The 57,671-nt window shown below is 69.3% G+C and carries 42 protein-coding genes and 1 tRNA gene (2 of these 43 cut by a window edge); 27 read left to right on the forward strand and 16 right to left on the reverse strand.

The window, feature by feature from the left end; all coding sequences use genetic code 11:
* The 3 genes in view from IB278_RS09400 to alaS are tightly spaced (at most 60 nt apart) and all read right to left on the reverse strand, a layout consistent with a single transcriptional unit that may run on beyond the window.
* A protein-coding gene (locus tag IB278_RS09400; protein WP_192323276.1) for a D-amino acid dehydrogenase crosses the window boundary here: on the reverse strand, nt 1-632 show its 5' portion. It extends 625 nt beyond the left edge of the window; 632 of the gene's 1,257 nt are visible here — the first part of the coding sequence; the start codon lies at nt 630-632; its stop codon lies off the left edge, out of view.
* A 60-nt stretch (nt 633-692) separates the two neighbouring features.
* Complete coding sequence (locus IB278_RS09405) at nt 693-1,724, reverse strand: 2-dehydropantoate 2-reductase (protein WP_145744871.1); 1,032 nt, start codon at nt 1,722-1,724, stop codon at nt 693-695.
* Nucleotides 1,724-4,348 carry an alanine--tRNA ligase gene (alaS, locus tag IB278_RS09410; RefSeq protein WP_192323277.1) on the reverse strand — a complete coding sequence of 875 codons (2,625 nt, stop codon included), beginning with the start codon at nt 4,346-4,348 and terminating at the stop codon, nt 1,724-1,726. The genes IB278_RS09405 and alaS overlap by 1 nt, the downstream gene beginning before the upstream one ends.
* A gap of 246 nt (nt 4,349-4,594) precedes the next feature.
* On the opposite strand from alaS, the gene IB278_RS09415 reads away from it, so the two are divergent.
* The 3 genes from IB278_RS09415 (at nt 4,595) to IB278_RS09425 (ending at nt 6,211) form a co-directional block, all read left to right on the forward strand.
* Nucleotides 4,595-5,416: a ferritin-like domain-containing protein gene (locus IB278_RS09415; protein WP_145744866.1), complete on the forward strand. Its 822-nt coding sequence runs from the start codon at nt 4,595-4,597 to the stop codon at nt 5,414-5,416.
* Between the two features lie 11 nt (nt 5,417-5,427).
* A complete protein-coding gene (locus IB278_RS09420; RefSeq protein ID WP_225612825.1) occupies nt 5,428-6,006 on the forward strand; it encodes a hypothetical protein in 579 nt (192 codons plus the stop codon).
* Nucleotides 6,007-6,137: 131 nt separating this feature from the next.
* Nucleotides 6,138-6,211: transfer RNA gene (locus IB278_RS09425), tRNA-Gly, on the forward strand.
* A 34-nt stretch (nt 6,212-6,245) separates the two neighbouring features.
* Here IB278_RS09425 and IB278_RS09430 read toward each other — a convergent pair.
* Both IB278_RS09430 and IB278_RS09435 read right to left on the reverse strand, forming a co-directional pair.
* Nucleotides 6,246-6,503, reverse strand: coding sequence for a hypothetical protein (locus IB278_RS09430; protein WP_145744864.1), 258 nt, complete (start codon nt 6,501-6,503; stop codon nt 6,246-6,248).
* Nucleotides 6,504-6,776: 273 nt separating this feature from the next.
* Nucleotides 6,777-7,550: a TIGR04325 family methyltransferase gene (locus IB278_RS09435; protein WP_145744862.1), complete on the reverse strand. Its 774-nt coding sequence runs from the start codon at nt 7,548-7,550 to the stop codon at nt 6,777-6,779.
* A gap of 935 nt (nt 7,551-8,485) precedes the next feature.
* On the opposite strand from IB278_RS09435, the gene IB278_RS09440 reads away from it, so the two are divergent.
* From IB278_RS09440 to IB278_RS09530, 19 genes are all read left to right on the forward strand, one after another.
* Entirely contained in the window at nt 8,486-15,826 is a 7,341-nt protein-coding gene (locus IB278_RS09440; RefSeq protein WP_192323278.1) for a polyketide synthase, read from the forward strand.
* The gene (locus IB278_RS09445; RefSeq protein WP_192323279.1) at nt 15,823-20,823 is read left to right on the forward strand and encodes a non-ribosomal peptide synthetase; all 5,001 of its coding nucleotides are present in this window, start codon (nt 15,823-15,825) and stop codon (nt 20,821-20,823) included. Before IB278_RS09440 ends, IB278_RS09445 begins: the two co-directional genes overlap by 4 nt.
* Nucleotides 20,824-20,829: 6 nt before the next feature.
* On the forward strand, nt 20,830-21,591 hold the full coding sequence (locus IB278_RS09450; RefSeq protein ID WP_145744858.1) for a 4'-phosphopantetheinyl transferase family protein: 762 nt from the start codon (nt 20,830-20,832) through the stop codon (nt 21,589-21,591).
* Entirely contained in the window at nt 21,588-22,406 is an 819-nt protein-coding gene (locus tag IB278_RS09455; RefSeq protein WP_192323280.1) for a serine aminopeptidase domain-containing protein, read from the forward strand. Before IB278_RS09450 ends, IB278_RS09455 begins: the two co-directional genes overlap by 4 nt.
* Nucleotides 22,407-22,455: 49 nt before the next feature.
* Complete coding sequence (locus IB278_RS09460) at nt 22,456-23,337, forward strand: alpha/beta fold hydrolase (protein ID WP_225612827.1); 882 nt, start codon at nt 22,456-22,458, stop codon at nt 23,335-23,337.
* Nucleotides 23,338-23,368: 31 nt separating this feature from the next.
* On the forward strand, nt 23,369-24,550 hold the full coding sequence (locus IB278_RS09465) for a polysaccharide biosynthesis/export family protein (protein WP_192323281.1): 1,182 nt from the start codon (nt 23,369-23,371) through the stop codon (nt 24,548-24,550).
* A gap of 43 nt (nt 24,551-24,593) precedes the next feature.
* Nucleotides 24,594-26,888 carry a polysaccharide biosynthesis tyrosine autokinase gene (locus IB278_RS09470; RefSeq protein ID WP_192323282.1) on the forward strand — a complete coding sequence of 765 codons (2,295 nt, stop codon included), beginning with the start codon at nt 24,594-24,596 and terminating at the stop codon, nt 26,886-26,888.
* Nucleotides 26,885-27,547 (forward strand): sugar transferase, encoded by a 663-nt coding sequence (locus tag IB278_RS09475; RefSeq protein WP_145744849.1) that lies wholly within the window; start codon nt 26,885-26,887, stop codon nt 27,545-27,547. Before IB278_RS09470 ends, IB278_RS09475 begins: the two co-directional genes overlap by 4 nt.
* Nucleotides 27,548-27,589: 42 nt before the next feature.
* A complete protein-coding gene (locus IB278_RS09480) occupies nt 27,590-28,570 on the forward strand; it encodes a GDP-L-fucose synthase family protein (RefSeq protein WP_145744847.1) in 981 nt (326 codons plus the stop codon).
* A gap of 45 nt (nt 28,571-28,615) precedes the next feature.
* Nucleotides 28,616-29,938: a hypothetical protein gene (locus IB278_RS09485; RefSeq protein ID WP_192323283.1), complete on the forward strand. Its 1,323-nt coding sequence runs from the start codon at nt 28,616-28,618 to the stop codon at nt 29,936-29,938.
* Between the two features lie 8 nt (nt 29,939-29,946).
* Nucleotides 29,947-31,044, forward strand: coding sequence for a glycosyltransferase (locus IB278_RS09490; protein ID WP_145744843.1), 1,098 nt, complete (start codon nt 29,947-29,949; stop codon nt 31,042-31,044).
* A complete protein-coding gene (locus IB278_RS09495; protein WP_145744842.1) occupies nt 31,041-31,973 on the forward strand; it encodes a hypothetical protein in 933 nt (310 codons plus the stop codon). Before IB278_RS09490 ends, IB278_RS09495 begins: the two co-directional genes overlap by 4 nt.
* 9 nt (nt 31,974-31,982) lie before the next feature.
* Nucleotides 31,983-32,915 carry a hypothetical protein gene (locus IB278_RS09500; protein WP_225612828.1) on the forward strand — a complete coding sequence of 311 codons (933 nt, stop codon included), beginning with the start codon at nt 31,983-31,985 and terminating at the stop codon, nt 32,913-32,915.
* 31 nt (nt 32,916-32,946) lie between these two features.
* On the forward strand, nt 32,947-34,212 hold the full coding sequence (locus IB278_RS09505; protein WP_192323285.1) for a lipopolysaccharide biosynthesis protein: 1,266 nt from the start codon (nt 32,947-32,949) through the stop codon (nt 34,210-34,212).
* Nucleotides 34,209-35,456, forward strand: coding sequence for a glycosyltransferase WbuB (locus tag IB278_RS09510; protein WP_145744836.1), 1,248 nt, complete (start codon nt 34,209-34,211; stop codon nt 35,454-35,456). The genes IB278_RS09505 and IB278_RS09510 overlap by 4 nt, the downstream gene beginning before the upstream one ends.
* A gap of 59 nt (nt 35,457-35,515) precedes the next feature.
* Complete coding sequence (locus IB278_RS09515) at nt 35,516-36,304, forward strand: LuxR C-terminal-related transcriptional regulator (RefSeq protein ID WP_145744834.1); 789 nt, start codon at nt 35,516-35,518, stop codon at nt 36,302-36,304.
* Nucleotides 36,305-36,336: 32 nt separating this feature from the next.
* A complete protein-coding gene (locus IB278_RS09520) occupies nt 36,337-37,851 on the forward strand; it encodes a mannose-1-phosphate guanylyltransferase/mannose-6-phosphate isomerase (protein ID WP_145744833.1) in 1,515 nt (504 codons plus the stop codon).
* A gap of 32 nt (nt 37,852-37,883) precedes the next feature.
* The gene (locus IB278_RS09525; RefSeq protein ID WP_145744831.1) at nt 37,884-38,483 is read left to right on the forward strand and encodes a hypothetical protein; all 600 of its coding nucleotides are present in this window, start codon (nt 37,884-37,886) and stop codon (nt 38,481-38,483) included.
* A gap of 95 nt (nt 38,484-38,578) precedes the next feature.
* Nucleotides 38,579-38,809 carry a hypothetical protein gene (locus IB278_RS09530; protein ID WP_145744829.1) on the forward strand — a complete coding sequence of 77 codons (231 nt, stop codon included), beginning with the start codon at nt 38,579-38,581 and terminating at the stop codon, nt 38,807-38,809.
* 11 nt (nt 38,810-38,820) lie between these two features.
* On the opposite strand, the gene IB278_RS09535 is transcribed toward IB278_RS09530, so the two are convergent.
* From IB278_RS09535 to imuA, 4 genes are all read right to left on the reverse strand, one after another.
* On the reverse strand, nt 38,821-39,765 hold the full coding sequence (locus tag IB278_RS09535; RefSeq protein WP_145744827.1) for a hypothetical protein: 945 nt from the start codon (nt 39,763-39,765) through the stop codon (nt 38,821-38,823).
* A 74-nt stretch (nt 39,766-39,839) separates the two neighbouring features.
* The gene (locus tag IB278_RS09540) at nt 39,840-43,196 is read right to left on the reverse strand and encodes an error-prone DNA polymerase (protein WP_192323286.1); all 3,357 of its coding nucleotides are present in this window, start codon (nt 43,194-43,196) and stop codon (nt 39,840-39,842) included.
* Complete coding sequence (locus IB278_RS09545; RefSeq protein WP_192323287.1) at nt 43,189-44,538, reverse strand: Y-family DNA polymerase; 1,350 nt, start codon at nt 44,536-44,538, stop codon at nt 43,189-43,191. The genes IB278_RS09540 and IB278_RS09545 overlap by 8 nt, the downstream gene beginning before the upstream one ends.
* The gene (gene imuA / locus IB278_RS09550) at nt 44,507-45,313 is read right to left on the reverse strand and encodes a translesion DNA synthesis-associated protein ImuA (protein ID WP_192323288.1); all 807 of its coding nucleotides are present in this window, start codon (nt 45,311-45,313) and stop codon (nt 44,507-44,509) included. Before imuA ends, IB278_RS09545 begins: the two co-directional genes overlap by 32 nt.
* 212 nt (nt 45,314-45,525) lie before the next feature.
* Here imuA and IB278_RS09555 point away from each other — a divergent pair, with 212 nt between their 5' ends.
* Nucleotides 45,526-46,413, forward strand: coding sequence for an aldo/keto reductase (locus tag IB278_RS09555; protein WP_307698073.1), 888 nt, complete (start codon nt 45,526-45,528; stop codon nt 46,411-46,413).
* 13 nt (nt 46,414-46,426) lie between these two features.
* Here the strand turns inward: IB278_RS09555 and IB278_RS09560 are convergent, their stop codons facing one another.
* The 7 genes from IB278_RS09560 to IB278_RS09590 all read right to left on the reverse strand — a co-directional run bounded on the left by IB278_RS09560 (nt 46,427) and on the right by IB278_RS09590 (nt 54,635).
* Entirely contained in the window at nt 46,427-47,404 is a 978-nt protein-coding gene (locus tag IB278_RS09560; RefSeq protein WP_192323289.1) for a Bug family tripartite tricarboxylate transporter substrate binding protein, read from the reverse strand.
* Between the two features lie 19 nt (nt 47,405-47,423).
* Complete coding sequence (locus IB278_RS09565; protein WP_145744817.1) at nt 47,424-48,551, reverse strand: porin; 1,128 nt, start codon at nt 48,549-48,551, stop codon at nt 47,424-47,426.
* A 117-nt stretch (nt 48,552-48,668) separates the two neighbouring features.
* The gene (locus IB278_RS09570; RefSeq protein WP_192323290.1) at nt 48,669-50,369 is read right to left on the reverse strand and encodes a dihydroxy-acid dehydratase; all 1,701 of its coding nucleotides are present in this window, start codon (nt 50,367-50,369) and stop codon (nt 48,669-48,671) included.
* Nucleotides 50,366-50,812 carry an aconitase X swivel domain-containing protein gene (locus IB278_RS09575; protein ID WP_145744813.1) on the reverse strand — a complete coding sequence of 149 codons (447 nt, stop codon included), beginning with the start codon at nt 50,810-50,812 and terminating at the stop codon, nt 50,366-50,368. The genes IB278_RS09570 and IB278_RS09575 overlap by 4 nt, the downstream gene beginning before the upstream one ends.
* Before the next feature lie 121 nt (nt 50,813-50,933).
* Nucleotides 50,934-52,229, reverse strand: coding sequence for an aconitase X (locus tag IB278_RS09580; protein ID WP_145744811.1), 1,296 nt, complete (start codon nt 52,227-52,229; stop codon nt 50,934-50,936).
* Between the two features lie 43 nt (nt 52,230-52,272).
* On the reverse strand, nt 52,273-53,115 hold the full coding sequence (locus IB278_RS09585; protein ID WP_145744809.1) for an IclR family transcriptional regulator: 843 nt from the start codon (nt 53,113-53,115) through the stop codon (nt 52,273-52,275).
* A gap of 68 nt (nt 53,116-53,183) precedes the next feature.
* A complete protein-coding gene (locus IB278_RS09590) occupies nt 53,184-54,635 on the reverse strand; it encodes an FAD-dependent oxidoreductase (RefSeq protein WP_145744807.1) in 1,452 nt (483 codons plus the stop codon).
* 165 nt (nt 54,636-54,800) lie between these two features.
* Here IB278_RS09590 and IB278_RS09595 point away from each other — a divergent pair, with 165 nt between their 5' ends.
* From IB278_RS09595 to IB278_RS09610, 4 genes are all read left to right on the forward strand, one after another.
* Nucleotides 54,801-55,799 carry a Bug family tripartite tricarboxylate transporter substrate binding protein gene (locus IB278_RS09595; RefSeq protein WP_145744806.1) on the forward strand — a complete coding sequence of 333 codons (999 nt, stop codon included), beginning with the start codon at nt 54,801-54,803 and terminating at the stop codon, nt 55,797-55,799.
* Nucleotides 55,796-56,812: a Bug family tripartite tricarboxylate transporter substrate binding protein gene (locus tag IB278_RS09600; RefSeq protein ID WP_192323291.1), complete on the forward strand. Its 1,017-nt coding sequence runs from the start codon at nt 55,796-55,798 to the stop codon at nt 56,810-56,812. Before IB278_RS09595 ends, IB278_RS09600 begins: the two co-directional genes overlap by 4 nt.
* Before the next feature lie 90 nt (nt 56,813-56,902).
* Nucleotides 56,903-57,568, forward strand: a complete 666-nt coding sequence (locus tag IB278_RS09605; protein ID WP_145744802.1) for a response regulator transcription factor — start codon at nt 56,903-56,905, stop codon at nt 57,566-57,568.
* On the forward strand, nt 57,565-57,671 hold the 5' end (the start) of the coding sequence (locus tag IB278_RS09610; RefSeq protein ID WP_192323292.1) for a sensor histidine kinase. The gene runs 1,303 nt beyond the window's last position; only the first 107 of its 1,410 coding nucleotides appear in the window; the start codon lies at nt 57,565-57,567; its stop codon lies beyond the right edge, outside the window. The genes IB278_RS09605 and IB278_RS09610 overlap by 4 nt, the downstream gene beginning before the upstream one ends.

A 57,671-nucleotide genomic window follows, 5' to 3' on the forward strand; every position in this document is an offset into this window, starting at 1 on the left:
GCCAGCACCGCCAGCGCCTGCGTGAACTTGAAGCAGTCGCCGGTCTCGTCGCCCGGCAGGCGCAACCCGCCGACGAACTTGTTCTTCACGGCCGCGAGCGCCGGCTCGTACTGCACGCAACCTTCGCGGTCGAGCACCTGGTAGGGCACGCCGGAGGCCTCGAGCACTTCCACGTCCTTGGCGATGCCGTCGAGCTGCTTCTGGGTTCGAAAGAGCTGCAGCGTGCCGAGCGCGCGTTCGTCGTAGCGGATGCCGGTGTCGGCGCGCAGCGCCTTCAGGCAGTCGCGGCTGTATTCGGCGAGCCGCACCATGCGGCCCTTGTTGAGTTCATAGCGCGCCTGCGTGCAATTGCACAGCATCGACAGGCCCCAGCGCCACATGGCCGGATCGAGCATGGGCTTGATCACCAGCGGGCTGTGCTGCATGAGCATCCACTTGATGGCCTTGAGCGGCACGCCGGGTCCGGCCCATGGCGCCGAATAGCCGGGCGAGACTTCGCCCGCATTGCCGAAGCTGGTTTCGAGCGCGGGCGCGGGCTGCCGCTCGAGCACCGTCACGTCATGGCCGGCGCGCGCCAGGTAGTACGCCACCGAGGTGCCGATGACACCGCTGCCGAGGATCAGAACCTGCATGAGAACGCTCCCTTGAAACCATGCGCACCGATGGCCCCAGAGGGTACAGCGTCCGTGCGGCTACAGGCCCAGTGCGTCTTGCAATTGCCGTGCCGTCCAGCGCCGGGGCTGCGCGGGCCATTCCTCGAGCAGCGCGAACATCCTGGCGTTGCGCGGCGCCTCCAGGTCCTGGTCCTGCGCGAGCCGCACGACCTCGCCGCTGAGCGCATCGATCTCGGTGCGGCGCCCGAGCGCCAGGTCGTCGGCCATGCTCGAGCGGGCTTTGGCATCGATGCGCAACATGCGCGCCGCGACGATGCGAAACAGCCAGTCGGGCAGCCGCAGCACCGCCGACAGCCGCTGCGCCGGCACCGCGGCCACCTGCGCGGGCGCAATGCCGGCGCTGCCCAGCACGCCGAGCGCCTCGTCGATCAGCGCCGCAAAGCAGCGCCGGTAGCCGCGCTGCAGCAGCTCGTCGCGCAGCGGCAGGCCTGACAGCGCATTGACCGGGTTGTTAAGGTTGAGCAGCAGCTTGCCCCACTGCACGGGCAGCAGGTCAGGATAGAGGTCGAGCGGCACGCCGGCCCGCTCGAAGACCGGCAGCCAGGGCCGCAGCGCCGCATCGTCCTGCGCCGCCAGCCGGCCGGCCGTTCCGCGGTGGAAGGCACCGGGTCCGATCTCGGCCACGTTGTAGGGCACCATGCCCGGCAGCACCTGGAGCGTGGGGCCCACGCGCGACGCCGAGGCACAGTTGGAGATGCCGTTCTGCAGCGAGACCACCAGCGTGCCTGCGGGCAGCGCAAAGGCCAGTTCGGCAGCGGCCTCGGCCGTGGCACCGCTCTTCACGCACAGCAGCACCAGCGCCGGCACTGCGCCCACGGGCACCTGCTCGCTGAGGCGAAGGCTCGCGGCCGGCAGGCGATGCGTGCCGCCTTCCAAGTCGGTGAGCGCCAGGCCGTGTGCCGCCAGGCCCTGCAGCACGCGCGGACGGCCGACGAAGGTCACCGGCACACCTGCCGCCGCCAGGCTGCCGCCCACGAAGCAGCCGATGGTGCCCGCCCCCATCACCAGCACTTCGCCGGGAGGCCGGTCGGGCGCCTCGGCTTGGGCCATCAGGTGCGTTCCGCCACCCAGGCCTGCACCGATTGGAGCGCGGCCGGCAGGCCCGCGGCGTCGGTGCCGCCGGCCATCGCCATGTCGGCCTTGCCGCCGCCCTTGCCGCCCACCTGCTGCGCGACGAAGTTGACCAGCTCGCCGGCCTTGACCTTGCCGACCGTGTCGCTCGTCACGCCCGCAGCCACCTGCACCTTGGCGCCATCGACCGCGGCCAGCACGACCACGGCCGTCTTGAGCTTGTCCTTGAGCTTGTCCATGGTGTCGCGCAGCGTCTTGGCGTCGGCGCCGTCGAGCTTGGCGGCGAGCACCTTGATGCCGTTGACGTCCACCGCCTGCGCCAGGAGCTCGTCGCCCTTGGACGATGCGAGCTTGCCCTTGAGCGAACCCACTTCGCGCTCCAGCGCCCTCACCTGCTCCAGCACCTGCGTGAGCCGGCCCTGCAGCTCGGCGGCCGGCGACTTGAGCGTGGCAGCCACGCTCTGCACCGTGGCTTCGAGCTCCTGCAGGTAGCCGAGCGCATTGGCGCCCGTGACGGCTTCGATGCGCCGCACGCCGGCGGCCACGCCGCCTTCGCTCACGATCTTGAACAGGCCGATGTCGCCCGTGCGGCCCACGTGGGTGCCGCCGCAGAGTTCGCGGCTGGTGCCGATGTCGAGCACGCGCACGCTCTCGCCGTACTTCTCGCCGAACAGCATCATGGCGCCGGTCTTCTGGGCCGACTCCATGTCCATCACGCGCGCATGCGTCTCGGTGTTGGCCAGGATCTCGGCGTTCACGCGCTTCTCGATCTCGAGGATCTGGTCGTGCGTGACGGGCGCGTTGTGCGCGAAGTCGAAGCGCGTCTTGTCGGCATCGACCAGCGAGCCCTTCTGCTGCACGTGCGCGCCCAGCACTTCGCGCAGCGCCTTGTGCATCAGGTGCGTGACCGAATGGTTGCGCATGGTGGCGGCGCGGCGCGCGGTGTCGACCGCAGCCTTGACCGTGTCGCCCACCTTGAGCGTGCCCTGGGTCTGCGTGCCGTGGTGGCCGAACACGTCGGCCTTGATCTTCTGCGTGTCGTCCACGCCGAACTGCACGCCCTCGGCCACCAGCACGCCCTGGTCGCCGACCTGGCCGCCGCTCTCCGAATAGAAGGGCGTGGTGTCGAGCACGACGATGCCGGGCTGGCCTTCCTTCAGTTGCTGCACGGCCGCGCCTTCGAAGTACAGCGCCACGACCTTGGCGTTTTCTTCCAGCTTGTCGTAGCCCGTGAAGACGTTGCCTGCGCCGCCGTATTCGACGTTGCGGTCCATCTTGAACTTGCCGGCGGCGCGGCCCGCGGCCTTCTGCTTTTCCATGGCGGCATTGAAGCCGGCCTCGTCGACGCTCACGCCGCGCTCGCGGCACACGTCGGCCGACAGGTCGAGCGGGAAGCCGTAGGTGTCGTGCAGCTTGAAGGCGACCTCGCCCGGCAGCGTCTTCGCACCGCCGGCCAGCGCCGCGTCGAGGATTTCCATGCCGTTGGCCAGGGTCTCGAAGAAGCGTTCTTCCTCGGCCTTGAGCGTTTCGGTGATGCGCTTTTCATCGGCCACCAGCTTGGGGTAGGCCTCGCCCATGAGCTTCACGAGGTCGGGCACCAGCTTGTGGAAGAAGGGCTTCTTCTGGCCCAGCTTGTAGCCGTGGCGAATGGCGCGGCGCACGATGCGGCGCTGCACGTAGCCGCGGCCTTCATTGGACGGAATGACGCCGTCGGCCACCAGGAACGAAGTGGCGCGGATGTGGTCGGCAATCACCTTGAGCGAGTTGTTGCCCAGGTCCTTCTCGCCGGTCTCGCGCGCGGCGGCCTTGATGAGCGCGTCGAAGATGTCGATCTCGTAGTTGCTGTGCACGTGCTGCAGGATCGCGGCCAGGCGCTCCAGGCCCATGCCGGTGTCGACGCAGGGCGCGGGCAGCTTCTTGACCGAGCCGTCCGGCTGCATGTCGAACTGCATGAACACGTTGTTCCAGATCTCGATGTAGCGGTCGCCGTCTTCATCGGGCGAACCGGGCGGGCCGCCGGGGATCTCGGGGCCGTGGTCGTAGAAGATCTCGGAGCACGGCCCGCACGGGCCGGTGTCCGCCATCATCCAGAAGTTGTCGGACATGTAGCGCCCGCCCTTGTTGTCGCCGATGCGCACCACGCGCTCGGGCGGCAGGCCGATTTCCTTGGTCCAGATGTCGTAGGCCTCGTCGTCCTCGATGTAGACCGTGGCCCAGAGCTTTTCGGCCGGCAGCTTGTAGACCTGGGTCAGCAGTTCGAAGGCCCACTTCAGCGAGTCGCGCTTGAAGTAGTCGCCGAAGCTCCAGTTGCCCAGCATCTCGAAGAAGGTGTGGTGGCGCGCGGTATAGCCCACGTTCTCCAGGTCGTTGTGCTTGCCGCCTGCGCGCAGGCAGGCCTGGACCGAGGCGGCGCGCACGTAGGGGCGCTTGTCTTCGCCCAGGAACACGTCCTTGAACTGCACCATGCCCGAGTTGGTGAACATGAGCGTGGGATCGTTGCCCGGCACCAGCGAGCTGGAGGCCACCACCGTGTGGCCCTTGGAAGCGAAGAAATCGAGAAAGGTCTTGCGGATGTCCGCGACCGTGATTGTGGGCTGGCTCATCTTTGGATTTCGTCTTCTGTCGAGGGCGGCCTGGCGATGGCGACCCTCTCGTCGAAACCACTGCGGCGAACCGACCTGACTGCTTGATTTGCTTGAACAATCGATTATAGGTTTCGCTTGCGGGCCGCGCCTTCGCCAGGACACGCCGGCGCCGCGCGGGTGCCAAAGCTAATATAGGAATGAGCGCGCAGAACCAAATGCGTCCGGCTTCGTCCCATTCATTTCAACGTGAATCAAGGAGCATGCATGGCAGGCCATGAGGCAGCACACTGGAAGATCGAGGATCTGGATTTCTCCCGCATCGCGCGGCCGGAGGTCCGCCGGGACGAAAATCTCTTCTACCTCGTGGCCTGCGCCTCGTTCGTCGAAAGCGGCTCGGACCTGTACACCCAGAACCTGGTCGACTTCTTCCGCGGCGACGACGAAGTCACAGCCTGGCTCACCCACCAATGGGAAGCCGAGGAACTGCAGCATGGCCGGGCCTTGCGCGCCTACGTGTCGCACGTCTGGCCCGAATTCGACTGGGAAGGCGCCTACCGCAGCTTCCTGGAGGAATACGCCACCTACTGCAAGGTGGAGCTGCTCGCGCCGACGCGCGGGCTCGAGCTGACCGCGCGCTGCGTGATCGAGACCGGCACCGCCAGCTACTACCGGGCGCTGGCGCGCAGCACCGCCGAACCGGTGCTGTGCGACCTGGCAAGCCGCATCGCGGCCGACGAGGTCAGCCACTACAAGCACTTCTACCGGTTTTTCCGGCGCTACCGGCAAGAGGAAGGGCTGGGCCGCTTCCGCGTGCTGGGCACCATCGGCCGGCGCACGCTGGAACTCAAGAGCGAGGACGCCGACTGCGCCATCCGCCACGTGGTGCGCGCCCGCACCCCCGAGCGTGCCGCCGACACCGCCTACATCCAGCAGCTGAGCGCGCGCATGAACAGCACCGTGCGCACCCACCTGAGCCCGGGCGCCACGCTCAAGATGCTGATGCGGCCGCTGGAACTGCCGGCCGGCGTGCAGGCCGTGGTGCAATACCCAATCAGACAGTTCATGGAGCACGTCTTCCTGCGCTGACGAACCTTCAATTGCAAACTTTCTTTGCAATTCGTGGAAAAACTCACACTTTTGTCCTCCTCCATGTCTTCACTTGGGGAGCGGGGAAAGGGATGCTTCGCCCTTTGCCAACCAATGTGAGCGGAGAAATGGTCCATCAGGTCATTCACAACGCAACAGTCACGTTGCAGTTGTCCTTCTACTTGAGCGTCGACGAGCGGGTCGAGGCGCTTCGGGCAGCCGGCATACCGGTCGATGAAACGGGAAACGCCACTGCGGGCTACCTGTTCGTGCGAACCACGGGCCGCGTCGGCAAGCGTAAGAATACCTACCGCTGGTTTGCCGCCGGCATCGGCGAAGAGGCGCATGCCGGGGACATGCCCTCCAAGCCGGACTGGGCCGAGGAACAGTTCGCACATGCGGACGAGATCGATATAGCCGCCGCCCTCCGCCCGGCTGCACCGGAGCTTGTGCCCGCCACCGTCGCGTACTGCGGCTGTGGAAGGAACTGGAGCAGCGCTCCCGCGAAGCCGCGAGCGACCTGCACAGGAAGCAGATCGCCTACTTCCGCGGCCTTGGGCCCGCGCCCGATGCACTCGATCAGGAGCTGATGCAGGAGGCTGCGGAAGCGGCGAGCAAGTGCCTTGCCGCAGCAAAGGGACAGAACGAGCCTTCGGCTTTTCGGCGGTAGTCTCCGGCGGCCGCCGGGCACCCGGACTGCCGGGTAGAATCCGCGCCTGCTGCGGGTGTAGTTCAATGGTAGAACGGCAGCTTCCCAAGCTTCATACGAGGGTTCGATTCCCTTCACCCGCTCCACAAGCCCCGCACTCCTGCGCGGCCTGCGTGCCGCTCACGGCCGCCGCGCAAGCTTCGACCGGCTCTCCTCCGTCCGCATCCTGTTGATCTCGGCCATCCCCTCCTTGGTGATGCGCGTCACGATGGCATTGCGTGCGTTCTTGTATTTGCCCGAGCCGTCCAGCGCCGGCGCTATTTCCGCTTCGATCAGACCCGTTGCCTTGAGGACCGATACGTGTCGAACGTCTTCGGGAGACACTACTTTCTTGGGCAGCGGAACGTGCTGGAGGCTCATCAGGAAAGTCAGAGGCATGCGGATCCCTCGATTGGCGTTGTTGCTGCAAATGTTCCTTCGCGTGAATTTCGAAAAAAGTATTTCCCTGCCGCGTTGGCTTGTCGGACGCAAGCCAGCCGCGTTGTAGCGAAGACGCCAACTTAAGCACTAAAGCAAGGGAGGCCTCCGAGACGGAAGGCTGGGGGGCTCGGGCCGCCGAGGCTGGCGTGACCAAGGGGCCGAGTGACAGATACAGAGATGGTACCTAGACAGATAAAGATGGTACCTAGACAGATGGTACCTGGGTACCCACTATCCTGCCAGATCGAAGCAGCAGCCCGCGTAGTAGGGCTTGTCGCCGCCCTCGACGAACGGCACCTCGATGGGCTTGCCTTCGTTGCGCCAGGCATCGCGGCGCTTGTAGCCGGCATCCCTGAGCTCGGCCCACAACTCCTCGACGTGCTGGATGCGGTAGGGGCAGAACGCAATGCCGATGCTGTTGATCGTGTAGATGGTGCGGTCGGGGTGCACCGCCGTCGTGTTCAGCACGATGCGCCTGGGCTTGACCGCGAGCCCCGCGAGGATCTCAGAGATGCGCTGCGGCAAGTACTGCAGGCTGCCCGAGGCATAGAGCACGTCGCAGCCGCTGGCGCCTTGGTAGTCGGTGGTGAAGTCCAGCTGTGCGGTGGCGTCGCGCTGCACGGCCAGTTCCTTCCCTGATTGCACCACCCCGGGCACGTCGCAGACCGTCCAGCGCAGGCTGTCGGGGTAAGGCAGGACGCGGCGGAATGCGTAGTACTTGATGCCCACGTGGCCGCCCAGGTCGAACACGCGCCGCATGCCCTCGTCGAACGATCTCCCGAGCCAGAAAAGGCCGGGGTAGTCGTAGAAGTAGATCTGATGGGTGTAGAGCTCGCCCGCCGCCTTGGCATTGCTGTAGCCGACGGCCTTCGACTCCGGCGCGCCGGCCTCCGCGGCGGCAAAGCTCTCGAACGAGCCCATGAAGAGGTTCTCGGTCTCGTTGACCAGGAACTTGCGCCTGTAGGCTTCGGCGCGGTGACGCAAGGGCAGCAGGTTGGGAAGCATGGGCTGGTTTCCTCGTTGGCTGAAGGGCCGCCTCCTCGCAGCGCCTCGGCAGGCGTACGGCGCTGCGCGGAGAAATGCGACCCCCCGAATCCTAGCGATTCCGGCGCCTCGCGGATGAACTTCTTCGCATCGCGGCCGCAAAAACGTGCTTTTTTCCGGTTCAACCCGGCCTTCGGCCGCCGAATTGCAATCAGAATGCCACAAATTTCATTGATTTAATTAAATCAACATAAATTTTGGATTGAATCCACCCAAGAACAGGGCCAGCGGCAGCCTCCGAGTTACACAACGAGGGGATTCTTCCGCGAATAGCTTCAAGGTTCTTCGGTATCACGCCAATTAATGGCTACCGCATCCGGAACAGGGTGGGGATTACATCCGTTTCACCAGGCGTCCTCCGCCAATTCAGCTTCCGGTCAACCCGCCGCCGTATCCGGCGCAGGGAACGCAAGGCGTCCGCACTCCCCTGTTTCGCTTCTACCCGTTTCCCCCGTTTTCTGGCGCATTCGGCTTTGGCCGCAGCGGCTTGCGCTGCGTTCGGCAGGCGCTTTGTCATGGTTCCGGGCACGGTGGGCGGGGGCGATTGTCTCCCTTGGAAGGGGGCGCATTGCTCATGCGCACAGGGGGCGCAATTCATACAGTGGGTTTCCTGGGCCGGTGCCTTTCCGGGAAAAACGCCTACTCCCCGGTTCGGACGGAATCGGGGAAAGGCGCCCGAATTTGGCGCTGGTTACCCTGTTCGAGCGATATGAGGTAGTACGAATATGTAACGAATGATTCGGTAATGTAACCCGACAAACTTTGATCAACACCGCGTCGGACAAAGCCTCTAGGATTACCTCGAAATAGAAACTAACGTACTACCTAATTTTATTGGCCAATTGCCAATTCATGAACCCTCGTCTATTGCATGAATTCTTTTTTCCATCTTTTCTATGAAAATTCAAATAGCCGATTCGGCGCAATCCGCGCCCCCCCGACTTTCGTTGGATGATCTGTTCGTCTCGCGCCTCAATTCGGACAGGCCGGATGAACGGATCCAGGGCTCGGTGGCGCTCGGGGAGCAGGGCATGCAGCGCTGGACGCACTGGATCGACGCCACCGGCCAGTTGCCCGACACCCCCTTCTCGGCGGCGTGGCTCCTGCTCCAGGCGCGTTGGCTCGGCGAGCAGCAGCCGGATCCGACCCCATCGGCTCGCACCTGGCTGGCATCGCTCGACCGGGAACGGCGCCAGGCCGCCACTGCAGGCTCGCCGGAGCCGTCGCCGAAAGTTCTCTGGCTGCGCGGCGACCCCGGCGCCGACGGCGTCCAGGCCCCCCTCCTTCTCTGGTTGAGCACCACCGCATCGGACGCGCCGCGCCTTCGCGCCAGTGCGGCAGCAAGCCTGCTGGACGCGGCATCGGTGCAGCAGCTGCTCGCGGCCATTGCCGACACAGCCGCCGATCTGATCGACCGGCCCGATTGCCCGCTGGACGAGATCCGCACCCTCCCCCCCGCCGACCGCGAGCACCAGCTCGCCGGCTGGAACACGCCCCCCACTCCCCTGGACCGGCGCCTCACCGTGGTGGGCATGTTCGCCCGCCAGGCCGCGGCCGCGCCCGATGCCGTGGCGCTCGCGCAGGGCGATGCGCAGATGAGCTACGGCGAACTCGAGCGCCAGTCCGGCCAGCTCGCGCACCGCCTGCAGCACCTGGGCGTGCGTGCGGGCGACAACGTGGGACTGGTGCTCGACAGGTCGATCGAGGCCGTGGTGGCGCAACTGGGCATCCTCAAGGCCGGCGCGGCCTATGTGCCGGTGCCGACGGATTTCCCGCCCGAACGCATCGCCTTCATGCTCGACCAGGCGAACGCGCAGCAGGTGGTCAGCACCTCGGCGCTGCGCCACCTGGTGCCCGCGTCCCGTGCGCTGCTGCTGCTCGATGAAGCCGGGGAGACCGGGTCCGCGCCCTGGAGCGCTCCCGCGATCGACGGCGAATCGGTGGCCTACGTGATGTACACCTCGGGCTCCACGGGCACGCCCAAGGGCATCGAGATCTGCCACCGCGCGATCCTGCGCCTGGTCATCGGCGTCGACTATGCGGAACTGGCGCCGGGCCGCAGCGTGCTGCATGCGGCGCCGCTCGGCTTCGATGCCGCCACCTTCGAGATCTGGGGACCGCTGCTCAACGGCGGCTGCTGCGTGGTGCACGGCGAGCGCGTGCCCACGGGCGCGGGCCTGGCCCGCACCATTGCGCGCCACGGCGTGCACACCGCCTGGCTCACTGCGGCGCTGTTCAACGCGGTGATCGACGACGACCCGGCGCATCTTTCGGGACTGCGGCATCTCATCACCGGCGGCGAAGCGCTCTCGGTGCCGCACGTGCGGCGCGCGCTGGCCGCGCTTCCTGCGCTTGCGCTCAGCAACGGCTACGGGCCGACCGAATGCACCACCTTCGCGGCCACCCACCGCATTCCGGCACTGCCCGCCGAGCTGCGCTCGGTGCCGCTCGGTCGGCCCATCAAGGACACCGTGCTGCGCGTGCTGAGCCCTTCGATGGACCTGCTGCCAACCGGGTTGGTGGGCGAGCTGTGCATCGGCGGGCACGGGCTGGCGCGCGGCTACCTGCGGCAGCCGCAATTGACCGCGGAACGCTTCGTGCCCGATCCGTTCGGCGCGCCGGGCGAGCGCCTCTACCGCACCGGCGACCTGGCGCGCTGGCTGCCTGACGGCACCCTCGAATTCATCGGCCGGCGCGACGGCCAGGTCAAGATCCACGGCCACCGCATCGAGACCGGCGAGGTCGAGATGGCCATCCTCTCGCATCCCGCGATCCAGGCCTGCGCCGTCGATGCGCGGCCCGACGCCGATGGGCAGCTGCGGCTGGTGGCCTACCTCGTCGCGCGCTCGCACAGGCTCTCGTGGGATGCCCTGCGCGCGCACCTGGCCGCGCGCCTGCCTGCGGCGCTGCTGCCCTCCGCGCAGGTCTGGCTTGCGCAGCTGCCGGTCACGCCCAACGGCAAGCTCGACCGCCGCGCGCTGCCCGAACCGGCGGCCGAGCGGCCCGATCTCGCGCAGCCCTTCGAGGAAGCGCGCAGCGCCGCCGAGCAGCGCGTGTGCGAAGCCTTCGCCCGCGCCCTGCACATCGAGAAGGTGGGGCGCAACGACAACTTCTTCGACCTGGGCGGCGACTCGCTGCGCGTGCTGCAGGTGTTGGCCGAATTGCAGCAGGACAGCGCGCAGCCGCTGTCGACCAACCTGTTCTTCCGCCATCCGACGCCGAGCGCCATCGCCGCCGAACTGGAGACGGCCGGCGCCGACGATGCGGCACCCGCACCGGCCGCAGTGCCGCGCACGGGGCACGAGCCGCAACAACAGCCGCTCGCCGAGCCCGACGCCCACATGTCGGAGGCCATCGCGCTGATCGCCACCGCGGGCCGCTTCCCGGGGGCGGCCGATGTCGAGCAGTTCTGGGAGAACCTCGTCGCCGGCCGCGACACCATCAGCTTCTTCGACGACGACACGCTCGATGCCGGCGTGAGCGAAGCGCTGCGCAAGGACCCGGCCTACGTGCGGGCCCGCGGCGTGATCGGGGGCATCGAGAACTTCGATGCCGCCTTCTTCGGCATCGGCCCGAAGGAAGCCGCGCTGATGGACCCGCAGCAGCGCGTGTTCCTCGAGATCTGCTGGGAATGCCTGGAGCGCGCGGGCTACGTGCCCGATGCCGCACCGGGCCCGGTGGGCGTGTATGCCGGCATGTACAACGCCAGCTACTTCCAGCGCCACGTCGCCACGCGGCCCGACCTGATCGAAGCGGTGGGCGAGTTCCAGGTGATGCTGGCCAACGAGAAGGACTACATCACCACGCGCGTGGCCAACCGGCTCAATCTGACGGGGCCGGCGGTGAGCATCCATACCGCCTGCTCGACCTCGCTGGTGGCCGTGGCCCATGCCTTCCACGCACTGCGCACCGGCCAGTGCTACATGGCGCTGGCCGGCGGCGCTTCCGTCACCTGCCCGCCGCGCAGCGGCTACCTGTACCAGGAAGGCTCGATGCTCTCGCCCGACGGGCACACGCGCAGCTTCGACGCGCAGGCGCAGGGCACGGTCTTCAGCGACGGCGCCGCGGTGGTGCTGCTCAAGCGCCTGGCCGATGCGCAGGCCGACGGCGACACCATCTACGCGGTGCTGCGCAGCGCCTGCGTCAACAACGACGGCGGCACCAAGGCCAGCTTCACCGCGCCCAGCGTGGACGGGCAGGCCGCGGTGATCCGCGCGGCGCTGGCGGCGGCCAACGTGGACGCGCGCAGCATCTCCTACGTCGAGGCGCACGGCACCGCCACGCCGATGGGCGACCCGGTCGAGGTCGAGGCGCTGACCTGCGCCTATGCCGAGCACACCGGCGCGCTCGGCTACTGCACGCTCGGCTCGCTCAAGAGCAACGTCGGCCACATGGTGACGGCCGCGGGAGCGGCCGGCCTCATCAAGGCGGCGCTCTCGCTGCACCATGAAGCGATTCCGCCGACCGCGCACTTCAGCGCGCCCAACCCGGCGATCGACTTCGCGCGCACGCCCTTCTACGTGAGCGGCAGCCTGCAGGCCTGGCCGCGCACCGGCCAGCCGCGGCGCGCCGGCGTCAGCGCCTTCGGCGTGGGCGGCACCAATGCGCACGTCATCCTCGAGGAAGCACCCGCGCGGCCCACCTCGGCCAGCGCCTCAGGGCCGCAGGTGCTGCCGATCTCGGCCCGCTCGGAAGCCGCGCTGGCCGTGGCCACGGAACAGCTGGCCGCGCATCTCGATGCCACGCCCGGCGTGCCGCTGGCCGATGTCGCCTATACGCTGAGCGTGGGCCGCAAGGCGCATGCCTTCCGCCGCGCGGTGGTGGCCGGCGATGCCGCACAAGCCGTGGCCGCGCTGCGCGCAGGCGACAGCCCGTGGCGCGCCAGCGGCCGCGTCGATGCGCGCGCGCCGCAGCCGGTGCTGATGTTTCCGGGCCAGGGTGCGCAGTACACCGGCATGGGCAAGATCCTGCATGCCAACGACCCGGTGTTCGCGGCCGCCTTCGACACCTGCCTGAAGGCCTTCGGCAGCGCGGTGGATTTCGACCTGCGCGAGCGCATGTTCGGCGACGACCCGCAGGCGCTGCTGCCCACCGCCGTCACGCAGCCCGCGATCTTCGCCATCGAGTACGCGCTGGCGCGCCGGCTGCTCTCGCTGGGCGTGCGGCCGCATGCGCTCATCGGGCACAGCGTGGGCGAGTTCGTTGCCGCGGTGATCGCCGGCGTGATGCGGCTGGAAGACGCGGCCCGGCTGGTGGCCCGCCGCGGCGCGCTCATGCAGGCGCAGCCCGCGGGCGCGATGCTGTCGGTGCGCCTGGGCGCGGCCGAACTCTCGGCCCGGCTCGGCCCGCTGCTCTCGCTGGCCGCGGACAACGGCCCCACGGCCTGCGTGGTGGCCGGCCCGTTCGACGCGATCGAAACGCTGCGCGCCTCGCTGCAGGAAGAGGACATCGCGAGCCGCCAGCTGCAGACCTCGCATGCCTTCCATTCCTCGATGATGGATGGCGCCGTCGCGCCGTTCGAGGCGCTGGTCGGCGAGGTGGCGCTGCATGCGCCCACGGTGCCGATCTTCTCGACGCTCACGGGCCGCCTGCTCGAGGACGCCGAGGCCACCAGCCCCGCCTACTGGGCCCGCCACCTGCGCAGCACCGTCCAGTTCTCGCCCGCCGTGCGCAGCGCCATGGCGCAGGCGGCCCGCCCGCTCTTCATCGAAGTGGGCCCCCGCAACACGCTGGCCACGCTGGTGCGCCAGCACGGCGCGGCCGAAGTGATGCCGCTGCTGCACGGCGAGCCCGCCGACGAGGCCCGCACGCTGCGCCTGGCGCTGGCCCGCCTCTGGACATGCGGCGCGGACGTGGAGCTGTCGCGCCTTTCCGTTCGTACCGGCGCACAGCGCGTGCGCCTGCCCACCTATCCCTTCGAACGCAAGCGTTTCTGGGTCGACATCGCAGCGGCTGCGGCGAGCCCGGCCATCGTGCCGCCAGTTTCGCCGCCGGCCTCGCTGGCCGTTGCCCCATCCGCGCCCGCGCTCTCCGTTCCACCCACCTTCTTGGAGCCGACCGTGACAGCTGCAGTGTCCCCGCCACTTCCTTCACCTGCTTCCACCGCGTCCACCGAGTCCATGGACGCGCGCTTGCGATCCCTGTTCGAGGACATCTCCGGCATCGACATGATGCAGGCCGAGGGACATGCCGCCTTCGGCGAGCTGGGCCTGGATTCGCTCACGCTGACGCAGGTCGCCACGCAGATCAAGAAACGCTTCAAGGTGAACCTGAGCTTTCGCCAGCTCATGGAGAACTACCGCAGCTTCGACACCCTGTCCGCGTTCCTGCGCGAGAGCCTGCCGCCCGAGCCCGTGGTTGCGGCCGTGCCTGCATCCACCGCCGCGGTGCCGCTGACCATGGCCGCGCCGGTGCAGGTGGCGGCCGCGCAGCCGCCGGCCGCGTTTCTGCCCGGGGTGACCGCACCGGCCGCTGGCGGCGACATCGGCAGCGGGCCGATCGTGCAGCTGGTGGCGCAGCAGATGGAACTGATGCGGCGCCAGCTCGCGCTGCTGTCGGGCGCAGGCATGGACGCGCTGCCCGCTGCGCCCGCCATGCCGGCGGCTGCCGCAAGCACCGCTGCCTCCGCCACCGTCGCGGCGCAGCCCGCCGCCGACGAAGCACCGGCCAGGGAACCGCAGCGCTACGACGTCACCAAGGCCTTCGGCGCGATCGCGCGCATCCACACCCAGCGCACCGCCGAGCCGAGCGGCCGGCAGAAGGCGCGGCTCGCGGCCTTCATGCGGCGCTATGTGGAGCGCACGCAAAAGAGCAAGCAGTTCACGCAGGCCAACCGGCCGCACATGGCCGACCCGCGCGTGGTCAACGGCTTCCGGCCGCTGACCAAGGAGATCACCTACCAGATCGTCATCGAGCGCTCCAAGGGCTCCAGGCTCTGGGACCTGGATGGCAACGAATACGTCGACGCCCTCAACGGCTTCGGCATGAACATGTTCGGCTGGCAGCCCGACTTCGTGCAGGAAGCGGTGCGCAAGCAGCTCGATGCGGGCTACGAGATCGGGCCGCAGCATCCGCTGGCGGCCGACGTCACCGGCCTCATCTGCGAGCTCACGGGCTGCGACCGCGCCGCCCTGTGCAACACCGGCTCGGAAGCCGTGATGGCCGCGCTGCGCATCGCGCGCACGGTCACCGGGCGCAGCACCGTGGTGGTGTTCACCGGCTCCTACCATGGCACCTTCGACGAGGTGCTGGTGCGCGCCGGCAAGGGCGGCCGTGGCCTGTCGGCCGCGCCGGGCGTGATGAGCGGCATGTTCGGCGACATCCGCGTGCTGGACTACGGCACGGCGGAGGCGCTGGCCTTCATCCGCGAGAACGCCGACGACCTGGCCGCGGTGCTGGCCGAGCCGGTGCAAAGCCGCCGGCCCGACTTCCAGCCGCGCGAGTTTTTGCAGGAAGTGCGCGCCATCACCGAGAAGAGCGGCACCTGCTTCATCTTCGACGAGGTCATCACGGGCTTTCGTGTCGGCCTTGGCGGCGCGCAGGAACTGTTCGGCGTGCGCGCCGACCTCGCCACCTACGGCAAGGTAATCGGCGGCGGCTTTCCGGTGGGCGTGATCGCCGGCAAACGGGCCTTCATGGACGCGCTCGACGGCGGCGCCTGGCAGTACGGCGACGACTCGATTCCCGGCGTCGGCGTGACCTACTTTGCCGGCACCTTCGTGCGGCATCCGCTCGCGCTGGCCGCGGCCAAGGCTTCGCTCACGCACCTGAAGGAAGCCGGCCCCTCGCTGCAGGCCGGCCTCACAGGCAGCACCGCCACCATGGCCGACGAGCTCACGGCCTGGTGCGCCGAGGTGGGTGCGCCGATCGCGATCCGCCAGTTCGCCTCGCTCTGGCGCGTGAGCTGGCTCGAGGAGCATCCGCTGCAGGACCTGCTGTTCGCCATGATGCGCAGCCGCGGCGTGCACATCCTGGACAACTTCCCCTGCTTCCTCACCAGCGCGCACAGCGCCGAGGACATCGCCACCATCCAGCGCGTCTTCAAGGAGTCGGTGGCCGAGATGCAGGAATCCGGCTTCCTGCCGCGCCGCGCCACGGTGATCACGGGTTTCGACTACCGCAAGCGCTGCGAGGAAGACGGCTCCGTGCTCGCCCGCGATGTCGACGGCCAGCCCTTCTGGTACGTGCCCGACGCCGCGAGCCCCTCCCCCCTCATCAATGGAAAGGCCGCAGCATGAACGCCGTTCTCCGCCCCGCCGCCACCGGCGGCCTCATCGAGTGCGTCATACCGACAACCGAATCGCAGCGCGAGATCTGGCTCGGCGCGACGATGAGCACCGACGCCTCGCTGGCCTACAACGAATCGGTGCTGCTGCGCCTGCGCGGGCCGCTGGACACCGCCGCCATGGGACGTGCCGTTGCGCGGCTGGTCGAGCGCCACCAGGCGCTGCGCGCCACCATCTCGCCGGACGGCAGCTGCATGCTGGTCGGCCGGCCCGGCGAAGGCCTGCTGGAGCAGCAGGACCTCAGCGGCCTCCTGCCCGAGGCCCGCGAGCAGGCGCTGAAGGCCGCGCACGACGAAGCGGTCTGCACGCCCTTCTCGCTGGAGCACGGCCCGCTGTTCCGCGCGGTGCTCTGCAGGCTGGGCGAGGCCGAGCATGAACTCGTGATGTCGGCCCACCACGTGGTGTGCGACGGCTGGTCCTGGATGGTCATCACCGAGCAGCTCGGCCATCTCTATGCCGAGCAGACCGGCAGCGGCCAGCCACTGAAGGCCGCGCCCAGCTATGCGGAGTTCGCGGCAGAGGAAGCCGCCGAGGCCGCGCATCCGGACATGCAGCCGCACGTGGACTACTGGCTGGAGCGCTTCGCCGGCGGCACCCTGCCCGTGCTCGAACTGCCGGTGGACCATCCGCGGCCCGCCGTGCGCACCTTCCATTCGCAGCGCGCCGAGCGCCTGCTCGACCGCCGCCTCGTGAGCAGCCTGCGCTCCATGAGCGCGAAGACCGGCGCCAGCCTGTTCGCGGGCCTGTTCAGCGGCTTCATCGCCACGCTGCACCGGCTCACGGGGCAGGACGACATCGTGGTGGGCATCCCCGCGTCGGGCCAGGTCGCGCGCGACATGCCCGGCCTGGTGGGCCACTGCGTGAACCTGCTGCCGCTGCGCGTGGCGGTTCATGCCCAGCTTCGCTTCGATGCCATGCTGAGCGAATGCAGCACCACGGTGCTCGACGCCTTCGAGCACCAGGCGCTCACCTATGGCGCCTTGCTGGGCAAGCTGTCGCTGCAGCGCGACCCGAGCCGGCTGCCGCTGGTGAGCGTGGCGTTCAACGTCGACCCCGACGTGGCAAGCAGCGCGCAAACCTTCCCGGGCCTCGAAGTCGCACAGGACACGATCGCGCGCCAGTACGAGAACTTCGAGCTCTTCCTGAACCTGCGTCCGCTCGACGGCGGCCTGCAGATCGAGGCGCAGTACAACTCGGACCTGTTCGACGAGGCCACGGTGCAGCGCTGGCTCGACATCTTCGAGTGCGTGCTCCGCTCGGCGGTGCGCAACCCCGGCGAGACGGTCGGCCGGCTCGAGGTGCTGTCGGCCGAGGCCGCGCAGGAATTGGTCGCGCTGCAGCCGCCGCGCACGCCGCTGGAGAGCGCGCCGCATGCACTGGCCCGCTTCCTGGCGCGCGTGCCGCTGCAGCCCGAGCGCCCCGCGGTGCGCGACGGTGCGCGGGTCTGCAGCTATGCCGAGCTCGATGCCGAGTCCAACCGCCTGGCGCGGGCGCTGCGCGCGCGCGGTGTCCGCCGCGGCGAGCGCGTGGGGCTGTGCCTGGAGCGCAGCATCGAGATGGTCACCGCGCTGGTGGCCGTGCTCAAGGCGGGCGCGGCCTACGTGCCGCTCGATCCCGGGTTTCCGCAGGCTCGGCTCGAGCACTACGCCAGGGACGCCGGGCTCTGCCTGCTGCTGACCTCGTCGGACATCGGGGCGGCGCCGCGCAACTGGCGCGCCGACGCGGCCGAGCGGGTGTTCGAGATCGACCGCCACAGCGCCTGGCAGCAGGAAAGCGGCGAGCCGCTGCCGCCGAGCGGCGACGATGCCGGCCCCGACGACGGCGCCTACGTGATCTACACCTCGGGCTCCACCGGCGTGCCCAAGGGCGTGTGTGCGCGGCACCATTCGGTGGTGGTCCTGCTGCAGTGGATGCAGCGCAAGTCGGGCCTGAGCGCAAACGACCGGATCGCCGCGGTGACCACCCTGTCCTTCGACATGGCGGTGCCGGACCTGCTGCTGCCGCTGTCGGGCGGCTCCGAGATCGTGATGGTGCAGCGCGAGGTGGCCATGGACGGCAACCGCCTGTGCCGGCTGCTCAAGGAAGAGCGCATCACTTTCCTGCAGGCCACGCCCGGCATGTGGCAGCTGCTGCTCGACGCCCAGTGGCCCGGCGCGCCCGGTTTCCGCGGCTGGACCGGCGGCGAAGCGCTGCGGCCCAGCATGGCGCTCGCGCTGTGCGAGCGCACGGACGAATTCTGGAACGGCTACGGGCCGACCGAGACCACCGTGTATTCCACGGCCTGGCTGGTGCGCCCCGATGTCGTCGCATCGCGCGGCGTGTCGATCGGCCACCCGGTCGACAACACCGAGATATGGATCCTCGATGCCGACCTGCAGCCCTGCCCGATCGGCGTGCCGGGCGAGATCTGCATCGCAGGCGACGGCCTCGCACTGGGCTACATCGACCGCCCCGAACTCACGGCCGAGCGCTTCGTTGCCGCGCGCATCTTCGGCAGCGCCAAGACGGTGTACCGCACCGGCGACCGCGGCCGCTGGCGCAACGACGGGCTCATCGAGCACCTGGGCCGGCTCGACTTCCAGCTCAAGGTGCGGGGCTACCGCATCGAGCCCGGCGAGATCGAGGCACGCTGCTGCGAGGTGGCCGGCGTGTCGCGCTGCGTGGTGGTGGCGCGCGAAGACAGCCCGGGCGATGTCCGGCTGGTGGCCTACCTGGCGCTGACGCCCGGTGTCGACTTCGAACTGGACGTGCTGATGGCGCACCTGCGCGAACACCTGCCGGCCTTCATGCTGCCGCAGCACGTGGTGGCGCTGGACGCACTGCCCACGCTGCCCAACGGCAAGATCGACCGCATCTCGCTGCCCGCGCCGCAGGCGGTGTCGCGCGACGAGGCGCGGCGCGGCGCCGGCCCGCGCACCGAATGCGAACGCAAGGTGCTCGCCACCATGGAAAAGGTGCTGAGCCTGCCGGGCCTGGACATGCGCGACGACTTCTTCACGATGGGCGGGCATTCGCTGCTGGCCTCGCGCCTGACCACGCTTCTGAGCCGCGAATTCCAGATCACGCTGCCGCTGCGCTCGCTGTTCGAGGCGCCCACGCCCGAGAAGCTGGCCGCCGTGGTCGAGGGCCTGCAGAACGCGGGCGCCGGCGCGCAGGCACCGCTGCCCTGCCGCATGGACCGCAAGACTGCACCGCTCACGCCCGCGCAGGAGCGCATCCGCTTCATGGAAGACCTGCACCCGGGCCGCTCGGTCTACAACGCGCCCGCGGCGCAGCGCCTGACCGGCGTCTTCGATGCGCAGCGCTTCGAGGCCGCGTTCAAGGAAATCATCCGCCGCCAGCCCGCCATGCGCACCCGCATGGGCACCGATCCGCACACCGGCCAGCCGGCCCAGCTGATCGCGGAGTCGGTGGATTTCTCGCTGCCCTTCATCGACCTGCGCAACCTGCCGGCCGACCAGCGCGAGGCCGAGCTGGCCGAACGCATGCAGGAGCTCGCCGACCGGCCGATCGACATCCACCGCGCGCCGATGCTGCATGCGGCGGTGTTCCAGCTCGACGTGCACGAGCATGTGTTCGTCTTCGTGCCGCACCACCTGATCTGGGACGGCTGGTCCTTCGACCTGCTGCAGCGCGAACTCTCCGCCATCTACGACGCGGCGGAGCGCGGCCGGCCGCATGCGCTCGCGCCCATCGCCACCACGCAGGGCGACTATGCCGAGTGGCTGGCCAGCTGGATGAAGGAGCCCTCGTTCCAGGACCAGCTCGACTTCTGGCTCAAGCGCTTTGCAAGCGCGCCGATGCCGCGCCTGCCCAACACCGACATGCCGCGGCGCGCCGGCAAGAGCGGCCAGGGCGGCGCCCACTGGATCCGCGTCGACCTCGCCGTCACGCAGCAACTGCGCAAGGTGGCGCGCGACATGGACGTGACGCTCAGCATGCTGACCTTCGGCGTGTATGCGTTTGCCATGAGCAGCATCATCAGGTCCGAGACCATCGTCATCGCCAACCCGGTGCGGGGCCGGCAGCAGCCCGAGACCGAGGACGTGATGGGCTTCTTCAACAACGTGCTGCCGGTGTCGCTGCAGGTCGGCCTGCAACAGCCGCTCCCGGAGTTCATGCGCTACGTGAAGCGCGAGCTTCTCTCGCTCATGAACTACCAGCAGGTGCCGTTCGAGCGCCTGATGGCGGAGCCCGCTCTGGCCGCGCGCATCCGCGCGGTCGGGCCCTACCAGGCGATGTTCTCTTTCCAGGATGCGCGCGACCGTGCGCGCCGGCTCGGCAGCCTGCAGACGCGGCAGCTGCACCTGATGCAGCGCGGCGCCACCGACGACATCGGCGTGTGGCTGATGGACAAGCCGCACGGGCTGGAAGGCGCACTGATCTACAACGCCGACATCTACCTGCGCGAGACCGGGGCACAGCTGCGCGACCGCTATCTCGAACTGCTGCAGAAAGTGGCTGATCGCCCCGAGGCCTCGCTGGCCGAGCTTGCGAGCGAAGAAGGCTCCGGGAGCGCCGTCTACCTGCGCAGGCTCGCCGCCGTCGATCCGCTCAGGGCTGCAGCGCCGGTGGATGCGCCGGCCGGTGCCGCGGCGGAAAGCACCATCCTGAACCCCGAGCACGCGCGGCTCGCGCAGATCTGGGCCTCGGTGATCGGGATCGATGTCAACGACATCCGCCCGAGCGACAACTTCTTCGACCTCGGCGGAGATTCGCTGCTCGTGCTGCGTGCGATCCAGCAGGCCGAGACGACGCTGGGCTACCGCGTGCAGTCGCGCCGCTACCTGTTCGAGAACCTCGGGCAGATCGCCTCGTCCGCGCACCAGGCCGCGGAGGACGCGGAGCTCTCGGATCTCGGAAAACTGCCGCTCGGCAACCTCAAGGGTGCGGCGCGCGGCGACGGCCTGCTGAGCCGCGCCTTCGGCAACTGGCTGCGCAAGGAGTGATTCATCATGGGCTCCGCAGCTTTCTCCCTGACTTCCGTCGATGCACCGGTCTGCCGGTATCTGGAGCTGGACGGCGAGCCCGGCCCCGAGGCCGAGCGGCTCCTCTGCGACGACGAACTGGAGCGCGCCGCGCAGTTCCGCTTCGAGGCTGACCGGCAGCGCTTCGTTGCCGCGCATGCCGCGCTGCGCTGTGCGCTGGCCGCGCACACCGGCGAGCGCCCCGAGGCGCTGCGCTTCACCCGCAGCGCATTCGGCAAGCCTTCGCTGTCGGGCTGGCCGCGGGTGCGGTTCTCGCTGAGCCACAGCCTGGGGCTGGGACTGCTCGCCATCGGCGAACGCGGTCCGCTGGGGGCCGACGTCGAACTGCTGCGGCCGATTCCCGATGCGCTCGCGCTTGCCGCGCAGCATTTCACGGACAGCGAGAACGAAGCGCTGCTGGCCCTGCCCGCCGCCGAGCGCGAGCACGCCTTCCTGACCTGCTGGACGCGCAAGGAAGCCTGCCTCAAGGCCATCGGTCTCGGGCTGGTCGTGCCGACCGAGCGCTTCGAGGTGGGGCTGGAGCCGGACTGCCGGAGCGTGGAGGTGCCCGTGGCCGGCCGGATCCTGTGGCTCGTGCTGCAGCCCGCGCCGCTGCGCGTGGACAGCGTGGGAGCGATTGCGGAATGGCGGCAGACGCATGTGCGCGCCAGCATGCCGGGTTTCGCGGCCCAGACCTGTGCCCGCTCCCGCTCGGCGGAAAGGCGCGCAGCGCCAAGGACGCCGCAATGAACGCGTACCCCTTCATGTTCGGGCCGGCGTCGCGCCAGATCTTCGGCGTGTTCCATGCCGCTGGCGACGGGCGGCCCGGAAGTACCGCGGTGCTCGTGTGCCCGCCCTTCGGCCAGGAGGGCCTGCGGACCTACCGCTTCTTCAAGGTGCTGGCCGAGCGCCTCGCGCGCTCGGGCATCGCCACCCTGCGCTTCGACTTCCACGGTGCGGGCGACTCGCCCGGCGATGAGAGCGAAGGAGAGCTCGACGGCTGGCGCCGCGACCTGTGCTCGGCCCACGAGGAGCTGCGCCGCAGGGCCCCGGGAAGCCGCATCGTCTGGATCGGCGCGCGGCTCGGCGCCACCCTGGCCGTGCTGGCGGCGCGCAACGGACGCTGCGACCCGGCGCGGCTCGTGCTGTGGGAGCCGGTGATCGACGGCCGGCGCTATGCGCGCCACCTGCGCGAGCGGCATGTGGCGGCCATCGACACGACCTTCTGCATTCCGGACCTGGCCTGGCGCCGCAACCTCGCGCACGATCCCGAGGCGCTGCCCGAGGAAGCACTGGGCACCGTGCTGTCGCCCACGCTGCGCACGCAGCTCGGCGCGCTGGCGCCCGAGTCGCTGCCGCTCACCGCCCTGCACGACACGCTGGTGCTGACCTCGCCCGACGACCAGCACACCGCGCAATGGGCGGCCGAGCAGCAGTCGCGCCACATGCCGGTGCGGCTCGCCTATTTCCAGCACCGGCTCGACTGGACCGCCGATCCCTATCCCAACAGCGCCATGGTTCCGGCCGACGCGCTCAACCGCTTGCAGGGTGCCCTCCATGAATGACATGACGCAATGCCCCGTCCGCTTCGGACCGGGAAACGCACTGATGGGCATGATCACCATTCCCATGTACCGGGCGCCGGCCGACGTCGCCTGCCTGATGCTCAACATGGGCGTCAACCACCGGGTCGGGCCGCGCCGCATCAACGTGAAGCTGGCACACGTCCTGGCCGCGCGCGGCGTGAGCAGCCTGCGCTTCGACCTCGGGGGCCTGGGGGACAGCGACGCATCCGACGCCTCGTGCGACGTGCAGGTCCGCGCGGTGCGCGACCTGCGCGCCGGCATGGACCTTCTCGAGAGCATGCTGGGCATCCGCAAGTTCGCGATCGTGGGCATGTGCTCGGGCGTGGAGCACGCCATGACCACGGCCGCGACGGACACGCGCGTGGTGGCGCTCTCGCTGTTCGACGGCTTCGCTTTTCCGGACCGGCGCTCGCGCTGGGAACGCACGCTGCGGCGCGCCCTGGCGGCGCCCGCGCATCCATCGTTCGCGGGCAAGGCCAAGCGCTGGCTGCAGCGCCACCTGCTGCCCAGCCATTCGAACAAGCCGCTGCCCGGCTTCTTCGTGGAACGCAAGCCGCCCGAGGTCAACGCCGTGTGGTTCGGCGCCACCATGCGGCGCCTGGTCGAGCGCAAGGTGGCGGTGCAACTGCTCTATTCGGGCTCGCTGCATGTCTGCGACCACGACCGCGACCAGCTCGGCCCGTTCCGCGGCGAGCCGTTCGCGCAGGCCGTGCAGTACGAATTCATGCGCGATGCCGACCACACGCTGTGCACGGTGCGGGGACAGCAGCTGTTCCTGCGCTCCGTCGGCGGCTGGGTGGCCGCCTGCGCCATCAGCGCCGGCCCCGAGCGCCGCAGCCCCAGCACCAGCCCGAGCCCGCTCGCACCCCTCGTGGAGCGCCCCGCGCGCGGCGCCTACGTCCCGCAGTGAACCGATTCCCCAGGAAGAAAGGACACATCCCATGGCACACCTCGCTCCGGCCAGTTCCTTGCGCATCGCCCGCGCCGTTCCCGCCCGCGCCCGCGTCCGCATCCGATCGGCGGCGCTGCTGTTGCTGCCGCTGTGCCTGGCCGGCTGCGGGGTTCCGGGCTTCGGCCCGCCCGACGGCGGCAACTGGGGCGCCTACCGCTCGAGCGGCAGCGGTGCGCGGGGCGAACCGAAGATCGTCTCCATCACGCCCGAGCTGATCCGCACGATGGCAACGCGCAACCCCGCCGCGCTGCCGGCCGATGTGCGGCAGCTGTTCGGCAAGGCGCCGGCCTACACGATCGCCCCGGGCGACGTGGTCGGCATCGTGGTCTATCGCCATCCCGAGCTGATGCCCAACGCGGGCACGGTCATCTCGCAGCAGTCGGACCCGACCGGGGTGAGCGTCGCGCCCGGCTTCATCGTCGATGGCGAGGGCGAGATCAGCTTTCCCTACGTCGGCCGCACCAAGATCGAGGGCATGACGGAGAGGTCCGCTGCCGAGATGATCTCGCGCAAGATCGCGCCCTTCGTCAAGGATCCGCTCGTGAGCGTCAGGATCCAGACGTTCCGCAGCCGGCGCGTCTATGTGGAGGGCGAGGTCCGCACGCCGGGCCTGCAGATCTTCACCGACGTGCCGATGACGCTGGCCGAGGCCATCAACCGCGCCGGCAGCATCACCCCGGCTGGCGACCGTTCGCGCGTGTCGCTGACGCGCGGAGAACGCACGATGGTGATCGACCTGCCGCTGCTTCGGCGCCTGGGACTCGACCCGACCCGCATCCCGTTGCAGAACGGCGACATCGTGAACGTGGGCAGCCGCGACGACAGCCGCATCTACGTGATGGGCGAGATCCAGCGCCCCACCGCCTTGCCGATGCGCGACGGCCGGCTGAGCCTGAACGAGGCGCTGGGCGATGCGGGCGGCCCGGCGCTGCAGACCGCGTCGACCGACCAGATCTACGTGGTGCGCAACTCGAGCGGCGACGTGCCCGAGGTGTTCCACCTCGATGCGAAGAACCCCGTGGCGCTGGCGCTGGCCGACCGCTTCGAGCTGCAGCCACGCGACGTGGTCTACGTCGACCCCGTGCCGCTGGCGCGCTGGAACCGGGTGATCAGCCTGATCCTTCCCGCCGCGCAGATCGTGAACCTCGGCGGCACCACCAGCCGCCGCTGAAGCCGCGCCCCACCCGTCCAGGCAACACACAAAGGTGATCCTCATGAATGCGCACTGGCAACCTGTACTCCCCGCTCCCTCGGCCCCGGACGCCGAGGCTTCCGACAACCCTCCTTCCAGGCTCCGGGAGCATGTCGACCTGCTGCTGGACAGCCGATGGAAGATCGCGGGCATCACCGCTGTCGCGCTGCTGCTGGGCGCGGCCTACGCCATGTTCGGCCCGCGCGTGTACGAAGCCAACGTGCTGATCCAGGTCGAGGACCCGGACCGCTCGGGCGGCACGCTGGTGGGCGACTCCGCGAGCAACGCGCTCAACGCCAAGACGCCGACCGCGGGCGAGGCCGAGATCCTCAAGTCGCGCCTGGTGCTCGACCAGGCGATCGAGAACACCAAGCTCTACATCGAGGCGCAGCCGCTGTATGTGCCGCTCGTCGGCGCCTGGCTGGCGCGCCGCGCCAAGACGCTCTCCGAGCCGGGCTTCGCGGGCCTGTCGGGTTACGTGAGCGGCAACGAACGGATCGTGGTCGCGCAGATGGACGTGCCGGCGGATCTCGAAGGCAAGCGCTTCCTGCTGACCGCGGGCGCGAACGGTGCGTACACGCTGACCCACCCCAAGCTGGACAAGCCGCTCGCCGGCACCGTCGGCCTGCCGCTCGATGCGCAGACCCCGCTCGGCCCGATCCATCTGCTGGTGGGCTCGATCTCGGGCCTGCCCGGCGCGGCCTTCGAGCTGGTGCGCCAGTCCAAGCAGCTCGTGCTGCTCGAGCTGCAGCGCGAGTTGCGCGTGATCGAGAAGGGCAAGCAGTCATCGGTGGTGGAAGTGAGCTGGCGCGACGGCAACCGGACGCAGCTGGCCAACCTGCTCAATGAAATCGCGCAGCTCTATGTGCGCGTGAACATCGACCAGAAGACGGCGCAGGCACAGCGCGCCCTCAACTTCCTGGGCTCCGAGCTGCCCAAGCTCAAGCTGCAGCTGGAGCAGTCCGAGGAAATCTACAACCAGTACCGCAACCAGAACGGAACCGTCAGCCTGGACGACGAGGCGCGCAATGCGCTGTCGCAGAACCTGGAACTGCAGACGAAGCTGTTCGATGCCACGCAGAAGCGCATCGAGCTCTCCGAGCGCTTCACGTCCAGGGACCCGAGCGTGATGACCATCGACGCACAGATCGCTTCGCTCAGGAAGGCCCTCGGGGGCGTGGAGCAGCGCATCCGCCGCATGCCCATGCTGCAGCAGAACTCGCTGCGCATGCAGCGGGACATCAAGGTCAACACCGACCTGTACGTGTCGCTGCTCAACAGCTCGCTGCAGATGCGGCTCGCCAGGGAGGGGCGGATCGGCAACGTGCGGGTGCTCGACCAGGCGCTGCTGCCGGAAAAGCCGATCCGGCCCAAGCCCTCGATCGTCATGGGCATCGCGCTGATCGCGGGCCTTTCGTTCGCGGCGGGCTCGGCGTTCCTGCGCCGGTCGTGGCGCAAGACCATCGCCAGCCCGGCCGAGATCGAGACCCACACGGGCCTGGACGTCTACAGCACCGTGACGCTCAGCGCGCACCAGCCCCTGCTCGACCGCGCCATTCGCCACGGCAAGCCCGGCGTGCACCTGCTGGCGGCGCAGCATCCGAACGACCCGGCGCTGGAGGGGCTGCGGCGGCTGCGCACGGCGCTGAAGTTCGCCATGCCCAAGGCCTCGAACAACCGCGTGATGATCTCCAGCGCCACGCCGGGCGCGGGCAAGACCTTCGTGTCGGGCAATCTCGCGGCCGTGATCGCCTCGACCGGCCGCCGCGTGCTGCTGATCGACGCCGATCTGCGGCGCAGCAGCGTGGCAGCCATGTTCGGGCTGAAGCGCCGCGGCGGCCTGTCGGATCTGATCCGCGGCTCGATCGAATTCCAGAACGCCATCCACACGGACGTGCTCGGGCACCTGGACGTGATGACCACCGGGGCGCTGCCCACGGACCCGAGCGCGCTCCTGACGAGCGACGCCTTTGCCGAGGTTCTCGAAAAGGCCTCGGAACGCTATGACGTGGTGATCGTGGACACGCCGCCGATGCTGCTCGCCTCGGAGACGGCCGAGCTGGCAGCCTGCATGGGCACGCTGCTGATGGTGGCGCGCGCCGGCGACAACGAACTGGGCGACCTGTCGGAAAGCGCGAACCAGCTGCGGCATGCCGGCGCGCAGTTCCAGGGCGTGGTGCTGAACGCGATGGACACCAGCCGCCGCTACTACGGCAAGCTGGCCTACCGCTACGGCGGCTACCAGCCGCGGGTGCACGAGTACCCGAGCGCGGTTGCCGAGCTTCCCCAACCTGCCCGTGCGAGCGCCGCATCATGAACACACTGCGATCGAATGCCACCGTCCATCCGTCTGGCAATTCACGGCTGCTGATGGGCACCAAGCGGGCCGTGGACGTGCTGCTGGCAGGCGGCTTCTTCCTTGTGCTCGGATGGGCGTTCGCGCTGGTCTGGATCGGCGTGCTGCTGACTTCCGGCAAGCCGGGCATCTACAAGCAGCCGCGCTACGGCCGGGACGGGCGCGTCTTCAGCTTCTACAAGTTCCGCACCATGGTGCCCGATGCCGACGCCGTGCTGGAGCGCTACCTGCGCGGCAACGAGGCGGCCCGGCGGCAATGGGAGATGTACCAGAAGCTCGACCGTGATCCGCGCATCACGCGCTTCGGCGCGGTGCTGCGCAAGTACAGCCTGGACGAACTGCCCCAGTTCTGGAACGTGCTCAAGGGCGACATGAGCGTGGTCGGCCCGAGGCCCTGCATGTTTGCCCAGAAGGAGCTGTACGGCGTCTATTGGAGCAGCTACTGCGCCGTGCGGCCCGGCATCACCGGGCTGTGGCAGGTGAGCGGGCGCAACGAGATCAGCTACCGGCGCCGCGCGGCGATGGACGCGGACTACGTCGCCACCCTCTCGATCCGCCAGGACATCGCGATCCTCTTGAAGACTTTTCTCGTGGTGGCCGGGGCACGCGGCTCGCGCTAGGCGCCACATCCCTCAACCCTCAACCTTTAACCGAAAGAACATATGCGTATCTACGTTGCTGGTCATCGCGGCATGGTGGGGCAGTCGCTCGTGAAGCGTCTGGGCAGCCTCGGGCACGAGGTCGTCACGCGCAGCCACGAGGAACTCGATCTGCTCGACCAGGAGGCCGTTCGCCGTTTCTTCGCCACCGAGCGCGTCGACCAGGTGTACCTGGCGGCAGCGAAGGTCGGCGGCATCCACGCCAACATGACCTATCCGGCGGAGTTCATCTACCAGAACCTGCTGATTGCCGCCAATGTCACGCACCAGGCCTTTCTGGCGAACGTCAAGCGCCTGCTGTTCCTCGGCTCCAGCTGCATCTATCCGCGGCTGACCGAGCAGCCGATCCGCGAGGACGCGCTGCTCGGCGGCCAGCTCGAGCCGACCAACGAGCCCTACGCCATCGCAAAGATCGCCGGCATCAAGCTGTGCGAGAGCTACAACCGCCAGTACGGCGCCTCGCACGGCATCGACTACCGCAGCGTGATGCCGTGCAACCTGTACGGCCCCGGGGACAACTACCACGCCGAGAACAGCCACGTGGTGCCGGCGCTGATCCGCCGCTTCCATCTTGCCAAGACCACCAATGCGCCCGAAGTGCTGATCTGGGGCACGGGCCAGGCCAGGCGCGAGTTCCTCTACGTCGACGACATGGCCGAAGGCTGCACCACCGTGATGGGCCTGAGCCGCGCGGGCTACGAGCAGCACACCACGCCGATGTGCGCCCACATCAACCTGGGCATGGGCGAGGACCAGACGATCGCCGAACTGGCGCAACTGATCGGCGAGGTCGTGGGCTACCGGGGCCGCATCCGCTTCGATCCCTCGCGGCCGGACGGCGCGCCCCGGAAGCTGCTCGACGTGTCGTGCGCGGCTGCCATCGGATGGCACCCCACGGTATCGCTGGCCGAGGGCTTGCATCGCACCTATGCGGACTACCAGAAGTCGCTGCAGCCTGCCGCCCAGGAATTGGCGCATGCCTGAGCCCGCGCCGGCTCCCCGCACTCAACCACAAGCACAAGGCCTCCCATGAGAGCGCTCTCCTTCTGGTCAGGCATCGCCATCGCCTTCCTGTGCGGCTTGCTCGAGCCGGCCTGGGGCTATGCGGCGGTGTGCGTGCTGTCGCTGGTCCAGCTGTCGATGCTCCGCGCGCCGGGGGCCAGCGTCTTCCTGCTGATCCACTACGCCACGATCCTGACCTACTTCTCGGTGGCGCCGGCGATGCAGATCGCCGCCGACGTCTCGTTCTGGGACACGGGGGTGATCGGCCCGGTCGCGCACATGCAGGCGTTCACGCTGCTGCTGCTCTACATGGCGGGCGTCGAAGCAGCCCGGCTGGGCCTGCCCGAGGCACCGGCGCCGGCGCGCGCGCACGCGGCGCCCGAGCTGCCGGCGGCCGGCGTGGCCCACCCGGCCCTGCTGCTCCTGAGCGGCGCGGTCTCGGCCTTCGCTTCGCTGTTCATCCGCCCCGAGCTGAACTTCATCGCGCGCGGCATCCCGGGAACCGAGGAAAGCCTTCCTGTCGACTACATCATCTATTCGACGCTGCCCAAGCTGATCGTGCTGATCTGCTTCGTGGCACTGACGATCCATGCCATGCGCCGCGGCACGTTCTGGTCGTGGTGTGCCGCGGGCCTTGCGCTGGCAATGGCTGCATTCGCCGCGAACCCGGTCAACACGGCACGGCAGGTCCTGCTGATCGGCCTGCTGCCTCTTTTCATCCATCTCTTGGGCCGGGGCTGGCGCTGGACGCTGGGCCTGCTGATCTTCGGCGCCATCGCCGGCCTTGGACCGGTGCTCAACCTGGTGTCGCGCGGCAGCTTCTGGGGCGAGACGCTCACCACCTTTCCCTTCAGCCCCGACTTCGACGCGATGTACGTCGTGGCCGGCATCCTGGAGCGCGCATCCGAGCCCGAGCTCGGGTGGGGGCGCTATCTGCTGTCGGCGTTCTCGTTCATCCTGCCGCGCGACCTGAAGCTGTTTCCGGACTTCGATCCGCTGGGGTGGCCGGCCATCCTGGGCAACTTCTCGCAGTCCAACCTGTCGCTGCCGCCCTTCGCCACCGCGTACTTCGACTTCGGGCTGGCCGGGCCGGTGATGTTCGGCCTCGCGATCTCGGGCGGCTTCCGGGTGCTGGACAGGATGGTCGATCCGCGCGCCGCACTGTCAGGCAGCTATCTGTGCGCACTGGTGCTGCTGGCCGCCTACGTGCCGTTCCTGCGCGGGCCGATCCTCGGCTGGGGGCCGTTCGCGGCATCGGGGCTGATTGCGGCGCTGCTCGCCGGCCTGCTGAGTTCGCGCTTCCGCGCGGTGCGCCGCCGCGCGGCCCGCTACGCCCCCCGCTCGGCCTGAGGTCCAGCATGTACAAGTACCTGTTCTACGACACGATCCGCCTCAACCGCGGCGCGGGCGGCGTGCTGAACGTGTCCGATCTGCTGCTGCGCCGGATGCGCCTGTGCAAGGGCGACCACATCCAGCCGGTCAGCGAACGGCACCCGCACCTCTTTGCAGTGGCGCGGCGCCTGCGCATCAGCCGGTTCCTGGTCGAGATACTGCTCTACAACTACCACCGGCTGCGGGCGCTGGCCTCGGGCGAGCGGGTGTTCTCGCTGTTTCCGAACTACTTCCTGCCGTTCACGCTTTTCGGGCGCCACCGGGACTCGATCGTGATCGTCCATGACCTGCAGTACCGCCACTACCCCGCGTACTTCAGCCGCACCAAGCGCCTGTGGCTCGACTGGAACCTCCGGCGCGTGGCGCGCAGCGCGGCCGACGTGGTGTTCATCAGCAGGAGCAGCCAGCAGGATTTCGAGCAGCACTTCGGACGCTGCGAGCACGCGAGCGTCATCTTCAACCCGGTGGAGGCCACGCGCGCCGCAGGCTCGGCCAGTGCGGCCGGACCGTCCCGCGAGCCGCCCGCGGGCGAGCGCTACCTGATCGCGTCCTACCACTACTACCCGCACAAGAATTTCGGCGCCGCGCTGAAGCTCTTCGAGCGCATGAAGCGCGCGGGGCTGGTCGACTGGCTCGACATCACGGGCAACGGCGCGGCCGAGGTGAAACGGATGGTCGCCGGCATGGCCCCCGAACTCGGCAACTGCGTGCGGCACCGCGGACTGGTCCCGCGCCAGGATCTGACGCGGCTTTATTGCGGCGCGACGGCCTTCATCTCGCTGTCGGCTTTCGAGGGCTTCAATCTCTCGGCCGCCGAAGCCGCCACGCTGGGTGTGCCGCTGCTGCTCTCGGACATTCCGGTGCACCGCGAGCTGTTCGGCGGCTACGCCTTCCTCATCGGCAGCGAGCCATGCGACATGGACCAGCTGTCCCGGTACCTGGACGAGCACCGGGACACGCAGCCGGCCTGGCTGCATGCCGAAGCCTGCGCGCCCGGCGCGGTGGCCAGGCGCTATCTCATGCTCAAGCGCGAGGCCGTCTCGCTTGCCGGAGCCATGCAATGACACGCAGCGCAGGCGTTCTTCGACAGCTGCTCGCGGCGGGGATGCTCGGCGCCGCCTGCGCGTCGACCTCGGCAGCGGCGGACTCGGGCTTTGGCGTGATGGTGCACTACCTGCCCGACAGGCAGTCGATCGCCGACGCCGCCCGCTTCGACGTCGAAGCGTTTGCGGCGTCGCTCGCACAGATGCGCGCGTCCCACCTCATCCTGACGCTCGGGCAGAACAACGGCCAGTACATCGCGCCGAATGCGGCGCTCGAGGCGCTGTGCCCGCACACTGCCGCGGACCGGCCGCCGCGCGACCTGCCGCTGGAGATCGGCCGCGCGCTGCGCAGCCGCGGCATTGCCCTGGTGCTCTACCTGCCGTTTCGCGCGCCGCAGGCAGACCCAGCGCTGATGGAGTGCCTGGGCGACATCTCCGAGCAGAAGCCGCCGCCGGCAGATTTCATCGCCGCATGGACTGCGGTGATCCGCGACTGGTCGCAGCACTACGGCGCGCTTGCCAGGGGCTGGTGGTTCGACGGCGTCTACAACACCCGGGGCATCTCGCCGTCCGGCTGGGATGCGCTGTGCGCCGCGGCGCGCAGCGGCGCCCCCGACCGGTGGCTGGCTTTCAATGCGGGCGAAGGCCCGGCGCGCTTCAGCGCCAAGGCCGCGCCGTGCCAGAACCTGATGGCCGGCGAATTCATGCAGCCTCCCGCGCAGCTGAGCGCACCGCGTTCGGAGCTGAAGTTCCATCTGCTGACGCCGCTCGGCGCCTCCTGGGGCCAGCCGACGCCGCCGCGCTTCACCGCCGCCCAGGTGCGCGGCTGGATCGCGCAGGCGAATGCGCGCAGCGGGCTCTTCACGCTCGACCTGCCGCTGGACGACGACTTCCGATTTCTCCCCGCGCACGTCGCGCTGGTCCGCAACGCGACGGCACCCCGGCCCTGAGACATGACCATGACCCATTCCCTTGCCTTCATCGTGGTGGAAGACCGCCAGAACAAGTCCCTGCTGCTGTGCCGCGAATCGGCGGCACGTGCCGGGGAGCCGCTGATCGTGCTGTCGGGCACCGACGCCGGGCCCGGCTACGAGCGCCTGTGCCGCACCTATGTGCACCTGTCGAGCAATCCGCCGGAGTTCGAGAAGATCTGCTTCCGGCGCTACTTCCTGCTGTCGGAATATCTGCGCGCCCATCCGGAGCACCGCGAGTTCGTGCTGATCGACAGCGACGTGCTGCTGTTCAGCGGCGTCGGCGCGCACATCCGGCGCGTGGCTGGAAAGGCGAATTTCTCGGGCTCGTACCTGCGCCCTGTCGATGGCTGGGACCCCTGCCAGATCTCGCCGCACGTCAGCTACTGGACCGCCGCAGGCCTGCAGCAGTTCATCGCGTTCCTGCTCAACACGTATGCAACGCCCAGCGGCCGAAGGAAGCTGCGCGCGATCGCGGCGCGGTTTGCCGCGCGGGGCGTGCGCGGCGGGGTGTCGGACATGACCCTGCTGCACCTCTGGGCCCATGCGAGCGGCAATGCAGCGCCCATCAACCGGGTGTTCGGCGGACGCGTGATCGACCACAACATCAACGGCGGACACAACCTGCTCGTGAACGAATTCCAGGACCGGGGCGGCGCCAAGCGCCTCGTGTTCGTCGACGGCCAGCCCTGCCTGGTCACGCCGGCGGGCGAGTTGGTGAACGTGCTGGCGCTGCACTTCCAGGGCGGCGCCAAGATCGCGATGGCGCACGTGCTGCATGGCCGGGTGCACACGGTCGCCGCGCTGACCTATGCGCTGCGGCTGGCGCGCCGGGCCAAGAACTGGGCCTTCGGCATGCGCCAGCTCGCGCAGCGCCCCGCGGGCGGCGGGCGCTTTGCCGGCGCGGCCGAACCGAAATGACGCCGACTCCCGCGGGCAAACACGCACGGCCATGAACATCCTGAACCGCACCGTTCAACTCACCGGCATGCGCGCGGTGCAGCTCCACGGCGTGGGGGCGCTGGCTTCGCGGCTCTATGTGTACCTTGCAGGCTTTGCGGCGCTGTTCCTGATGGCCGCGCATGTCTCGCCGTCGGACTTCGGCGAGTATTCGATCTACCAGTCGGTGATGGAAGTGGCGCTGGTGGTGGCCATGCTGGGCAGTCCGCTGCTGTTCGCGCGCCATGCCGCCACCGTGCCGCCGGGCGTGCGCCGCGGCGACGTGGTCCGCACGCTGGCCATCGGGCTTCCGCTGGCCGCGCTTCTGAGCGCCGCCGTGCTGCGCATCCAGCACCTGCCGGTGGTGGGCGCGCCCTTCGCGCTGCTGATGGCGGCGCTCGCGGTCTTCTCGTTCATGAGCCTGCGCCTGTCGTACAGCCGGGGGCTGGGCCGTGCCGGCCTGCTCAACCTGGAGGGAGGCATCCGCTCGACCATCCTGGTGATCGGCGTGGCGGCCTTCGCCGCCTGGGGCGCCGAGCTGCGCGCGACGCAGCTGCTGCTGATCAACCTGCTGGCCTTCGTGCTGGTCGGCGCGGCCTGCATGCAGACGCGCTGGGTCGCGGGCCCGCCGGCCGGGCCCGCCGCGCTCGAACTGGCATCGCAGGGCAAAGCCACCGTCTATTCGCTGCTGATATTCCTGCTGCGCAAGTCGGACCTGCTGGTGGTGGCCTTCTTCATGCCGCTCGGGTATGTGGGCGCCTTCAAGATCGCCTTCCTGCTGGCGGAGGCGCCCTCTCAATTCGTGCAGGCCTTCCTCTACACCAAGACGCGCCCGATGCTGGGCACCGATCCCGCGGACGCGGACGGCACGGACCTGCGGCTCGCCAGGCACTCTTTCCTGCTGGGCTGCGCGCTCTTCGCCGGGCTCGGCGTCGTGATCACGGCCGCCGCGCCGCTGCTGAAGGTGGGGCGCGAGGCGCTCGAGATCTTCCTGTGCATGGCGCCCTATTTCCTGCTGCGCACCTACACGGTCCACCACGAGATGCTGCTCGCGCTCAAGGTGCCGATGGGCTCGCTGGGGTGGTGGGCGCTGGCCGAGGTGCTGCTGCGGCTCCTGGCTTACGGCGTGGTGGTGTCGACGTTTCCCGGCAAGCCGCACTACGTGTTCTTCATTGCCGCCGTGTCCGACCTGCTCCTCTACGAGGTGCGGATGCGTGCGCTGCTCGGCTTCTTTCCGCTCGCGCGGCTGGTTCGCGGTTCCTTCCAGAGACCTTCATGAAAATCCTGCTCTATTCGATGAACTTCACGCCGGAGCTCGTCGGCATCGGCAAGTACTCGGGCGAGATGGCCCAGTGGCTGCATGCCAAGGGCCACGCGGTCCGGGTGATCGCTTCGCCGCCGTTCTTTCCGCACTGGGTGCCGTTCGAAGGGCACTCGGCCTGGGCCTACCGCAAGACGGACTGGAACGGCATCACGGTCTGGCGCGCCCCCACCTGGGTGCCCGCCCGGCCGCGCGCGCTGGCGCGCATGGTGCACCTGTTCTCCTTCATGCTGTCGAGCATGCCGCTGCTCTTCGGGCAGCTGCGCTGGAAGCCGGACCTGGTCTTCGTCGTGGAACCGCCTCTTTTCTGCGCGCCGGCGGTGCTGTTCTTCTCGCGGATGCTGGGCATCAAGTCATGGCTGCACATCCAGGACTACGAGGTGGACGCGGCCTTCGACCTGGGCCTGGTGCGCGGTGCGCGGGTGCGGCGCTTCGCGCTCTCGGCCGAGCGCTGGCTCCTGAGCCGCTTCAGCCGGGTGTCGACCATCTCCGCCGCAATGCTCGACAAGGCCAGGAACAAGGGCATCGACGCGGCCCGGCTGGTGCTGCTTCCCAACTGGGTGGACGTGCGCTCGATCTACCCGCAGCCGGCCGCGGCCCCGGGCACCGGCGACGGCGCGAACGGCTACCGGGCCATGCTCGGCATTCCGGACGACGCGGTCGTGGTGCTCTATGCGGGAAGCCTGGGCAACAAGCAGGGCATCGAACTGCTGGCCGAGGCGGCGGGCCGGCTGGCGGCAGCCAGGCACATCCACTTCGTGCTCTGCGGCAACGGGCCGAGCCGCGAGCCGCTGAAGGCCGCATGCGCCGGCCTGGACCACGTGCATTTTCTCGACCTGCAGCCGGCCGAGCGGCTCAACGAGCTGCTGGGCATGGCCGACATCCACGTGCTGCCACAGCGCGCCGACGCAGCGGACCTGGTGATGCCCTCGAAGCTGGGCGGCATGCTCGCGAGCGGCAAGGCCGTGATCGTCACGGCGCATGCGGGCACCGAACTGAGCAACGTGGTGTCGGGCCGCGGCCTGGTGGTTGCGCCCGGCGACGCCGATGCGCTGGCCGAGGCCATCGCGCAGCTCGCCACCTCGCGCCCGGAGCGCGAAGCCATGGGGGCGGCCGCGCGCTCCTTCGCCGAAACCGAGCTGGACCAGAACGCCATCCTGCAGCGCCTGGAGCGCGAGCTGCTGCGCTGCCTTGCCGACTGACACCACAACACACGCCACCCACGACATCCACGCCCTCCAACTCCAACCTGGGGATCCACATGTCCGACACCACTCCTCCTTCCGACACGCCGGATCCCGGCCGCCTGCCGGAGCGCCGGAAAGCCAGCCCGCCTGGCCTGTGCCCACCGCCCGAACCGCTGTGGCCGCACTTCCTCACCGGGCAGGAAGACGCGCCGGTGCGCGTGCTGCTCATCGACGACGACGAATTCATGCGGCGCGTGATCGCCCAGGAACTGCTGTCGGACATGCGCATCCAGCTCGAGGGGCAAGGCAGCAGCGTGCGCGACGGCCGCCGCCTGCTGGCCACCCACGAGTTCGACGTGCTGATGGTCGACCTGCGGCTGGGCGACGGCTCGGGCTTCGACCTGATCCGCGAGGCGCGCAAGCTGCACCGCTACTGCGAGATCATCGTGATCTCCGCGCTGGAGGACGATGCCCACGTGATGCACGCCTTCGAGCTCGGCGCCACCGGCTACCTGCTCAAGCACGCCTGGCTGCAGAGCTTTGCCGAGGCCGTGCTGCAGGTGGTCAACGGCGGCGCGGCCATCACGCCCAAGCTGACGCGCCGGCTGCTCACGCGCATGAACCTGCAGGGCAGCGGCGAACGGCCGGCCACGGAAACGCCGCTGCGCGAAGCCACGCTGACCGCACGCGAACGCGAGGTGCTGCGCTTCGTGGCGCGCGGCTGCGTTTCCAAGGAGATCAGCATGCGGCTCGGCATCTCGGGGCAGACCGTCAACGCCCACATCAAGAACATCTATAAGAAGCTGCACGTGCATTCGCGCGCGCAGGCGGTGAGCCTGGCCACCCACACCGGCCAGCTCTGACCGAAGCACCTCCACTTCACGAGGATGACGCCATGACCACCCCCACCATCCATCCCGTCGTGCTGTGCGGCGGCAGCGGCACGCGCCTGTGGCCTCTTTCGCGCAAGACCCTGCCCAAGCAGTTCGCACCGCTGATCGGCAGCAAGAGCCTGCTGCAGCTGACGCTGGAGCGCCTGTGCAGCCTGAACCGCAACATCACCTGCGTGGCATCGGAAGACCACCGCTTCCTGGTGCGCGAGGCGGTCGACAGGGCCGGCGCGACCGGCCGCCAGATCCTGGAGCCGGTGGCGCGCAACACGGCGGCCGCCATGGCCGCCGCGGCGCTGCGCGCGGGGCCGGACGACCTGCTGCTGTTTGCGCCGGCCGACCACCACATTCCCGACACCGCGCTCTTCGCGCAGACGGTGCGCAGCGGCATCGACGCCGCGCTGGCCGGGCGCATCGTGACCTTCGGCGTGGCGCCCAGCTTCGCGAGCACGGCCTATGGCTACATCGAGGCCGGCGCACCCTCGGCCGACGGCCACAGCCACGCGGTGGTGCGCTTCGTGGAAAAGCCCACGGCCGCCGTGGCCGAGTCGCTGATCCTGCACGGCGGCTACAGCTGGAACGCCGGCATCTTCCTGGCGCGTGCCGACACCCTCGTTGCGGCGCTGCGCAAGCATGCCCCCGACATCCTCGAGGCCTGCGAACGCGCCACCGCCGCCGTCACGGCCGACGGCAGCTTCGACCGGCTCGACCGCGAGGCCTTCGAGGCCTGCCGCAGCGACAGCATCGACTATGCGGTGCTCGAAAAGCACGAGGCCATCTCGGTCGTCAAGTTCAACGGCAACTGGAGCGACGTCGGCAGCTGGAACGCGGTGGCCACGCTGCACGCGGAAGACGGCAGCGGCAACCGGCTGAGCGGCAACGCCAGCGCGCTGCGTTCGAGCGACACCTTCATCCACGCGCCGCACCGCCGCGTGGTGGCGCTGGGCACCCGCGGCCTGATCATCGTGGACACCCCCGACGCCGTGCTGGTGGCGGGCGCGGACTGCGCCGAGCAGGTCGGCGACGTGGTGCGGATGCTCACGGCCGACGGCCGGGCCGAGGCCACGGAACACCGGCGCGTGGTGCGGCCCTGGGGCGCCTACGACAAGCTCGACTTCGGCGAGCGCTTCCAGGTGAAGCGGCTCACCGTCAAGCCCGGCGCCAAGCTGTCGCTGCAGATGCACCACCACCGCGCCGAGCACTGGATCGTGGTGCAGGGCACGGCCAAGGCCACCTGCGACGGGCAGGTCACGCTGGTGCGCGAGAACGAATCCATCTACCTGCCGCTGGGCGCCATCCACCGGCTGGAGAACCCGGGCAAGACGATGCTCGAAGTGATCGAGGTGCAGACCGGCGGCTACCTCGGCGAGGACGACATCGTGCGCTTCGACGACACCTACGGCCGCTGCCCTTCGATCAAGGCGCGCAACGGCGATGCGCTGCCGGATGCCGGCGTACCGGCCGTGCCCGTGGTGGCCGTCATGCCCGTGGCCGCGCCGCAGCTGGCCCCCGCCCCGTAGCGCCGCCGCACGGGCACCACGCAGCATCCGCCATGACCAAGCTCTGGCCTGCGCTGCTGGCCGCCGCCCTGCTCTCGGGCTGCGCGGCGCCCAGCGCCACGCCGCCAGCCACGCCCGTGCCGGCGGCGCCCGCGGCCGGCGCGGTGACGTGGCAGTACGTGCGCTCGACCTGGCACGAGGCACGGCTGCCGGGGCTGGGCGTCAGCCACCGCTACGAGAGCCGCGTGGGCTGGGTCGACGTCTACCTGTACGACCTGAAGCAGGGCCACTGGCAGGCCGGCGTCGACGATCCGCGCTTCGCAGCGCAGTTCGAGTCTTCGGTGAACGAGGTCCGGCTCGCGGTGGCGCGCGGCCTTTACGCCGAGGTGGAGGTCGGCCTCATCACCGACGTGCGGATCGAAGGGCAGGACTTTCGCCGCGTGAGCCTGCGCATCGTGCATGCCGTCACGCGCAAGGCCTACGAGTCGTTCACCTTTCTCACGGCCCGCGACGGCCGGCTGCTGAAGTACCGCATGTCCTTCGACACGCCGGCGCCGGCCAACGTGGATGCCATTGCGCGCGAGTTCATCGAGCACAACCTGCGCAGCGGGCCGGACATGCCGAGGGCAGCGCAGCCGCTTTTCGACACCTGAGCCGGCGCGCCGCGGTGCTGCGAAAATACTGTTCTTTCATACAGTGTTTCCTCTAGAATGACTCGTCTCCAAGAGCAAACATTCAAGGCGACACCATGACCACCGCCAGCCCGCCGGCGTCCTCTGCGCGAATCCTGTTTTTCTCGCCGCTGCGGCGCTCGCAGCCGCGCCAGCCCGTGGGCCGGATCTCGACCTGGCCCTTTCGCGTGGCCACGGAAAAAGACCGCGATGGCGGCGGCCTCCCTTGCGATGGCAATGACGTGCGCCTGCATGCGGCGCGCGTGCTGCGCACCACCGCCGAGCACTGGTGGCCGCCGGCCGGCTGAATGGAAATTGCCTAGATGCCGTCCTCTGCGCCGGCCTCGCCGAGCAGGTCCTGCGCGTCGTCGTCGAAGCCCGCGATGGGCTGGGCCTTGGCAAGCGCGAGCCACACGCCGAACGGAATGCGATCGAAGGCGCGGTGCACGGCGGCGCGCGCGACCACCAGCCTTTCGCCTTCGAGCACGAGCACGCCGCACTCCGGCGGAACCTCGTCGGGCGATGCAATGCAGCGGCCGCGCGCATCGTTGCCCAGCACGTACCAGCACTCGCCGCCCAGGTCGAGGTAGGCTGCGCGCTTGTCGGGCCTGCGCAGGTCGCCCAGCAGGTCGGCGCGGCTCACCTTCACCTCGTGCACGATGGGATGCGCATAGGCTTCGACGCTGGTATTGCGGATCGAGAACACGTCGGGCTTCGCGATGCACCAGCGCGGCTTGCCGCCCTCTTCGAGCGGCGGCAGGCGCGCCCGCAGGCCAAGGCCGCGCCAGGCAATGCGGCCGCCGCGGGTCATTTCGCGCGCCACGCGCTCGACCAGCGCCTCGTGCGGCGAGAGCGCCGCGCGGTTGAGGGTGAGCGTGGTGGCAATGCGCGCAATGCCGGCATCGGTCACGCGCAGGGTCTCGTGGCCATGCGGCGTGCGCATGCGTTCGAGGAACCCGCCCGCAAGCAGCTCGACCTCGATGGCGTCGCAGCAGGGCCAGCCCGCCGAACGGTAGATCTCGCGCAGCCGCCGTGCATGCAGCTTGCCGAATGGCAGCTCGCCGGTGCGCTGCATCGGCGGCGGAGGATCGATCACGGGCGGCGGAAAACCGGGGTCGGTGAACGGCGGCTCCACGGGTGGCGGATCGCCCTCGGGCGGAGGCCCGGGCGGCGGTGGCGGCGGCACGGGAATGGGCACGTCGGGCGCGGGCGGCGGCGGGCCGATCGGCGCGTCGACGACGGGATCGAGGGCGAATGCGGGCATGGGAGAAACAGGTTAGCGAAAAGTCGTGGGGTGCGCGAGGCATGGAACGATCGGTTGCATTCGATGCCCTGCCCTCAATGGAAGTCGCGGCTGGTGTTGCTCTGCGCCAGCCGGCCCATCAGCGGCGTCAGGTCCTTGAAGCCGGTGGCGATCAGGTGCTGCACCTTGCCGCCGCTGTCGTCGTCGCGCTGCCAGGTGCCCTGCACCGCGAGCAGGTGCGACTTCAGCAGCGGCTCGCGCCAGGCCTCGATGACATGGCTCCAGACGATCACGTTGACGTTGCCGGTCTCGTCCTCGAGCGTGACGAAGATGGTGCCGTTGGCGGTTCCCGGGCGCTGGCGGCCCTTGACGATGCCGCAGGCGCGCACGGTCTGGCCGCTGGGCTGTGCGCGCAATTGCTCCGCGCTCATGAGCCTCATGCGCGCGAGGCGCGGGCGCAGCAGCGCGAGCGGATGGCGGCGCAGTGTGAGGCCGAGCGCGGCATAGTCGCCGACGATCTCCTCGCCCTCGGGCGCCGCGGGCAGCTGCAGCACCGGCTCGTTGATCGGCACGCCCTTGAGCAGGGCCGGCGAGCGGTGCTGCGCGGTGGCGTCCCATACCTGCTGGCGGCGGTGGCCCGAGAGCGACATCAGCGCATCGGCCGCGGCCAGCGCCGCCATGTCCTTGCCGTCGAGCTCGGCGCGCAGCGCGAGGTCTTCGGTGCTGGTGAAGGGTGCCTGCGCGCGCGCCTCGAGCAGGCGCCTGGCGCCCTCCTTGCTGAGGCTTGAAATACGGTTCAGGCCGAGCCGCACCGCGGGCTGGTTCTCGCGGCCGAGGCGATCGGCGTAGCGCGCATCGGTGCCCGGCGGCATGCGTGGCGCATCGGGGGCGCGGGCTTCGAGCGTGGTGTCGATGCCGCTGCAGGTCACGTCGGCCGGCCGCACCTCGACGCCATGCCGCCGCGCATCCTGCACCAGCTGCGAGGGGCTGTAGAAGCCCATCGGCTGCGAGTCGAGCAGCGCCGCGAGGAAGCAGGCGGGTTCGTAGTTCTTGAGCCAGCTGCTCACGGTGACCAGCAAGGCAAAGCTCGCGGCGTGGCTTTCGGGAAAGCCGTAGTCGCCGAAGCCGAGGATCTGCTTGAAGATGGCCTCGGCGAACTCGGCCTTGTAGCCGTGGTCGGTCATGCCCTTCACGAGCTTGTGGTGGAACTTCTCGAGGCCGCCCTTGCGCTTCCATGCCGCCATCGCGCGGCGCAGCTGGTCGGCTTCGTCGGCGGTGAACCTGGCCGCGATCATCGCGATCTGCATCACCTGCTCCTGGAAGATCGGAATGCCCAGCGTGCGCTCCAGCGCGGGCTTCAGTTCTTCCTTCTCGTAATGGATCGGCAAGCGCTTGGCCACCCGCTCGCGCTGCTTGAGGTAGGGATGCACCATGCCGCCCTGGATGGGCCCGGGCCGCACGATCGCGACCTCGATCACGAGATCTTCGTAACTCTGCGGCTTCAGTCTCGGCAGCATCGACATCTGCGCCCGGCTCTCGATCTGGAACACGCCGATGGTGTCGGCGTCGCAGATCATGTCGAACACCTTCGGGTCGTCGTTGGGGATCTGGTGCATCTGCACCATCGATCCGCGCCAGCGGTTCATGTGGTCGAGCCCGCGCCGTATCGCGCTGAGCATGCCGAGCGCGAGCACGTCGACCTTGAGCATGCCCATGGCTTCGAGGTCGTCCTTCTCCCACTGGATGACGGAGCGGTCCTTCATGGACGCCTTCTCGACCGGCACCAGCCGCGTGAGCCGGGTGTGCGTGAGCACGAAGCCGCCCACGTGCTGGCTCAGGTGGCGCGGAAAGCCCTTGAGCCGCCGCGTCATCTCGATCCATTGCACCAGCTTGAGTTCGTCCTCCTCCACGCCGACGCGCGCGGCCGCCTTGAACAGCTGCTCGCCCAGCACGGTGTCGTCGAACCAGTAGTGGTCCTTGGCGAATTCGTCGATCAGCCGTTCGTCGATGCCCATGGCCTTGCCGACGTCGCGCAGGGCGCTGCGCGCGCGGTAGCAGATGACGACGGCCGCGATGGCTGCGCGATCGCGGCCGTACTTCTCGTAGATGTACTGGATGACCTCTTCGCGCCGCTGGTGCTCGAAGTCGACGTCGATGTCGGGCGGCTCGTGGCGGTGCCGGCTCAGGAAGCGCTCGAACAGCAGGTGGCCTTTTTCAGGATTGATCGCGGTGATGCCCAGGCAATAGCAGACCGCCGAATTGGCCGAGGAGCCGCGGCCCTGGCAGAGGATGTCCTGCGACTTGGCGAAGCGCACGATGTCTTCCACCGTGAGGAAGAACATCTCGTACTTCATCTCGACGATCAGCGCGAGTTCCTTCTCGAGCTGCGCCCGCACCTTGGCGGGAATGCCCTCGGGATAGCGAAGCGCCGCCCCCTCCCACGTCTTGCGCACCAGCGTCTCGGCCGGCGTCTCGCTGCTGCCCACGGTTTCGAGCGGGTACTTGTAGTTCTCGCGGATCACCTCGGGATCGAACCGGCAGCGTTCGGCCACCACCAGCGTGTTCGACAGCATCTGGGGCAGATAGAGCTCGGCCAGCCGCACCCGCTGCCGCAGGTGCCGCTCGGCATTGGGCTGCAGCGCAAAGCCGCATTCGGCCACCGTTTTTCCTTCGCGCACGGCCGTCAGCACGTCGTGCAGCGGCTTGCTCGAACGCGCGTGCATGTGCACGTCGCCGGCCGCCACCAGCGGCACGCCCGTTTGCTCGCCCGCCTGCAGCAGCGCGGCGAACCAGAGGTCGTCGTCGAGCTCGTTGAGCATTTCCACGGCCAGCCACAGGTTGCCTGCGTAGAGCGCCTTGGCGGCCAACAGGTCTTCATGCAGCGTGGCCGCATTCACGGCGGCACCCGGCGCGCGGTGCGGCACGAAGAGAACCTGGCAGTCCTGCAGCGAGGCCACGTCGCTGTGCTCCCAGCTCACGCGGTACTCGCCCTTGGGCAGTTCGGTGTTGCGCGCGGCGGTGATGAACTCGCAGAGGTTGCCCCAGCCTTCCGTGCCGTTGGCGATCACCACCAGCCTGAAGCGCTCGAAACGGAATTCGCTGCCGAACAGCAGCCGGAAGCCGGGGTTGCGCGGGAGCGGCGCTTCGTCGGGATGCTCGCGCTCGTATTCCGCGAGCTTGGCCGGCAGCTCGCGCAGGCAGACATGGGCGCGCACGATGCCCGCCACCGAGCATTCGTCGGTGATGGCCAGCGCCGTGTAGCCGAGCTGGTAGGCGCGCTCGACCAGTTCCTCGGGCGTCGAGGCGCCGCGCTGGAAGCTGAAGTTGCTGAGGCAGTGCAGCTCGGCGTAGTCGGGCAGCGTGGGGGCAGGCTTCCTGCGCAAAGGCAAGGGCAGCGCATGCACCTTGGCCGAGTTGCGCCCGCGCAGCTGCTTTTCGCTCAGGTCAGGCATAGAACCCCTGCAGGTACCAGCGCACCTCGGCCGGAGAAAAGCGCGCCGAGGGCCGCTCGCGAAAGATCCACACCAGGCCGGCCTCGGGGCTTTCCGCCACGTAGTAGTCGCGCATCGCCGGCTGGCCGCCGTCTTCCTTGCCGCCCCACCAGCCCGCCTCGATGCGCTGCGGCCCGACCAGCTTGCGCAGCGGGCCGCGGTAGCACGGGCTCTCGCCATCCATCTCGAGCAGCAGCGGCTCGGGCAGCAGCCAGGGCGGGTAGAGGGCATCGGGCTGCAAAGCCGCGGCCTTCGCTTGCTTGCCGGCCTTGTCCGCCAGCGCCTTGTCCTGCTGCAGCGCGGGGCGCCAGGCCTGCTTGCGCTCGGGCCGGTGGTCGGCCTGCGCAGCGGGCACCACCACCTGGTGCGCTCCGAGCCGCACGCTGAGCCGCTCGACCATCTCGTGCAGCTTGTCGCCCTTGCGGTTGTCCTCGGGCAGGAAGCTGGTGCTGGCGCCGGCCCACGGATCGGTCTCGAGCGTGCGCAGCCGGAGCCAGCTCGCAGGTGCCGCGAGCGTGGTGAGAGCCAGCTTTTCGGACAGCAGGCGGCGCAGGTGCGCCATGTCCTGCGTGGGCTCGGCCGTGCGCACGGTGACCTGCTGGTGCGGCGGCAGGTTCACGCCATTGAAGCGCTTGAGATCGAGCGTCCACTGCAGTTCGAGCGCACGCGCGCCGCGCTGGCGCGCGCGCAGCCAGATCTGCAGCGCCGCGAGCAGGCGATTGGCCGACCACATCAATTCGGGTGCGGTCTCGGCCAGCGCGGGCAGCTCCAGCTTCTGCTCGAACACGTCGGGCAGCGTGAGCCAGTCGTGGCTTTCAGGTCGCAGGCCCCAGGCGGTGTCGAGCGCTTCGCGCAGTTCCACGCCAAAGCGCCGCGTGAGGCCGCCGCGCGGCAGGGCCGCCACCTCGCCCCAGGTGCGGCAGCCCAGGCGCGCGAGCAGGTCGAGGTGGGGACGCGCGGCCGTCAGCGTGTCCAGCGGCAGGCCGGCGGGAATGTCCCTGGGCCGGCTCTCGTTGCGCTCGAACAGGCGCAGCCGCGCCAGCGCGATCAGGCTCGTGGCGCCCTGCGCGCCGCGCATCACGGCGCCGGGCGCGGGGTTCTCGTGGGCCAGCTGGCGCATCAGCGACGAGCGCCCGCCCCACAGGCGCTCGCAGGCCGAGACTTCGAGCATCAGCGCCTCGTCCTGCCAGGCGACGTGCGGCGTGTAGCGCAGCGCCCACCAGCCCAGCGCCTCGGGCGTGGGAAGCACCGGGGCATCGGGCGCGTCGGCATCAAGCGACCACCGCAACGCGATCCAGTGCATTTCCGTTTCCTTTCCACGCGTCGATGCGCACCACGGTGGCCGACCCGGCCGCCTCGGTGGCCGGCGCCGTGCCCTGCTGCTGCAGCCGCAGCTTGCGGCGCAGCCGGGCGGCGGCCAGCAATGCGGCCATGCGCTCGTTGCGCGCGGGCAGCATGACGGGCGCGGCCAGCGGCGGACCGCGGCGCTTCAAGATGCGCAGTTCGATCTGCGACGCATCGGCCTCGCAGCTTTCCACCTGAAGGCGCAGCCGCGCCGGCGATGCGCCCTGCGCGGCCGAGGCGGGCCGGCACACGAAGAGCAGCACCTCGTGCTGGGCGGCCGCCAATTGCAGCCGCCGCAGTTCGCCCACCCGGGCCTGCGGCAGCCAGGCCAGCACGGCCGCCACGTCGGCGCAGCGCAGCGCCTGCTCGCAGGCCCACAGCCGCGCGGCCGGCGCCTCGCTGCGGACCCACATCAGCGCCTCCACCGGCAGCCCCTGCGCCGCGAGCGCCGCCGCGCAGGGCTCGTAGGGCGCGCCGATCAGCACCACCGGCCCGCCGTGCGCGGCCACTGCCTGCGCCAGCGCGGGCAGCAGCAGGCGCCAGACATGCGCTTCGGGCGCGGTCTGCAGCAGCTCCGTCATGGCGCCGACCGGCCATCCGCCGCCCGGCAACTCCGCGTCGAGCGCGGCGTGGCCGGTGGTAACCACCTGCGCGTCGGCCAGCCCGAGCTCGTCGGCATGCCAGACGCCGCGGCCCGCGGCAGCGGAAAAGGAGTCGAGGAAAGGGAGGCCCATGATTCAACTGTTAACTGTATTTTTATACAGTATTCCATGCATCGCAACCGCAAAGCCGGCTGGAGGGGCTTTTCTCGCGCGGTGGCCCTCTGCGCCGTCCCGGCCGATACTGAAAGCTCGAACGGCAAAGCCACCCCCGGAGGACTTTTTTTCCCGTGACCCTGCAGGCAAACGGTCTTTCCCTCACGCGCGCCCGGCTGCTGCGGCTGGGCATGGCGCTGTGCGCCGGCGCGGCGCTTCCCCCCGCATCCGCGCAGCAAGGCAGCCTGAAGATGAATACCCGCCCCATCCCCTCCACGCAAGAAGCCCTGCCGGTGGTCGGCTGCGGCACCTGGATCGGCTTCGACCAGCGCCCCGGCAGCGACGAATACCAGCGCCTGCCCGGCGTGCTCGACGCCCTCTTCGCAGCCGGCGGCACGGTGATCGATAGCTCGCCGATGTACGGCCGCTCCGAGGAAAGCACCGGCGAGCTGCTGGCCGCCGCAGCGAGGCCGCGCGAGACCCAGGCCTTTCTCGCCACCAAGGTCTGGACCTCGGGCCGCGAGGCCGGCATCGCGCAGATGGAGCAGTCGTTCGCGCGGCTGCGCACCCAGCGCATGGACCTGATGCAGGTGCACAACCTGATGGACTGGAAGACCCACCTCGCCACGCTGCGCGGCTGGAAAGAGAAAGGCCGCGTGCGCTACATCGGCATCACGCACTACACGGCCTCGGCCTACCGCGAAGTCGAGGCCGTGCTGCGCGCCGAGAAGCTCGACTTCCTGCAGATCAACTATTCGCTCGACGCGCGCGAGGCCGAAGAGCGCCTGCTGCCGCTCGCAGCCGAACGCGGTGTGGCGGTGATCGTCAACATGCCCTTCGGCGGCGGTGGCCTCTTGCGCCGGCTGCGCGGCAAGCCCCTGCCTGCCTGGGCCGGCGAGATCGGCTGCACGAGCTGGGCGCAGGTGCTGCTGAAGTTCGTGCTGAGCCAGCCGGCCGTGACCTGCACGATTCCCGGCACCAGCCGCGCCGAGCACATGGCCGACAACGCCGCGGCCGGCGCAGGCGCGTTCCCGGATGCGGTGTTCTGGCGCCGCAACGCGGAATCGATCGGGCTCTGACCCGCCACCGCGGCTATTCGAACTTGACGTTGTGCTGCCGCACGGTCGCGCCGAAGGCCTCGTACTGCGCGCGGAAGAATTCGGCGAACTTCGCGGGGCTCATGCCGTAGCCCTCGAAGCCCTGCTGCACCAGCTGCGCATGCACCTCGGGCCGCTTGAGCGTGTTCTGCAACTCCTGCGACAGCTTGTCGGTGATCGCCTGCGGCAGCCCCGGCGGCCCGAAGAAGCCGGCCCAGGGCGTGATGGTGAGCTTGCCCAGCCCGAGCTCGCCGCCCGTGGGCACGTCGGGCAGCAAGGCGCTGCGCTGCGGCAGCAGCGTGACCAACGCGCGGATGCGCCCCTCCTTCACGAAGCCCGGCGCCAGCGTGCCGGTGGTGAACATCATGTGGATCTGCCCGCCCAGCAGGTCGGTCATGGCCTGCATGTCGCCCTTGTAGCGCGCGTTGACCACCTTGCGCTCGCCCAGCAGCTGCAACATGGCCAGCTCCGAAGCGCTGTTGCTCGATGCCGAGTTGTAGGCGCCGGGCCTGGCCGCCACCATGGCCAGCAGCTCGTTCACGCTCTTCACCGGCAGGCTGGCCGGCACCACCAGGAACATCGAGAACTGGCCGGCCGAGCTGATCGGCGTGAAGGCCTTGAACGGGTCGTAGGGCGGCGTCGGCCGCAGCGTGGGCGCCGCCACCATCGCGGTGTTGGTGCCCATCAGCAGCGTATAGCCGTCGGGCTTGGCGGACGACGTGGCCTGCGCCGCCAGCACGCCGTCGGCGCCGGGGCGGTTCTCCACGATCACCTGCTGGCCGAGCTGCCTGGACAGGCCCTCCGCGATGATGCGCGTGAGCGCGTCGGCGCCGCCGCCGGGCGCGAAGCCGACGATCAGGCGCAGCGGCTTGTCCGGATAGCTGCCCTCGGCGCTCCATGCTGCCGCGCCCGGCAGCATGGCCAGCGTGCCGCCGGCCGCGAGGGCCGCTAGCGTCAGGTTTCTGCGTCGCATGTCGTTGCTCCTTCTTCAGTCAAAAGAGATGCCGCACGCCGAGCTCCCAGCCCGACGAGCGGCGCCCGCCCGCCGGTGCCACGCCGCCGCTCACCACGTAGCGCGCCTGCCCGCCGTTCATGAGCCGCGCATAGGTGCCGTAGAGCGCCGTACGCTTGGAAAGGTTGTGCACGTAGCCGATGCCGAACTGGCGCGCGTCGTCGCGGTTGCGCGGCATGCCGTTGGCGTTGCGCAGGCTCTCGTCGCTGCGGTCGTCCAGGTAGGCGTAGCTCAGGCGGATGCGGCCGACCTCGAAGGCCGGAATGTGCGCGCCGATCTCGGCGGTGTTCTTGCGCACCGTGCCGGCAGCAAGCTTCACCGTCACCTTGTTGTAGAGCGCGAAGAATTTCGCAAAGCCCGCGTCCCACGTGCCGCCGATGTTGGCATGCGTGTAGTTGCCGATGGCGGCGGTGGCGTCGAAGTGCGTGCGCGTGACGGCCGCGGCAATGTCGAACGCACCCGCGGCAAAGCCGAAGCGCGCACCGGCAAAGTTGCCGTCGTCGCGGTTCGGCGCAGTGGAGTCGTTCTCCCCGGTGCCGATCATCGCCATGCCGTAGAAGCCGCCGAGCCCGGCCGGCAGCCAGTAGCTCACGGTGTTGCTGCCCGTGATGCCGGTGGGCAGCGGCCCGGTGCCCGCACCCGCGAACGTGAGGTTGCCCGCGCGCGCCACGCCGTTGGCGTTGAAGGGATCGAAGTAGATGCTGTTGTAGTGCGTGGGGATGAAGTCGCGGCCCAGGCGCAGCTCGCCGAACTTCTGGTGCGACAGGCTCACGAAGGACATGCGGTCGAAGGTGATCGGCCCTGCCGCACCCGCGCCGCTCGCCTGGTTGTTGCTGTTGCTCGGCCTGCCGGTGCCGTTGTCGGGGTTCAGGCTGCCTTCGAGCCAGAAGCCCGCGCGCAGGCCGCCGCCCAGGTCTTCGGTGCCGCGGAATCCGAGCCGGCTGGTCGAAAGGCCGCCGTTCGACAGCGCCCTGACCGAGCCGCCGCCCTCGCCCTTCGTGTACTGCACGCCGATGTCCATTACGCCGAACACGGTGACGCTGGACTGCGCGTGCGCCGCGCCGCTGCCGGCCAGCGCCAGCGCCGACCCCATCAAGAATCTCTTCATGTTTTCTTGTCTCCTGCTTCTTCTCTTGGTTGAAAAACTCGGGAACGCGCGCAGGGCTGCGCCACCGGGTGCGCGCGGGGTTGCGCACCGGTTGGCGAAGGCCGGGGTGAAAAAGGTCTAGCCCGAGGGCTCGGGGCGTTCGGTGCGCACGAGCACGGCGCCCTTCGAGAGCGGGCTCACGTTGCGCCGGTACTGCTGCAGCCAGCCGGTGTCGAAGGCCGGCGGCGGCGCCTGCCAGTCGGCGCGGCGGGCAGCGAGTTCCGCATCGGTCAATGCGATATCGAGGCGGCGCGCATCGAGGTCGATGGTGATCGTGTCGCCGTCGCGCACCAGGCCGAGCGGCCCGCCGAGCGCGGCCTCGGGCGACACCTCGGCCACCACGAGCCCCTTGCAGACCAGGCCCGAAAGATGCCCGTCGGTCAGGATCGCAACCTGGTCGCCCAGGCCCGCGCCGTCGATCGCGAACACCACGCGCGAGGCGCCGCCGCCCATCGCCGGACCGCCGCAGGCACCGGCGCCGCGCATCACGACCACCTGGCCCGGCACGATCTCGCCCTTCTTGAGCGCCGCAATGGCCGCGTCGGATGTCCAGAAGCACACGGCCGGGCCCGTGAAGCTGCGCACCTTGCGCTCCACAATGCCGGTCTTGATGAGGCCCGACTCGGGCGCGAGGTTGCCGCGCAGCAGGACGATCGCGGGATGCGGCGCGACCGGGCGCTCGATGGGGCGGATCACCTCGGCGCTGGCGACTTCGGCGCCGCGCAGGTTGTCGGCCACGGTGCCGCCCGTGACGGTCAACGCACCGGTGTCGAGCAAGGGCGCGAGCTGCTTCATGAGCGCGCGGCAACCGCCCGCCGCCTCGAAGGCTTCGATGCTGTGCTCGCCGATCGGCCGCACCCCGGCCAGCACCGGCGTCGCCGGGCCGAGGCTTTCGAACAGGCCGTACACGTCGACGCCGCACTCTCCCTCGGTCGACACGGCCTGCAGGTGCTTGGCCGTGTTGAGCGAAGCGCCGATGGCCAGCACCGCGCGCACCGCGTTGGCAAAGGCGCCGGGCGTGAGTATGTCGCGCGGCTTCAGGTCGTCCCACACCATCTGCACGATGCGCGTGCCGGCGGCGCGCACGTCGGCCATCATCTTCGGGCTCAGCGCGGCCACCGGCGCGCTGCCCGGCAAGGCCATGCCGAGCGCCTCGCAGACGATGTGCATCGAGTTGGCCGTGCCCAGGCCCGAGCACACGCCCGGCCCGCGGATCGCCTCGCGGCTCATGCCCACGAGTTCTTCCACCGGCAGGTGGCCGGTGACCGCATGCATCGCGCCGATGAACACTTCCTCGATGTCCATGTGCCTGCCGCGGTATTCGCCGCTGGGCTGGTAGCCGCAGGGCACGAGCAGGGTCGGAATGTCGAGCCGCGCGGCCGCCATGAGCTGGCCCGGCACGGTCTTGTCGCACGAGGTGAGGCACACCATGCCGTCGAGCTGCGCGCCTTCGACCGCCACCTCGATGTCGTTGGTCACGAGGTCGCGCGCGCCAAGCATGTAGGCGCCGCGCGCGCCCGCGCCGGTGATGAAGTCGCTGGGCGCGGCGGTGCGGATCTCGAAGGGCACGCCGCCCGCGGCGCGGATCGCGGTCTTGATTTCCGCCGCCACGCGGTCGAGGTGGCTGAAGCAGGCAGCCAGTTCCGACGAGCTGTTGACGATGGCGATCTTGGGCTTCTCGCAATCCTCTTCGGGAATGCCGAGCGCGCGCCAGTGCGCATTGCGCACCGACCACAGGTAGGAGCCGCGCGGGAAGTTGCTGCGCAGGGGACGGGTCATCGCGTACCTTCCGATTTTCTTGTGATCTCGATCACGCCGCGGTCGGCGTCCACGCGCACCCAGTCGCCGGTGGCTATGCATTCGAGCGGATCGCGCTCGAAGTCGGTCATCGACGGCGAATGCGTGACCACGGCGCCGAGCGCCATCTTGGTGGTCATCTCGTTGAACAGGAACGCCGCCGGCGCCGAGTTCATGAGCCGCGTCATGTGGAACATGGCCGACCAGCCCGACGAGCCCTTGGCGCCCGGAAACACCAGCACCTTGCCCGCGAAGCTCTGGCCGCGCAGTTCGTGCCGCGTCTCGATGACGGTGCCGGTGCGCGGGTCGATGCCGCCCCAGCCCGAGATGCGGTCGCGCGTGACCAGCGCCTCGCCTTCGGCCACGCCGCCGACCACCTTGCGGCCGCGGATGACCAGGGTGGATGTGTTGTCGCGTGCATTCATGGTCTTGCTCCTTCCCCTTTCGGGGGAAGGTAGGGATGGGGGCAGCCAGAGCGCTCGACGGATGCGCCGCCGGCCCCCACCCCTGCCCTCCCCCAGCGGGGGAGGGAGAAATTCCGGTGCCTCATTGCATGCCTCCATTCCAGCGACCCGTGCACGCCGCATCGATGCATTCGGCCGTGCTGCCGAACCACGCCTGCACGCCGAGGATCGCGGGCAGGTAGTGCGCCTGCTTGGCCGAATCGAGCGCCACCGTCTTCGTGCCCTTGGGCACGGCGCGGCTCATGGCGGAGCAGCTGTCGGTCATGAGGATGCCGCCCGCGTCCTCGATGATCCGGGTGTAGCCGTTGCGGTCGGCCAGCGACTTGATGGCGCGCGGCGTGAAGATCCACAGCTCGCAGTCCGGGTGCACCTTGCGGCCCTCGATGAGCTGCGCGGCCTCCCAGATCTGCTCGATGGTGTAGTGCGGGCAGCCCAGCATCACGTACTGCACCTCGGCATCCTTGCCCGTCGCGTTGATCTTCTCGTAGGTGGCGCGGCGCTCGGCCTCGCCGTAGCGCAGCACCTCCACCGGCGCGCGGCCGCCGAGCGCCTGCTCGAGCGTCAGTGCTTCGGGCGTGACACCGGCGATGTGGTACATCTCCACGCCGCCCGAGGACGAGGCCGCCGCACCGAAGTGCTTGAGCCGCGGCAGGTTCGGCACGCGGCCGATGCCGCGCTGGCTGTGCACCACCGGCACGCGTTCCTGCACATGCTCGCCGATGTAGTAGCCCAGGAGCCCCCAGTCCTGCACCGACTCGACCTCGACATCGAGTTCGACCACGTGCGTCGCGTGGCGGTTCTCGTCGAGGTGGTAGCCCCAGTAGGGAATGCGGCCCGTGAGCATGGCGGCGCCCGTGCTTTCGCGCCCCTCCGTGTTCGTGCGCGCACCGAGCACCGAGTTGCAATACACCACGGCCGACGACTCCATCCACGCGCAGTGCTCGCCGCGCGTCGGAATGTTGCCGACCTGGTAGGGCGTGCAGGTGTTCATGATCTGCGCGCCCAGGCCCGCCGCATGGCGCTCGCTCTTGTTGTAGAACTGCACGATCTCCTCGCTCACGCCCATGCGCTCGGGCTGGCCGGGGTCGAAGCCCAGCTGCAGGTGGCTCGTAAAGACCTTGAACTTCGGAATCTCGACCGTCTCCTGGCTGTCGAGGCTGAACTCGGAGAACACCGCGTCCATGCCGCCGCCCTTGGCCAAGGCAAAGTCGCGCTGGAACGGCGTGGTCGAGGTGATGGTGGCGCAGACGTTGCGCGTTTCCACCAGCCGCTCGGCCCCCAGTGCCTCGCCGTAGCGCATCAGCAGGTCCATCGCCTTCTGCACGGCCGGTCCGTCGCGGCCGTCCATCATGGCTTTTTCTTCATCGCTCAGGTGCATGGCCTGTGTCTCCGTTTTTTGTGTCGTGGGGGGTCGGCCGGGGCTAGCCCGGCAAGGGCGTGGGCACGTGGCCGCCGATGTCGCGCGCGATGGTGAGCGCGATGTCGTGCAGGCGCGGTGCGAGTTCGTTGCGCAGCCGTTCCTCGGTGAACACGAAGGCCGCGCCGCCGCCGTTGAGCGCCATCACTTCGCCGTCGGGCCCGATCATCGGCACCGACACCGAGTTGATCTCGCGGTGGAACTCACCGAGCGAAAGGCAGTAGCCCAGCCGCCGGGCCTCGCCGATGGCGCGCGTCATGCCGGGTGCGATGCTGTCCCACTCGGGGCCGCGCAGGAGGCGCATCGAATCGACCAGCTGGTTGCGCTGCGCCTCGGGCAGCGCCGAAAGGTAGGCGCGGCCCAGGGCCGAGTTGGCCAGCGGCGCGCGCGAGCCCACGTCGAGCCGCGCCGACAGCATTGACGAGCGCGGCCGGCAGGCCTCGATCAGCACCATCTCCATGCCGTCGCGTATGGCCAGGTAGACCGAGGCGCCCACCTCCTCGGCCATCGCCTGCATGCTGGGCCGCGCGGCGGCGCGCACGTCGAGGCTGCCGAGGAACACGCGCGACAGCGACACCACGCCCGGTCCGAGCATGAAGCGGTCGGCCACCTGCGCGGCCTTGAGCATGCCCAGCGAGAGCAGCGTGGCGACGAGCCGGTTGACCGTGGGCCGCGGGATGCCGGTCATGCGCGCGATGTCGGCATGGCCCAGCACGGGGCGCGCCTCGCTGAAGCAGCGCAGCACCGAGATGCCGCGCTCCAGCGCGCTCACGGTGTCGGCGCGGTCGCCGCGCGCATCGGCGGAATCGGCGGCGGAAAAAGAGGTGTCGTTTTTGTCAGTGGACATGGAAGAACCCTTTGCAAGACTCTGCAATGTAGAGGCTGGCGAAAGCGCGTCGGCCGGGTTCATGCGATTCAGATACCGGCTTCGGCCGCGGCCCGCGCCTGCGCGCCCTGCCCGGCGCCGGCACGCAGGTACACGCCCTGCGCGAGCAGCGCCGACTGCAGCGCCCCCACGTCGACGAAGCGCGGCTCGATGCAGCCCTGCGAGGCCAGCGCCGCCGCCACGCCCGCGGCCTGGCCGGTGATCCAGCATTGCGGGATCTCGCGCATGAAGCCGTGCGAGTTGCGGTCGCACGAGATGTGGCGCCCGCAGGCCAGCAGGCCGTCGAGCTGCTGCGGCACCAGCGCGCCATAGGGAATCGAGATGTTCGGAAATTTCGGCGAGACCGCGGGCGTCACGCCCACCTCGTCGGCCAGTGCCACGCCGTCGGGCCACTGGCTGCGCAGCACCGCGCCCACGCCGGAGAGGCGCCGCGCATGGCGCACGCCGATCTGCGGCGCGCTCAGCATCAGGTAGGCCTCCTCGAAGCCGGGCGCATGCGCCTTGAAGTAGTCCAGGTGCGCGGCCATCGCGCGGTGCGAGCGCACTTCCACGGCCGTGAGGTCGTCCACGTCGAGCGCGGAGTAGCCCGACTGGCGCGGCCCCATGAACAGCGCCACGTCGTTGCGCCACGAGACGAAGGGCCGCTCGAACAGGCCGCACACTTCGCGCCCGCGCGCCATGAAGGCGCTGAAGGCCTCGGGCTGGCCGGCCTTGAACTCGATCCAGCGGTTCATGTCCACGCCGCCGAACAGCCACGAGGTGTTCATGCAGTGGTGCACGTCGGCCTCCTCGATGTCGTTCACGAAAGCCGCGCCGGCGCGCGCGAACAGGTCGCCGTCGCCGGTGGCGTCGACCACCACGTCGGCCATGATCGCCATGCGGCCTTCCTTGCTCTCGAACACCACGCCCTTCACGGCGCCGTCCTGCACGATCGGAATCGCGGCCCACGAGTGGTAGATGAGCTTGACCTTGCGCTCCAGCACGATCTCCTGCGACAGCAGCTTGAGCCGTTCCGGGTCGATGGTGGGCGACCAGGTGACCACGCCGTGGTACGCGGCCGTGCGCTGCGACCAGTGGGCGGCCTTGGCCGCGTCCTGCGAGCCCCAGTCTTCGCGCGCGGGTCCGGCAATGGCATCGGCCGGCAGGCGGTCGAACAGTTCTTCGGCAAAGCCGCGGATCACCAGCTGGCCTTCCCAGTCGGTCATGCGGTCGATCCAGATCACGAGGCCGCCGGTGGAAAGCCCGCCCAGGTGGTTGTAGCGCTCGAGCAGCGCCACGTCGGCGCCGGCGCGCGCGGCGGCCGCGGCGGCCGCGGTGCCCGAAGGCCCGCCGCCCACCACCAGCACGCCGCAGCGGTGGTAGACCGGGATGTTCTTGCCGGGCTCGGCCCAGCTGCCGTGGTCAGGCCGCTTGACGCGGCTGTCGCGATCGAAGATGTCGGAGGACAGGATGCGCTCGTCGGTGCGGACGACAGTTTTCATGGATGAATGTCTTTGATGGGCTGTTGCGTCGTATTTTGATTTCAATGTTCATTTTGTCAAACACAAAAGCCTGAAAAAGGCGTTTCTTCGGGGTATTCCCTAGTCGATATGGATTTTTATGGTTTTCTAAACCAATATAAGAAGAACATTCCAACGGAGACATTGATGAAGAAACCCTGCGGCACCCGCCGCGCATTCGGCGCGGCGCTCGGCGCGGCGGCCCTCCTGGGCGTGGCGCCCCTGGCGCTCGCGCAAGACTTTCCCGTGCGCGGCGGCAAGCCGATACGCATCGTGGTGGGCTTCACAGCCGGCGGCGGCACCGATGCGCAGGCGCGCATCGTGGCGCAGAAGCTCGGCGAGGTGCTGGGCACCGGCGTGATCGTCGACAACAAGCCCGGCGCCAGCACCATGCTGGCCGCGAGCGAGGTGGCGCGCGCCCTGCCCGACGGCTACACCCTGCTCTACGCGCCTTCGTCGACCATGGCGCAGAACCCGCACACCTTCTCGCAGGTGCCCTACGACCCGTTCAAGGACTTCACCGCCATCTCGATGGGCGGCCGCGGGCCGCTCGTGCTGTCGGTGAGCACCACCGTGCCGGCTCGCAACGTGAAGGAACTCATCGCTTACGTGAAGGCGAATCCCGGCAAGGTGAGCTATGCATCGTTCGGCGCGGGCACCTCGTCGCACATCTACGGCGAGGCCTTCGTGAAGAAGGCCGGCCTCGACGCGGTGCACATTCCCTACAAGGGCGGCTCGGATGCGGCCAAGGACCTGATCGGCGGCCGCGTGCAGTACATGTTCGATTCGGCCTCCTCGGCCATCATCACCTCGGGCACCGGCAAGGTGAAGATCCTGGCAATTGCCGCGAACGAGCGCATCGCCGCGCTGCCCGAGGTCCCGACCTTCGCCGAGCAGGGCCTCGCAGGCCTCGACCTGCCGAGCTGGCTCGGCTTCTACGGGCCGGCCCACATGCCCGCGCCGGTGGTCGCCAGGCTCAACGCGGCGCTCACGCAGGTGCTGGCGATGCCGCAGGTGCGCGAGTTCTATCGCAGCGGCGGCTATGAAGCCGGGGCCAGCACGCCCGAGGAGTTTGCCGGCGTCACGCGCTCGACCTACGAGCGCTGGGGCGCGATGGTGCAGCAGGTCGGGTTGGCGAAGCAATGAAGGCCGGGCCACCTTCCTCCATCGGCCGCCGGCGCGTTGCCGCGTGGCTCGGGTTCGCACTGGGCGCGGCCGCGCTGCCGTGCGGCGCGCTCGCGGCCGAGCCCGCGCCCTTCCCCGAGAAGGGCCGCAGCATCCGCATCGTGCTCGGCCTGGCGGCGGGCGGCGCCTCGGATGCGCAGGCGCGCTTCGTCGCCAACAAGCTCGGCGAAGTGCTGCAGACGCCCGTGATCGTGGAGAACCGGCCGGGCGCGAGCTTCATCCTTGCCACCGAGGAAGTGATTCGCGCCGCACCCGACGGCTACACGATGATGTACGCGCCCTCTTCGGTGGTGGCGCAGAACCCGCAGACGCTGGCGCAGGTGCGCTACGACCCGTTCAAGGACCTCACGCCGATCTCGCTCGGCGCGCGCGGGCCGCTGGTTCTCACGGTGCATGCGAGCGTGCCCGCGCGCACGGTGCACGAGCTGGTAGCCTACATCAAGGCCAACCCCGGCAAGATGAGCTATGCCTCCTTCGGCACCGGCACCTCGTCGCACATCTACGGCGAGGCCTTCGCCAAGCAGGCCGGGCTGGACGTGGTGCACGTGCCCTACAAGGGCGGCGCCGATGCCGCGAAGGACTTTCTCGCGGGCCGCGTGCAGTACTACTTCGACGCCGCGCCCAACGCCATCCAGAACACCGCCACCGGCAAGGTCCGCATGCTGGCAGTGGCGGCGCCGAAGCGCAGCGCGATGCTGCCTGACGTGCCCACGATGACCGAGCAAGGCGTGAGCGGGGTCGACATGCCGAGCTGGCTCGGCTTCTTCGGTCCGGCGCGCATGCCGGCGCCGGTGGTCGCCCGGCTCAACGGCGCGCTCGCGCAGGTGCTGGCGATGCCCGCCACGCGCGACTTCTTCCGCCAGGGCGCCTACGAGGCCGAGTCGTCGAGCCCCGCGCAACTGGCCGAACTCACGCGTACGACCTACGACCAGTGGGGCGACACGATCCGCAGGCTGGGCCTGGTGAAGCAATAGCGAGGCGCCGGGCTCGCGCTTAAAGAGATATTAAAAACTCTGGGGCATCATTCGCACTGCGTCCCGCGCGCCACACCCCACGCCACCCCCATGCACCTGCTCCTGGTCGAAGACGATGCCATGCTGGGCGAGGCGGTGTGCGACGGCGCGCGCCAGGGCGGCTGGACCATCGACCATGTCTGCGACGCGCCCGCGGCCCGGCTCGCGCTGATCGACCATGCCTATGCCGCCGTGCTGCTCGACATCGGGCTGCCCGGCGAGTCGGGGCTTTCGGTGCTGCGCGCGATGCGCGGCCGCTACGACCCGACGCCCGTGCTGATGCTGACCGCGCGCGGCCAGCTCAGCGAGCGCATCCACGGGCTCGACGCGGGCGCCGACGACTACATCGTCAAGCCCTTCCAGTTCGACGAGCTCTGGGCGCGCGTGCGCTCGGTCATCCGCCGCAGCCAAGGCCGCGTGGTCCCGGTGTTCTCGCACGGCGACATCGAGGTCGACCGCAGCCGCCGCGTGGTGTCGAAGGCCGGGGTCGAGGTGACGCTGAGCGCGCACGAATACCGTACGCTGCTGGCACTGCTCGAGCGGCCCGGCCACGTCGTCACGCGCGACCATCTGCAGGACGCCGTCTACGGCAACGCGAGCGCGGTCGAGAGCAACACCATCGCCGTCTTCATCCACCAGCTGCGCCGCAAGCTCGGCGACGACCTGATCCGGACCGTGCACGGGCACGGCTACGTGGTGGGCCAGCCGCGTCCATGAGGCTGAACTCGCTGCAGGCGCGGATGATCATGGTGATCGCCGCGACCATCGCGCTGTGCTGGGCGGTGGCGCTCACGGTGCTGTTCGTCTACCTCACGCACAA

The sequence above is a fragment of the Variovorax sp. VRV01 genome (genome assembly GCF_014852545.1).
GTDB lineage: Bacteria > Pseudomonadota > Gammaproteobacteria > Burkholderiales > Burkholderiaceae_C > Variovorax > Variovorax beijingensis_A.

Excerpts from the sequence above, each read along its gene's own strand:
- imuA (WP_192323288.1), bottom strand. The coding sequence starts at position 45,313 with ATGGGCCTCCCTTTCCTCGACTCCTTTTCCGCTGCCGCGGGCCGCGGC.
- IB278_RS09405 (WP_145744871.1), bottom strand. The coding sequence starts at position 1,724 with ATGGCCCAAGCCGAGGCGCCCGACCGGCCTCCCGGCGAAGTGCTGGTG.
- IB278_RS09565 (WP_145744817.1), bottom strand. The coding sequence starts at position 48,551 with ATGAAGAGATTCTTGATGGGGTCGGCGCTGGCGCTGGCCGGCAGCGGC.
- IB278_RS09530 (WP_145744829.1), top strand. The coding sequence starts at position 38,579 with ATGACCACCGCCAGCCCGCCGGCGTCCTCTGCGCGAATCCTGTTTTTC.
- IB278_RS09435 (WP_145744862.1), bottom strand. The coding sequence starts at position 7,550 with ATGCTTCCCAACCTGCTGCCCTTGCGTCACCGCGCCGAAGCCTACAGG.
- IB278_RS09495 (WP_145744842.1), top strand. The coding sequence starts at position 31,041 with ATGACACGCAGCGCAGGCGTTCTTCGACAGCTGCTCGCGGCGGGGATG.
- IB278_RS09540 (WP_192323286.1), bottom strand. The coding sequence starts at position 43,196 with ATGCCTGACCTGAGCGAAAAGCAGCTGCGCGGGCGCAACTCGGCCAAG.
- IB278_RS09590 (WP_145744807.1), bottom strand. The coding sequence starts at position 54,635 with ATGAAAACTGTCGTCCGCACCGACGAGCGCATCCTGTCCTCCGACATC.
- IB278_RS09580 (WP_145744811.1), bottom strand. The coding sequence starts at position 52,229 with ATGCACCTGAGCGATGAAGAAAAAGCCATGATGGACGGCCGCGACGGA.
- IB278_RS09455 (WP_192323280.1), top strand. The coding sequence starts at position 21,588 with ATGAACGCGTACCCCTTCATGTTCGGGCCGGCGTCGCGCCAGATCTTC.
- IB278_RS09535 (WP_145744827.1), bottom strand. The coding sequence starts at position 39,765 with ATGCCCGCATTCGCCCTCGATCCCGTCGTCGACGCGCCGATCGGCCCG.
- IB278_RS09500 (WP_225612828.1), top strand. The coding sequence starts at position 31,983 with ATGACCCATTCCCTTGCCTTCATCGTGGTGGAAGACCGCCAGAACAAG.
- IB278_RS09585 (WP_145744809.1), bottom strand. The coding sequence starts at position 53,115 with ATGTCCACTGACAAAAACGACACCTCTTTTTCCGCCGCCGATTCCGCC.
- IB278_RS09525 (WP_145744831.1), top strand. The coding sequence starts at position 37,884 with ATGACCAAGCTCTGGCCTGCGCTGCTGGCCGCCGCCCTGCTCTCGGGC.
- IB278_RS09595 (WP_145744806.1), top strand. The coding sequence starts at position 54,801 with ATGAAGAAACCCTGCGGCACCCGCCGCGCATTCGGCGCGGCGCTCGGC.
- IB278_RS09440 (WP_192323278.1), top strand. The coding sequence starts at position 8,486 with ATGAAAATTCAAATAGCCGATTCGGCGCAATCCGCGCCCCCCCGACTT.
- IB278_RS09450 (WP_145744858.1), top strand. The coding sequence starts at position 20,830 with ATGGGCTCCGCAGCTTTCTCCCTGACTTCCGTCGATGCACCGGTCTGC.
- IB278_RS09575 (WP_145744813.1), bottom strand. The coding sequence starts at position 50,812 with ATGAATGCACGCGACAACACATCCACCCTGGTCATCCGCGGCCGCAAG.
- IB278_RS09445 (WP_192323279.1), top strand. The coding sequence starts at position 15,823 with ATGAACGCCGTTCTCCGCCCCGCCGCCACCGGCGGCCTCATCGAGTGC.
- IB278_RS09605 (WP_145744802.1), top strand. The coding sequence starts at position 56,903 with ATGCACCTGCTCCTGGTCGAAGACGATGCCATGCTGGGCGAGGCGGTG.
- IB278_RS09510 (WP_145744836.1), top strand. The coding sequence starts at position 34,209 with ATGAAAATCCTGCTCTATTCGATGAACTTCACGCCGGAGCTCGTCGGC.
- IB278_RS09520 (WP_145744833.1), top strand. The coding sequence starts at position 36,337 with ATGACCACCCCCACCATCCATCCCGTCGTGCTGTGCGGCGGCAGCGGC.
- IB278_RS09470 (WP_192323282.1), top strand. The coding sequence starts at position 24,594 with ATGAATGCGCACTGGCAACCTGTACTCCCCGCTCCCTCGGCCCCGGAC.
- IB278_RS09600 (WP_192323291.1), top strand. The coding sequence starts at position 55,796 with ATGAAGGCCGGGCCACCTTCCTCCATCGGCCGCCGGCGCGTTGCCGCG.
- IB278_RS09475 (WP_145744849.1), top strand. The coding sequence starts at position 26,885 with ATGAACACACTGCGATCGAATGCCACCGTCCATCCGTCTGGCAATTCA.
- IB278_RS09480 (WP_145744847.1), top strand. The coding sequence starts at position 27,590 with ATGCGTATCTACGTTGCTGGTCATCGCGGCATGGTGGGGCAGTCGCTC.
- IB278_RS09490 (WP_145744843.1), top strand. The coding sequence starts at position 29,947 with ATGTACAAGTACCTGTTCTACGACACGATCCGCCTCAACCGCGGCGCG.
- IB278_RS09570 (WP_192323290.1), bottom strand. The coding sequence starts at position 50,369 with ATGACCCGTCCCCTGCGCAGCAACTTCCCGCGCGGCTCCTACCTGTGG.
- IB278_RS09515 (WP_145744834.1), top strand. The coding sequence starts at position 35,516 with ATGTCCGACACCACTCCTCCTTCCGACACGCCGGATCCCGGCCGCCTG.
- IB278_RS09415 (WP_145744866.1), top strand. The coding sequence starts at position 4,595 with ATGGCAGGCCATGAGGCAGCACACTGGAAGATCGAGGATCTGGATTTC.
- IB278_RS09505 (WP_192323285.1), top strand. The coding sequence starts at position 32,947 with ATGAACATCCTGAACCGCACCGTTCAACTCACCGGCATGCGCGCGGTG.
- IB278_RS09465 (WP_192323281.1), top strand. The coding sequence starts at position 23,369 with ATGGCACACCTCGCTCCGGCCAGTTCCTTGCGCATCGCCCGCGCCGTT.
- IB278_RS09430 (WP_145744864.1), bottom strand. The coding sequence starts at position 6,503 with ATGCCTCTGACTTTCCTGATGAGCCTCCAGCACGTTCCGCTGCCCAAG.
- IB278_RS09545 (WP_192323287.1), bottom strand. The coding sequence starts at position 44,538 with ATGCACTGGATCGCGTTGCGGTGGTCGCTTGATGCCGACGCGCCCGAT.
- IB278_RS09485 (WP_192323283.1), top strand. The coding sequence starts at position 28,616 with ATGAGAGCGCTCTCCTTCTGGTCAGGCATCGCCATCGCCTTCCTGTGC.
- alaS (WP_192323277.1), bottom strand. The coding sequence starts at position 4,348 with ATGAGCCAGCCCACAATCACGGTCGCGGACATCCGCAAGACCTTTCTC.
- IB278_RS09555 (WP_307698073.1), top strand. The coding sequence starts at position 45,526 with ATGGCGCTGTGCGCCGGCGCGGCGCTTCCCCCCGCATCCGCGCAGCAA.
- IB278_RS09460 (WP_225612827.1), top strand. The coding sequence starts at position 22,456 with ATGATCACCATTCCCATGTACCGGGCGCCGGCCGACGTCGCCTGCCTG.
- IB278_RS09560 (WP_192323289.1), bottom strand. The coding sequence starts at position 47,404 with ATGCGACGCAGAAACCTGACGCTAGCGGCCCTCGCGGCCGGCGGCACG.